This is a genomic window from Rhodococcus yunnanensis NBRC 103083 (genome assembly GCF_001895005.1).
In the GTDB taxonomy this organism is placed as follows: domain Bacteria; phylum Actinomycetota; class Actinomycetes; order Mycobacteriales; family Mycobacteriaceae; genus Rhodococcoides; species Rhodococcoides yunnanense.
The window spans coordinates 57,313-114,983 of record NZ_BCXH01000018.1 but is presented as its reverse complement, the minus strand read 5'-3'; the positions used below and the strand labels follow the sequence as shown (position 1 = coordinate 114,983).

The following is a 57,671-nucleotide window of genomic DNA, read 5'->3' as shown; positions in this document are numbered from 1 at the left end:
ACAACCGCTGAAAGGCCGTATCTCACAATGTCTGCACAGGAATTCGCCGCCCGCGTCCGTAACCGGGAGCGGATCCTCGGTTACTGGTCCGTCATCGACAGCCCGGTCTCGACCGAGTGGCTCGCCCACGTCGGGTGGGACTACATCGCCCTGGATCTGCAGCACGGCCTGATCGGGTACTCGGGAATGCTCGCCGGTCTCACCGCGATCGATTCCGCCCACGGGCCTGCCGGCCTCGTACGCGTGGAGGCGAACAACGCCACCGTCATCGGCCGCGCGCTCGACGCCGGCGCGGCCGGGGTGATCGTCCCGCTCGTCGATACTGCCGACGACGCAGCCGCCGCCGTATCCGCTGCGACCTATCCCCCTGCCGGCATCAGGTCCTACGGACCGATGCGCTCGCAGCTCCGTGTCGGGCCACTTCCGTCCGACGCGAATCGCGACACGGTGGTCCTTGCAATGATCGAGACACCGCAGGGCCTGGCGAACGTCGAGAAGATCTGCGCGGTACCGGGCTTGGACGGCATCTACGTCGGGCCCTCCGATCTGCGCTTGGCCGTCGGCGGAGCCTCTCCCAACGACACGTCCGTCGACGAGGAGTTCGAGGCTGCTCTCGTGCGCGTGCAGAAAGCCGCTGCGTCAGCCGGAATCGCCGCAGGCATACACACTCCGTCGGGTGATGTGGCCGCGAAGCGTCTGTCCGAGGGATACACGCTGGCAACGGTCGCATCCGACCTCACGCATTTGAAGGCCGTGTCGGCCGATCATCTGAAAGCCGCTCGCGGCTGATTCCGTCACCGCACGACCCGCGTAGCTCACACGAGCTGCATGGTCCCTGATACGCCGACACCGTCGGACACTGGCGCGATCCGAGTGCTCTGGAACTGCACTCGGCTCGCGCCAGTGGTGTTCTCGTCGACCTATATGTCTTCGCGAACACGCAATCGAATCAAGTATTCGAACCCGCGGCAGTACGCGCAGTCCGCAGCTCCGAATGACTTATGTGCGGCCTGTACGACTACAGCATCAGGGGAACAACGGTGATGCCGGCTGCGTTGACGATCGATGGCGCCGACAAAGGGACGAACGGGTCTCGAATGTTGGCAGCATCACACCCGCCGAAGGTTGGCCCAGGCCGTACTAGTGGGCATGTTGGGTGGAGGCCACGAAACATCGTTGACACATAGAACGAGCATGTAACAGTTCCGAGGGGCGAAGCGAATCATTCCTCAGGACGCGAACAAAAGGAGACGATGTGACTTTGCAGATCGATTCACTCGCTACAAGCGCCGACGAAGTACAGCCGGACGCGGTAGAGATCGACCAGCTCGACGAGCAGGTCGCGGCACTCGACGCCGACATCCTGGGCGCGATCGAACTTCGCACCGTGCTGGTGCGCAAATTGGCTGAGGCCACCCAAGGTGCAACCGAGAACAGCACCTCGTTCGACGACCTCGGCACCGATGGCTCGGTACTGACGCGGATGCTCTCGCGTATCGCCTCGGTGACCCGCTAGAGAAGTTACGTCCCTCTCCTTCCTTTACCCCACAGCCCTTTACTCCACAGCCCCGAAACGCGCTTGCCGCAGTTTCGGGGCTGTGTGGCGTGCGGAGTGATCCCCCGCCCTGCACTCGGAGAGCTCGCGCCTGCACTCAGAGCGCGCGGAGTGATCCCCCGTCGACCGTCACGGTCGAACCGGTGATGTACGAGGCCGCGGGCGAGGCCACGAACGCGACGGTGCGGCCGAACTCCTCGGGATCGCCGATCCGTCCCAACGGAATACTGGCGACGGAGTCCCCGCTCACCGCGCTTCCCCGCGCGGTGTCGAATCGTCCGGGAAGCACGCTGACCACACGAATGCCGCGGGGGCCCAGCTCGTCGGCCATGTCCTTGGCGACCATTGCCAACCCTGGTCGGAGTCCGTTCGAGATGCCGAGTCCCGTCAGTGGACTTTTCACCGAGCTCGACAGAACGAACACGATGGCACTCCCTTCGGTCATCTTCGCGGCAGCCGCTCGCGCCAGACGGACCGCACCGAGAAACACCGAGTCGAAATAACCACGCCAGTCCTCGTCCGTGGCTTCGAGCGCCGTTCCGGGCGGAGGCCCTCCGACGCTGACCACGAGCCCGTCGAGCTTTCCCCAGTGCGCAAGTGCCGAGTCGACGACCAACTCTGCGGACGCAGGATGCCCGTTGTCTGCTGCCATACCGTGCACGGCATTGGGCCGGTGGGCGCCGAGTTCGGTCACGGCGTCGTCGACCTTGTCCTGAGAGCGGGACGATACCGTCACCTTTGCTCCCTCGCGGAGGAGCTCGCGGGCGCTGGCCAACCCGAGCCCCTCGGTCCCGCCCGTGACGACGAACGCTTTACCCGACAGTCCCAAATCCATGAATTCTCCTCTTCGACGAACAAACGGGGACTCGGCTGTCAGCCCGTCCCCGTTCTCCCATCTTGCTACAGGTGGACTTCCCCACCGAACGCGGAGGAAATCGGCTGCCGGAATTGCGATGAATTTGCGAATTCGCCAGTGTCCATATTCACGAAGCTCGTCCACCGTGGACTACGACACCCGAAACTAGGAGTACACACAATGTCCCGAATGCTGTTCGCCAACATGCCGGTCAAGGACGTCACCGCAACCAAGAGCTTCTTCAGCGGTCTCGGATTCGAGTTCAACGAAATCTTCAGCGACGAGAACTGTGTATCGATGGTGGTCAACGATCAATCGACGGTCATGTTCCTGTCGGAAGCACGGTTCAAGGACTTCATATCCGACAGCATCTCGGACACCACGCAGTCGCGCGAGGTCCTGATGTGTATCTCGGCCCACAGCCGCGCCGAGGTCGATTCACTCGTCGACTCGGCCATCGACGCAGGTGGATCGACCTGGATGGAGGCGCAGGATCACGGCTTCATGTACGGCCGCGCGTTCCGTGACCTCGACCACCACGTCTGGGAGGTCATGTGGATGGATCCCGCTGCGGTACCGCCGTCGCAGTGACGGCGACAGAGCAGTTCGGTGACAGGGCGGGATCGGGGGCGCGTGCCGAACCCGCCTCTGTTCACAAGTGGTCGGGCAGTCCGAACCGCTCGAACAGACTCAGATCGAAAAAGCACGCAACATGCGAGACCTTGCCTTCGCGGATGTCGACGACGTGTAGCTGAAACGCACGGTGGACACCCGAGGGGTCCCGCATGTACAGCCCGTAGGCCGGTTGGCCGTTGGCGGAGGTGGCGACCATTCGCATGTCGCCTGCGCGCTTCGCCGGACAGTTTCCGCGGATGAGGGTTCCGATGTTCTCGCCGCCCTGGTACCACCCGGCGAAGGGCGGCATTTCCCAGACTGCGTCCTGGGTGAACAGCTCCACCAACTGGGCGATGTCGTAGTTCTCGAAACTGTCGACGTACTTCTTCAGCAACTCCTGTGTCTGCGCCGAGTCCGGTTCGATGACACCGTCCTCGGTCGGCGCGATCTCCTCCAGCTGTGCACGTGCACGCTGAAGAAGAGAGTTGACGGCCGTGGTGGTCGTCGCGAGTGCCTCGGCGACTTCGGAGGCCTTCCACTGAAGCACCTCGCGCATCAGCAACGCAGCGCGTTGCCGCGCCGAAAGATGTTGCAGTGCTGCGACAAAAGCGAGCCGGATCGACTCGCGGCCGACCACGATGTTGGCAGGATCACCGGACTCGGATATTTCCGAGTCGGCGATCGGTTCCAACCAGGCGATCTCGTGACGCTCGACGAGATCGTCGGTCGGATCGGAGCTGGGAGCGCCGAGACCGGTGGGCAACGGACGCTTGGACTTGCCCTCCAACGCTGTCAGGCACGTGTTGGTGGCGATCCGGTACAGCCACGTCCGCATCGAGGACCTGCCCTCGAACTTGCTGTATCCACGCCACGCCCGGATGTAGGTCTCCTGCACGAGATCTTCGGCGTCGTGGATCGACCCCGTCATTCGATAACAATGCGCGAGCAATTCCCGCCGATAGGGGTCGAACTGCGCAACGAACGCGTCACCCTCAGCAACCGTGGCCGTCATGCCCACGAGAATAGTGCGCTGGTTCGAGGTATGTATACGGCTGGATCGATCTCGATGCCGCCGCGTGGGGGCCACCCTCCCGCGCCGTGCACGGTTTCGATGACGCTGATCCGGGAGGTGCTGCGTTAGCCTTCTGTGTCGTAAGTTTCGCAATCATGGGAGCCATCACGATGACAGCCTCGACATCGATCGACGATCTCGTCGACGAGCTGTATCTGCAGCGCGGCCGTGCGTGGCAGGCCGCATTGGTCACCGCCCAGAACTTTCTCGAAACCATCGCCGACGAAATTCTCGACAATGTCGACCGGGATCGCCTCAACGCACAGACCGCCCGTATCAAGGACCCGGTCCGAGCCGCCGACAAACTACGCCGCAGGATCGCAGAGGGTCGCATCGACGAACCGAGTGATGTGGACGATGTCGTCGACGCGCTCAGCGACCTGATCGGAATCAAGGTTCTGTGCAAGAGCCCGCGAGATTTCCACGCCTTCGTCGACGCACTGGAGAGCGCATGTAACGACCCGGAGTGTTCGGTTCGATTCGCCAAGGACCCGATGAACTACGTCGAGTTCCCCAAGCCGAGTGGATACCGCGCCTATCACGCAGTCCTGCTGGTCCGGGTCGCAACACATCAAGGCGATCTCGACGTCAAAGTGGAGGTGCAGGTCAAGACCAGACTGCAGGACGCGTGGGGCGAGCTCACCCACGAGGACATGTACAAGCCGGGTGAAGCACTCAAGCCGTCGAAGCAGCACGAGAACCAGGCACGGCAGATGGCGGAGTTGCTTCTGCAGGTCGATCTCATGGCCGACGAGCTCGCGGCGCAACTCGACTCGCAGACGGCGGATTCCAAAGACGCTGTCGTACAGCCGACACCGGTACCGAAGGATTCCGAGATCATCTCGGCTCGCGTGACCAGGACAGGGCCGCGGTATGCACTCGCCGTGGGACCCGACGGTCGGCGCGGACTCATCCCTGCCAGGTCGGTCAAGGCGGTCATCGGCGCCAAGGATCGCATCAGCGTCGACGATTATCTCCAGATCGGGGACATGGTCCGGGTGGTAGTAGAGGACACCGACGATGCCCTCTACTACCACCTGTCGTCACAGCCGCGATCGAAGAAGGGCCGCAAACGAAACCGTTGACGGCCTAGGACTCGCCCGCCTGCAGATCGGCCGCGCTGATCGAACCGACGACCGAACCCGAGCTCGCAACAACGACGGCTCGCCGGTCGCCACCGGCCCTGGACACTGCGGCGTCGACGGTCTCGAACGCGCCGACGACGGCCAGCGCCGCGGACACGTGGTTCGTCACCGGATCGGTCGTCAGGGCGTCGAGCAGATTCTTCCGTTCGACGGCTCCGGTGATTTCGGCGACCACTGTCGGTCCTGGTGTCGCCCTTGCAAGCACGACGGGTAGTTCTTCTCGTCCGTCGAGGAGCGCCAACGCCTCCCCTACCGTGGCATCGGCCGGTACGGCGAACGGGACACGTGTGTCGATCGGCAGATCCTCCACAACGCGAGAACCGCTCGTGCGTGTGTCGAACCCGAGCCGGGCGACCCAGTCGTCGTCGAAGTACTTCGACAGGTAGGCACGCCCCGAGTCCGGGATGAGTACGACGACCACGGCATCCGGCGGCAGCGTCCGGGCATGGCGCAGCGCTGCTGCCACCGCGGTTCCACCCGATCCGCCGACGAGTAGCCCTTCGGTGCGAGCGAGCGAGCGAACGGTGTCGATCGACTCCCGGTCGGCGACGGTGACGAACTCGTCGACGACGGTCCGGTCGTACGAGTCGGGCCAGATGTCTTCCTCGCTGTCCGGATGTACGAAGTGACCGATGGACTCCACGTAATAGGCACGGCCGTCGCCGCCGCTGTACCTCGAGGTTTCCGGATCGGCACCGATGACCCGTACGGCGCCTCCCGACACCTCCTTGAGAAACTTTCCGGTACCGCTGATCGTGCCACCGGTCCCCACTCCTGCCACGAAATGTGTTATTCGCCCCTGGGTCTGGCGCCACAGTTCGGGGCCCGTCGTCACGTAGTGCGCACCCGGATTCGCGGGATTGTCGTACTGCCCTGCAAGCCAACCGCCGTCGATCTCGTCGGCGATGCGCCGAGCCACGTTGCGCACGTGGTCCGGATGATGGGTGGGCAGCGCGCCCTTGGTAACACGGACGTCGGCGCCGTGAGCGCGTAGGAACGAGATCTTCTCGGCGCTCGACTTGTCCGGAACCACCACGATGGTGCGGTACCCACGGGAGGCGGCGACGACGGCAAGACCGATTCCTGTGTTGCCCGACGTACCCTCGACGACGGTTCCACCCGGTCGCAGATCGCCGCTGAGCTCGGCTGCGTCGATCATCGCGCGCGCGGCGCGGTCCTTGACGCTTCCGCCGGGATTGAGAAATTCCAGCTTGGCGTATACCGCTGCCTCGATGCCCTCGGTCACGCGATTGAGTCGAACGAGTGGCGTGTTGCCGATTGCATCCGCAACGGATGCGTACACGTTCAATTCCGCGGACGACACCGAATCCGGTGTCGACGGTGCGGTTCCGGCGGTCATCGCGGAACGCTCGCCGAAAAGTCGAGTCGCGAATCGGTGTTGTGCATCCTGATGAGTCCTCTTCGAATTCTCTACCGCGGTCACGGTCGGGGCCGGCCCTCGCCCCCGGACTCGAGCATCGTCCACGCCGCAGTCGTGGGCAATGATTGAACTCAGCGTGGATAAAACGCGTGTCGGCCGATCGCTAGGTCAGTTCTCGCCGCGACGTCTTCCGTGTCGGCACCCGCCCGTCGAAGTAACGCAGCAGCGTCTCGTCGCTGGCGTCCGGATACCAGCCAGGCGCGATTCTCGTTTTCGTGCGCCTGCTCGGCGACCGCCGTTCGCTGCGCACCACCATCACCACGAATCCTGCGACCACTGCTACCGATGCCAACGCCACGATAGTGATGACGACGATCTGAAAAAAATCCATGAAATTCGGCCCCCGCCCGTACCTTCGTGCACCCTTCGACCCGTCGACTCCCCATCGATCCGGGTTCCCGAGCGTCGATACTGGCATACCGCCGCGCATCGAGCGCAACGACGGGCCGGTCGGGTGTGCGATGTCTCCGACCTGCGGCTCTCAGGTTCGTCCTATGTCGATCCGGTAGACACCAATTCCTGTGACAGCCACCGAAGCATCCCAGCTCACGACGGTCGACTCGATCCACATTCACCCGGCGAGCAACCGTCTGCGTCCGCTCCTCACCGCCGACCTGCTCGTTCCGGCGGCTGCGTTTCTGGTGTTGGCTCCGATGTATGCGGCGCTGTCGGTCATGGGGCACCGCCAACTACGGACTTCGGGATTCGATCTGGGCATCTTCGTGCAACAGGTGTCGTCCTACGCTCATCTACGTGCCCCGACGTCGGATCTGCTCGGGACCGGCTACAACACGCTCGGTGATCACTTCTCGCCTGTGACTGCACTTCTGGCGCCCGTGTACCGCCTGTTTCCGTCGCCTGAAACGCTGCTGATCGCGCAGGCAGTGCTGTTCGCCGCCGCTGCGATCCCACTCGTACGCTGGGCGGTCCGCGAATTCGGGACGGTTGTCGGCGTGGTCGTTGCGGTTGCCTACGGTCTGTCGTGGGGTGTGCAAGCTGCGCTGAACTTCGATTTCCACGAGATCGCCTTCGCGATGCCGCTCCTGGCCATGTCACTGGTGGCTCTCGGCCATCGGCGGTGGCATTCAGCTCTGCTGTGGGCCCTGCCTCTGGTCTTCGTCAAGGAAGACATGGGTCTGACGGTTGCGGTGATAGGCGGGCTGGTGGCCTTCTGGACGGCCGGACGGACCCGCGTGCTCGGCCTGCTGACCGTCGCCTGGGGTCTCGGATGGGTCGCCCTGGCGGTGAAAGTGATCATTCCGCTGCTCAGTTCCAACGACTCCTACGGCCAGGGCTCGAAGATGCCGCCGATCGGATCGGGAATCGCGGACACCGCACACGGGCTCGTCGCGGGAGATTCCCGAGCGGCCACCGCGTTTCTGCTGCTCGCCGTCACGGCATTCGCCGCGCTCCGGTCGCCGCTCCTGCTGGTCGCCGTGCCCACGGTGGCATGGCGATTCCTCAGCGACAATTCCAACTTCTGGAAGCCGATATTCCACTACAACGCGATCCTGATGGTCGTCGTCTTCGCCGCGCTCATCGATGCAGTGGCGCGCAGCAGGCGTCATGGGCAGATCTCCGAGCGCGGCCAGCGGACGATCTTCTCGGCGGTCGCCGTTTTTGCTGTCGCGGCTCTACCCTTCCTCCCGATCGCACGCCTCGCCACCGCCGACGGGTGGCATACCGATCCGCAAGCAATCGAAGCAGCCGACATCGCGTCGTCGATCCCGGAGGGCGAGACGATCGCGGCGTCGAACAATCTCGTGCCCCAGTTCGTCGCAACACACGACGTCTCGGTGTTTCCGCAGCGACCGACCGACACGACGACTCCTGACTGGATTGTGGTCAATCGCGCGGTACCCGCGGGCTGGCCGACCGACGAGGCAGGCGACGAGAAAGCGATCTCGATGGCGTTGGCGTCGGGCTACGAGGTTCGATCCGAGATCGATGGGATCGAAGTCCTGGAGAAAGTGTCGTAGTCGCACCCTCCCTGCCAGCACGGATTCGGACGAATTGACAAAGGCTAGCCTTATCTTAGTAGTCTGACCTTTCCGGGTGCCGCTTCATCGAAGCAGCGACGCCCTGCCCTGACGGCCGATGTGTCGTCGTCGAGTCGTGCGCCCGATCTTTCTCGTCCGCGCATGCATGGACAGGGAGGAGGCGGACACATGCACGACGCTGTGGTCGGCTTGTACGATCCGTCGCTGGATTCCGACAGCTGTGGAGTCGGCTTCATCACGCGCAAGGACGGTGTTCAGTCGCACGATGTGCTGATCAAGGCACGAGAAGCACTGTGCTCGGTCCCGCACCGCGGCGGCATGTCCGCCGAGGGCGTCGGCGACGGCGGCGGAGTCTCGGTCGACCTGTCGGTGAACTTCTTCCGCCGCATCACCGATCGCCCGAGCCTGGAACTCGGACGCTTCTGCGTCGGGAATTTCTTTCTGCCCGACGACAAGTCGCAGCACTCACGTGCGATCGAACTGATCCACCGCGCGATGATCGACCGCGGCTTCACGCCGCTGACCGTTCGCGAGGTCCCGGTCGACAACTCCGTGATCCGCCCTGCGGCAGTGAAATACCAGCGCTCGATCCGTCAGTGGATCTGGGAGGTGCCCCGGCCGCGCCCCGAGCCCGCTGCACTCGACCGGCTGATCCACGAGGCACTGCTGCACATCGAATCGATCGCATTCACCACCCCTGAACTGGCCGGGCTGTACCCGCTCTCGCTGAGCGCTCGCACGCAGGTCCTCAAGGGCCGCTTGAACTCCGACGAGGTCGTGCCCTACTTCCGCGATCTCGTCGATCCAGCCCACGCCGTCCACACGATCTTCTTCCATACTCGCTTCTCCACCAACACCGATCCGCATCCGACGATGGCGCAGCCGTTCCGATTCATGGCTCACAACGGAGAACTCAACACCGACAAGAAGAATCGCCTCGCCGAGGCCGCTGTTGCCAGTGCCAAGCGCCGTGCGATCGTTCGCCCGCCGGGCCAGTCCGACAGTTGTCGACTCGACCAGACCGTGCAGGCCCGCGTCATCGAGGACAGCGTGGAACTGGTCACCGCCGTCGTCTCGATGATGCCCCCGGCCTGGGAGAACGACTACACACTCTCTCCCGCGGTGCGGGCGATGTTCGAGTACTTCTCGCTGTACGAGGAGAAGAACGACGGACCGGCCGCGCTCGTCTTCGGCGACGGCACCGTCATCGGAGCGCGTCTCGACCGGCTCGGCCTGCGCCCGCTGCGCACAGTCGAGACCAACGACTACCTGTGCACATTCTCCGAAGCAGGACAGGTTCGGTTCCCACCGGAGACGATCACCCACCGCGGACGCGTCGAGGCAGGAGGAATGATCTACTTCGATCATCGCGACAAGCACACCTACACCACCGGTGAAGCATTCGAAAGGATTGCCGCAGAACGTGATTACGCCGCGCTGCTGAACACGGCGCGGGTCGGCCTCGACGACCTGACCGCAGCCGCCGACGACATCGCCGACGCGTATGCCGGTGACCTGGAACGCCACCAGCGTTACGTCTCGTATTCGCTCGATCAGGAGAGCTTCAAGTTCCTGATGGATCCGATGCTCGCCAACGGGGTCGAACGAGTGTCCGCGATGGGCTACGGCAATGCCATCAACGCACTGACCGACCGCGAAGGCGGTATGGCCAAGTACTTCTCACAGCGATTCGCACAGGTGACCAACCCGCCGCTGGACAGCATCCGCGAAGCGGACGGTATGACGCTTCGGGTCTCGCTCGGCCCGAAACCGAATGTCGGTGGTCCGCCCTCTCGTCAGATCGTGGCCCCGTCGCCCATCCTGTCGAGGTCGGATCTGCGGCTCCTTACCGAGCAGAGTGTCACTCCCGTACAGCGTTTCGACATGCTGTACCGATCGGTGGACACGGACAGCGCTGCCAACGAGCGTGCTCTGGTCGATGCGGTGGCCGCGCTCGCCGACGCGGTGGTGCGATTCGCGCGCGGAGGGGGCATCGCCATCCTCGGCGATCGCGACATCACCCGCGAGTGGGCTGCGCTTCCTGCCATCGCTGTGGTCTCGTTCGTCAACCAACGACTCATCGACGCCGGCGTCCGACTGCGAGTGTCACTCGTCGTCGACAGCGGGCAGATCTCGTCCTCGCATCATGTCGCCGCCGTACTCGGGTTCGGTGCTTCCGCCGTTCACCCGTCGACGGTTCGCCTGCGGGCGGAGGAGAAGTTCGCTGCAGACCCCGACGTCGCCTTCGCGAAGTTCGTCAAGGCCGCCGAGAAGTCACTCATGAAGACGATGGGCCGCGTCGGGTTGTGCACCGTCGAAAGCTACATCGGTGGTGAATTCTTCGAACCGAACTTTCTGGACACATCCGATCCCGTTCTGTCGCAGTGGTTCCCCAACATGAAGTCCCCGGTGGGCGGGGTCGGATTCGCCGCCGTCGCAGCCAGCGTCGCCCACTGGCATGCCCACGCCCGAGCGGTGACCGGCGAAGCGGACCTGCCGAATCTGGGATTGTTCAAGGAGCGCGCAGACGGCGCCGGGCATTCGTTCGGCACGACCTCGGTTCGTGGCTTCGTGGAGCTGACGAAGGAGAAGATCGCCTTCGCCCCGACCGAGACCGATCGCGCACACACCGATGCGCTGCGCCTGCTCACCATCACCAAACTCGGCGACTCGTACGGACTCGACGCCCATGCCTACTCCTCGACGAGCTTCGATCGACTCACCGAAGCACAGATCGACGCGGCCGAGATCACTGCCGACTACCGCTCGTTCGTGCGATCGCTGGACGAGGAACGCTCGGCTCGCCCTGTCGCGCTCCGAGACGTACTGGCAACTCCGGCGGACCTCACGCGATGCGCGTCGGCGGAGGAGTTCGCGGCGGAGCTCGGCCGATTCGACATCGGCGGAAACATCAGCATCCTCGTACGCGGACTCGCGGTGCACACCGTCGCGGCCGACACGTTCGCCGTCCGGATCGGTGATCACGACGCGATGCGAGTCCGTGCATTCGGGGACGCGCTCACCCTGATGTTCGGCGAGCAGATCCGCACCGACACTTCCGACAACGGACTTCGCGTCGTCACCTCCGGATCCGCGTCCGGCTTCTTCGCGAAGTTGACATCGGCGCCGCCGAGCATCGCGCTCAGGGACGTCCAGCAGGCACGGGAGATCACCTCCTTGCTCGCATCGGGCGCGATGAGCCACGGCGCGCTCAACGCAAACGCCCACGAGGCGGTCGCGCACGGTACCAACATGGTCGGCGCGATGTCGAACAGCGGCGAAGGCGGCGAACACATCTCGCGCTACGGCACCGTTCGCGCGTCGAGGATCAAGCAGTTCGCGTCGGGGCGCTTCGGCATCTGGGCGGGCTACCTCGCCGATCCGATGCTCGAGGAGATCGAGATCAAGATCGGCCAAGGGGCCAAACCAGGTGAGGGCGGGCAGCTGCCCGCACCCAAGGTCACCGTCGACATCGCGGCCGCACGCGGCGGCACTCCTGGCGTCGAACTCGTCTCTCCCCCACCACATCACGACACCTACTCGATCGAGGATCTCGCGCAGCTCATCCACGACTGCAAGGCCGCGCGCATCCGCGTGATCGTCAAACTCGTGTCCTCGGAAGGCATCGGCACGATCGCCGTCGGTGTCGCCAAGGCAGGCGCCGACGTCATCAACATCGCAGGCAACACCGGCGGCACCGGCGCGGCATCGGTCACCAGCCTCAAGTACGCGGGGCGCGCCGCCGAGATCGGTCTGTCCGAGGTACATCAGGCACTGTGCGCCAACGGACTTCGCCAGAAGGTGATTCTCCGATGTTCCGGCGCACACCAGACCGGACGTGACGTTCTCACCTCGGCACTGCTCGGCGGCGACAGCTTCGAGTTCGGTACGACCGCCCTCATGATGATGGGCTGCGTCATGGCGAAGAACTGCAACGTCAAATGTCCCGCGGGCCTGACGACCAATCCCGAGGTGTTCGACGGCGATCCGCGATCGCTGGCGCAGTACCTGCTCAACATCGCACACGAAACCCGTGAGCTGCTGGCCGAACTCGGAATGACATCGCTGCGGGAGGCTCGTGGACGGGTGGATCTGCTGCACCTGCTGGCTCATCCGGCGACGGTCGGCGCGCTCGACGTGCGGGCGATGCTGACGGTGGTCACGGACACCGTCGTCGAGAACCCGGTGTACCTCGAACGCGAATACGGCATCGACGACATGCTGCTCGCCGAGGTGCGCAGTGCGCTCATCGATCGCCGCGAGGAATTCGTGGTTCCGGGAGAGAACACACACCTCGGAAATCTGAACAAGAGCGTCGGCGGTCAGTTGGCGATCGACATCGAGCGCATGCTCAATCACGAACTGCCGGTGGCCGAGACCGAGGCGATGCCGTCGGTGCTGACCGACGATCGCGGCAGGCGGTACCTCGCGCCACGGACGGTCGACGTTCGCACGTACGGCGCCGCAGGATTGTCTTTCGCGGCGTTCTGCAACGACGGCATGGTGATGGATCACACCGGCACGTGCAACGACGGCGTCGGCAAGTCGATGAGCGGCGGATCCGTCGTCGTACGGTCTCCGGGTGGCGGATCACCCGAGGCAGGGGGCAACGTGCTCATCGGCAATTTCGCGCTGTTCGGCGCCACGGGTGGACGTGCCTTCGTCGAGGGCGAATCCGGTGACCGCTTCGGCGTCAGGAACTCGGGCGCGACGGCCGTCGTCGAAGGCGTCGGCGATTTCGCGTGCGAGTACATGACCGGTGGGGCCGTGCTCAACCTCGGCGGATTCGGCAAGGGCGTCTGCAACGGCATGAGCGGCGGGTTCTTCTACCAGTACGACCCGAATCGCCTGCTCCCGCTGCGTGCCAGTGCCGACTCGGTGCTGCTCGGATCGATCACCGCGGGAGACGAGCAAGCCGAGATCCACAACCTCACGGTGCGGATGCTGCTCGAGTGGCACGTCGAGGCGACCGGTTCGGCGTCGGCGACGCGCGTGCTGCAGAACTGGGAGGTCGAGCAGCATCACTTCGTGTACGCGATGCCGCGCGCGTTGCTGCTGTACCAGGACAGCGACGCGATTCTGGGGGCCAAGAGCCGCAAGGAGTTGCTCGACGAACTCGCCGGGGCACTGGCCGTGCAGCAGGTCCGCTCCTACAAGCTGAGCGTGCGCGAACGCATTCCGGTCCTCGGCGGATCGGTGCCCGGATACGGCGAAACGGATACCGCTACGGTCTACGCACTGCTCAACCAGTACACGGTCCAGCATTACGCCAACTCGATTGCACTCACGCGCGTACCGGGGGCGAGCACGCACGACGACCCTGCCGTGCTCGCTGCCGCTCGAAACCTCGTGCTGACCGAGGACTTCACCCTCGTCGCGCGACTCGTGCAGTACGCGAAGGATGTGCTGGCCGGCTACGACGACGAACAGCTTGCGGCGTTGATCGGCGCAAAACGCGTCGACGACTACAAACAGGCGCTGACGGCTCGCAACGTCCGCTCGACGGACAGCCCCGCAACATACGGCTGGATTCTGTACCAGGACGCCAAGAACCGCGGAAAGCTCGGCACGCTACCGAGTTTCGACGAACTGTTCGCCGTCCGGGCCGTCCCCGACCTGGTGTCCTAGAGACAACCTGGCGTCCTAAAGAAAGAGAAGCGACATTTCCGTGCCGATCCCCTTCATCCCCGATGATGCGCCGTTCACCGGCGATCAACGCGCGTGGCTCTCCGGTTTCCTCGCCGGATTGCACTCGCGGCTGGCCATGCCGACGATCGCAGGCACAGCGGCAGAACCTGTCACCGGTGCCGCAGCCGTGCCACTGCACATTCTCTACGGCAGCCAGACCGGCAATGCCGAGGGTCTCGCCCAGGATGCCGCCGATCTCGCTCGCCGACACGGCCTCGAACCGCACGTAGCGTCGCTCGACGCCCTCGACATGAACGCGCTGGCGGCGATGCGTCGACTTCTGATTGTGACCTCCACCTACGGCGAGGGCGAGATGCCGGACAATGCCCAGTTGTTCTGGGATGCCATCGCCGCCGACTCGGCGCCGAGGTTGGAGGGCCTATACTTCGCGGTCATGGCATTGGGGGACACCGGCTACGACGGCTACTGCAAAGCGGGCAAGGACATCGACGCGCGGCTCGGAGCGCTCGGGGCTACCCGCACTGCCGACCGCGTGGATTGCGACGTCGAGTACGAGGATGCGGCGGCAGCATGGCTGTCGACGGCGGTTCCTGCCATCGCAGCCGTCGACGGCGTTCCCGAGGCTTCTGCAGCCGTACCTGCGGCTTCCGCTCCTACGCCGGCCAAAGTGCCGTCCAAGAGGTCCCCGTGGAACCGGAAGAACCCGTACCGGGCGACGGTCCTGGCCAATCGTGTCCTCTCCGGCGCCTCGTCGTCCAAGGAAGTGCGGCACTACGCGTTCGCACTCGGCGACAGCGGGCTCGTCTACGAGGCAGGCGACGGGTTGGGCGTCAAACCGGTCAACAATTCGGAGTTGGTCGACGCCCTGATCGGCCGTCTACGGGTCGCCCCGGACACCACGGTGACCGTCAAGGGATCCGAGCAGCGTCTCGACGAGCTGCTCACGCATTCGTACGAGATCGGCGTGCCGTCGCTCGACCTCATCGAGGCGATCGCCGAACGCTCGGGCGACGACGAACTCCAGCATGTTCTGTCCACCGGCGACCGCGAGTCGCTCGACGCGTGGACGTGGGGCAAGGACGTGCTCGACGTCCTGGCACTCGATACGACTCTCGCGCTCGACCCGGCGGAACTCCTCGCACTGCTGCGGCCCCTGCAGCACCGCGTCTACTCCATCTCGTCCTCTCCGCTCGCGCACGACGGCACCGTGCACCTGACGGTCGCCAGCGTTCGCTATCGGTCCGCCGAGCGTGATCGCGGCGGCGTCTGTTCGACCTTTCTGGCCGATCGGGTCGCCGAGGGCGAGAGCGCCGGGGTGTTTCTCTCACCCAACAAATCCTTCCGGCTGCCCGCCGACGACGACGTTCCTGTCGTCATGATCGGCCCCGGCACCGGCATCGCACCGTTCCGCGCTTTCCTGCACGAGCGGCGGGCGCGCAACGCACCTGGACGCAACTGGCTGTTCTTCGGCGACCAACACCGGGCAAGCGACTACATCTACGAGGACGAGCTGAACGCACTGTCTCGTGACGGTGTACTGAGCCGACTCGACCTGGCGTTCTCGCGCGATCAGACCGAGAAAATCTACGTCCAGAATCGCATGCGAGAAGCAGGCAAGGAGCTGTACGGCTGGCTCGAGGAGGGCGCACACCTCTACGTGTGCGGAGACGCGACACGCATGGCGAAGGACGTCGACGCGGCACTGCACGACATCGTTGCCGAACACGGCGGCCGAACGTCCGATCAGGCCGAGGACTACGTCGCCGAACTGAGGCGCGGCAAGCGCTATCTACGCGACGTCTACTGACGCGCGCCGAACACAGATCGCACCGGGAGATAACCCGCCATTGCTCTGTTGTCTTCACACGGACCCGGGGCGATGGACGCCGTCGTCGCGAGAGTCCGGGAAGAGATCGTCGCGTCGCCGTAGACCGCCATCGGGTAGCTGCCTCGCCGACCGGACGTGCGCTTGACGAACTTTGTCGGACCCACCCGCTATCTTTCGATTTGCAGATCTTCGAGTGCACAGTCGTGGCGATCGACGAAGGAGCGCAAGTGGGTGCTGGACCGTACGTGGATTCCGGACCGCAGGTCAGTGGTGGTCGCGGGGACGGATTCGACGCTGTCGTGTCGGAGGCATGGCAGCGGTTCGAGGCCAACCTGGGATCGTACGTCGCATCGATGCCCGGCGGCAGCTACATCACCATCACCTCCGCGCAGGCGTCACACGGGCAGCGCGGTCAACGTCCGTACGTCGATGTGGTGGCCCTCGAATCCGAGCAGATGGTGTGTGTGGCGGCGCTCCCGTCCTACCTCTACCCGGACAGCCCCGACCACACGACGTCGGACCGGCTACTGCACGGTCTCGGCTGGTCCGAGCCAGGCAAGCCGACCGCCGACGGCACCGTCATGGACTACACACTCGACGGCACCAAAACCGAGGCTCGTCTGCTCGCGACCGTGGCGGTGGCCACCTTTCGTGAGGTCTGGAACGTGCCACATCCGTCGTTCCTCAGCGCGTGGACGGTCGGGCCTACCAGCACGTCGGGACGGGTCCGGACGGGAAGCGGGCCTGCGGCATTGCAGTACGTGGAACTGAACGATCCGTCTCCCCGAGCGAGCCCGATCCCCCCGGCCCCGTCCATTTCCCAAGCTCCCTCCATTTCCCAAGCTCCCTCCATTTCCCAAGCTCCCTCGGTCGACTCGCTTCCCGTGCACCTGCGGTCGTTGCACACGTTCTGCGAACTCGTCGGATCCCGAGTCGATGCCGCGACGGTCGCATCGGTGTGCGGGGGCGCGGATGTGGCCGAACTCCACGAGATCGCGTGGGCGCACGCCCGCAACTGTGCCGCTCACGCAGATCGGTGCCGCGCGGACGGGTCCGGCACCGCATGGCGCGTGTGGCGGCGACAGGCACGGTCGTGGCAGCACACTGCGGACAGCCTTCGGATGGTCGACGACGCCAGGTCCTCACGGCCGGATCGTCCGGCGAAGTCCACTGGCTCGTAGTACCTGCCGTTCGACTCCAGCCCGTACCGCGTCCTCGGTGCCGATGATGCGCACATGCTTACGGGCGCGTGTGATGGCGGTATACAGAAGTTCTCGTGTCAGCAGCGACGACGCCTGGGCGGGCAGCATCACCGACACGGTGTCGTACTGACTTCCTTGACTGCGGTGGATGGTCATCGCGTACACCGTCTGCACCGACGACAGCACGTTCGGATGCACGAGCAGCGGTTCGGCGCCGCGTTGAAAGGCAGCCATCAGGGAGCCGTCGCCGACGTCCACGACCACACCGGTGTCGCCGTTGTAGATGCGCGCCTCGTGATCGTTGGCCGTGACCAACAAGGGCTGGCCGGCGTACCAGGTCGCGGGGTCGAGGAATACGCCCGAGGCCGTACCTACCCACTCCATCGCTTGGCGTGCCCAGTTCTGCACCCCGAATGGCCCTTGGCGATGCGCACACAACAAACGGTGCCTCTCCAGTCCGGCGAGCGCACGTGCGCAGTCACCGGCACGGGCTGCCGTGGTCACGGACGATGCGGTACCGAGGATGTCCTCGTGCAGCGCCGACAGGTCGGTCGGAGCATGGAACGACAGCTGCTCGTGATCACCCTCGAGCAGTGCCATCACCTCGTCGGATCGTCCGTCCCGCACGGCGACGGCCAACTCGGCGATGGCACCACCGAACCGTCGTCCTCGGCTGAGCCGCACCACACCGCTCGCCAATCGGCCGCGTTCCATCGCGGACAGCGCAGCCTCGTTCGGGTCGTCCTGCGCGTCGAGATCGTCGGCGACCAATGCGTCGAGCTGCGGATTGTTCAGCCTGCGCACTGGGCGTGCCACCAGGTCCGCCAACACGGCACCCGCATCGACCGACGTCAGCTGGTCGGGGTCGCCGACGAGAATCAACCGCGTATCCGCGCGGACCGCCTCGAGCAACCGCGACATCATGGTCAGCGACACCATCGAGGTCTCGTCGATCACGATGACGTCGTACGGCAACCGGTTCGACGCGTTGTGCCGAAACCGGCTCTTGCTGCCGCGTTGCCATCCGAGCAGCCTGTGCAGAGTCATCGCCTTCAGATCACCCGGCAGACCGAGATGGTCGGACTGTTCGGTGACGGACTCCTGCAGTCGTGCAGCCGCTTTACCCGTCGGCGCGGCAAGGCCGATACGGATCGACGGTCCGAGCTGCCGGACGAACATCGCGAGAATTCGGGCCACCGTGTGTGTCTTGCCGGTTCCCGGTCCGCCCGCGATGACGGCCGTCCACTGCGTCGCCGCAAGTGCCGCCGCGATGCGTTGGCGATCCGGCGCGGCGGTGGGTTCGCCGCTTTCCCCGTGGAACAACGTACCGAGAAGCGCCCTCACGGCCTCCGCATCGACGGGTGGGTGCGTGAGATCACGGCTGTCCAGGACATGCCGGATGGTGCGCTCCTGCAGGAAATATCGGTCGAGGTAGAGCAGCTCCCCTTCATCGGTGTCGACGAGTCGCAGAGGGCGCAGCGGCCCTCGATCCCCTCCCACCACGAGGGGACTTGCCCGCAGACCGGCGAGCACGTCGCCCAGTTCGGGCCACGGCAGGGCGTCGACGTCGACGTCGGACTCCTCGTCGACCGTGACGTCGCGAAGGCGATGCAGGTCGAGACACACCGATCCGGAGCGCACGGCGCGTACGGCAAGCGCCGTCGCGAACAACACGTCCTCGGAGGTCTCGCCGCCGAGTGCGCCGAGCCGTAGCGCGACATGTACGTCCGCGGCGGCCAGGATGCCCGCTTGGTTGAAGGTCCGTAGCCGCCCTGTGGCTCGTTGCACGAGCTGCGCCTCGGTCATGCTGTCTCGATTCCCGCGAGTAGATCGGATACGGACGTCACGAGATCCACCGGCGGGTTCCAATCGAATATGCCACAGCCCGGCGGTGTCTCGGGGCCGACCATGCCGCGCACGAAGTGGTACTGCACTCCCCCGAGATGGCGTGCGGGGTCGTAGCCGGGCTGACGCCATCGCAGATACCGATGCAGCGCAACCGCATACAACAATGCCTGCAGCGGATAGTGCGAGCGAAGCATTTCCTGCGCCATACGATCTCGGGTGAAGTGCATGACGGTCAGATCGCCCCTCGACAGCCTGTTGGTCTTGTAGTCGACGATGACGTAGCGCCGTCCGGGTATACGAAGGACCGAGTCGATGCTGCCGGTGAGGTATCCGCGCAGCGGAGTCGATTCCAGTAGTTCGAGCTGATCGGCGTAGGAGGCCAAGGCGTCGTCCGGCGGCAGGTGTGTCCGCATCAACCTGGCGATACCGCGCAGCGTCACCGCGTGCGACACCGGTTCCTCGCCGCCGGCGAGGGGCAGCTCGAAGTCGAGTTCGGCCAAGTGATCGGACGGCGCGATGTCGGCGAGCGTGCCGAATCCGAGTGGCGTACGCAGCACCGGCAGCAATGCCGCCGCCAGGGCAGCCGGATCCACCTCGGCCAACCGTTCGTCGACGGCATCGGTGCACCTACGCAGCAGCTCCGCTTCGAGGTCGCCTGCTGCCGTGTCGAGATGCTCGAGCACCTCGTGGACCAGAGTGCCGAAGGCAGCACCGGCCGGAAGACCGATCATCGGCGACGGGATGCCGTCCAGCACGTCGTCGACCGGCGGCGCTTCCTCGGGCTCGTCGTCCTTCACCGGGTGCTCCGGCTCGCTCGAGACTCCGGGCATCTCGTGTGCCGCTGCCGTCAACGCCGAATACGAGGTACGACGCCAGTGCATGTCGAGAGTGCGCCGAAACGTCGCTGCAGCGAGTTCGCTGACCGTGCGCTCGAGGTCTGCTCGTATCCGACGCGGAACCGCGCCTCCCGCTGCCTCGACCGAGATCACACCGCCTGCGGGCGCCGCCCACGATTCGAGTTGGCGAGCAACGACAGCGTCGTCGGGCACCTTCGCCTTGTCCTCGGGCTGCGAGATCCCTGGCACGCGTGCGAACAGCAAGCGATGCAACGGCGAGATGGACGTCGAGAATGCAGGCGCCCACCACAGCACCACCTGACATTGGGCCCGCGTCAGTGCGACGTACAGCAGTCGCAGTTCCTCGCCGGCCTCCTCCTTGTCGCGCACGAGTTTGCGTGCGGCGTAACCCTGCCCGGTTCTGCCCCCGACGTCGAGGACCCGTTGACCGTCGTCGTCGTGCAGTAGCAGGGTGCTCGGGTACGGATTCTTCGACGCGTCCCACGCGTACGGGACGTACACGACCGGAAACTCGAGGCCTTTGCTGGCGTGCACGGTGGCCAACTGGACGGCTGCGGCGTCGCTGTCGAGGCGCCGACTCCGATCGGTCACGCTGCCCGACGCGGGGTCCTCGATGCGATCGGTCAACCACCGAGTCAGCGCACTCGGACCGAAGGACTCCTCCACCGCAGCCCGGTTCAGTAGCTGCGCGACGTGCCGCAGATCGGTCAAGTGCCGCTCTCCGGAACGGTATTCGAGAAGTCGCGCTTCGAGCCGTGTCTCTGCGGACACCTTCTCGAACACCGCGGCGAATCCCGCGCGGGCGAACAGCACTGCGTAGTCGCGAAACCGTGTGCTCACCTCGGCCACCGCGTCGTCACCCCGATCGTCGAGGGTCTGTGCAGTCCAGCCGAGCAACGGGGTCAGTGCCGCGAGTCGAACGCGGTCGGCGCGATGCGGCTGTTCGAGTGCCTGGAGGAACCACAGCCAGTGCGTCGCACTCGGAGTCTCGAACACGCTCGATCCACCGGCGAGAACGGACGGGACTCCCGCGTGATCCAGCGCGTCGCGGACGAGAGCGATCTGGGCCCTCGTCCGGACGAGCACCGCGATGTCGCCGGGCGTGACGACATCCGAGTGGCCGGGAAGACCGAGCGGTGTGTCGGACTCGAGCAGATCGACGATGTCCGCTGCCAGGTCGTCGGCAATCCTGTCTCGCAGCACGCCGACGGCAGGGAAGCCGGACTTGTTCAGTGGTCCGGCGCCAGTTCTCGGCAGGTACCGCACACGAAGTGGCGACGCGTCACCGATTCTGGAAGCGTCGTTACGCGACCCTACGGGGTGAGCGACGATCTCGTCGTGTCCCAGCGCTGCGCCCGCGTAGACGGTTTCGAGTGCACGCAACAATCCGGAGTCACTGCGCCAGTTGGTCTTCAGTTCGAGGTGACGATCCGCGAGCCCGACCGCGTCGAGGTAACTGAGCACCTCGGCGCCGCGAAAGGCGTAGATCGCCTGCTTCGGGTCACCGACGAGCAGCAACGTCGACGAGCCGTGGAACGCGCGTCGCAGAATGTCCCACTGCAGAGGATCGGTGTCCTGGAATTCGTCGACGAGTACCACGCGGAACCTCTCGCGCACTCGCGCGCAGGCCGCGTCACCGTGCACGGGATCGACGAGAACCCCGTGGAGAAGGCTCAGCAGGTCGTCGAAGTCACGGACACCCGCGGCCTGTTTGCGTCGCTGTACCTCCGCCCGCGCTTCCTCGGCGAACACGACACGGTGGCCCGCTTCGGTGTCCTCACCCGGCTCCGGCACCAACCGGGCCTGCCTGTCGCGCACTGCCTCTCGGGCGACCTGACGGGCATCGGCCGGGCTGATGGGCGGTTCGTAGTCCGAGCGGGAGTAGCGGCGCAGATAGATGTCGTCGACGACCTCGGCGGTCACGTCGTCGACTGCGTCGACGAGCGTCGTTTCCGGCTCCCGCTCGCCGGCGATCCCGAGTCCGTCGAGCATCCGTTGACAGAAACTGTGGGTCGTGGCGATCGTTCCGGAATCGAACTCCGACAGCGCGCGCACCAGGCGCAACCGGCGGAGAGCGACCTCGCTCTCGGGTGCGTCGGCCAGGAACTGGATCAGTGCGTCAGAGTCGGTAACAGTTGTCGGATCGCCGAGCGCGGCTGCTACCTGAGCGAAGCGGTTGCGCGTACGTTCACGCAGTTCCTGCGTCGCTGCGCGGGAGAAGGTGACCAGCAACAGCTCCGAGATGTCCGCGATCCCCTCCGCGACATAGCGGGTCGCCAGACCGACGATGGCGTACGTCTTGCCTGTTCCCGCGCTTGCTTCCAACACCGTGGTGCCGGTCGGCAGCGGTGCGAGAAGGTCGAAGTCGGTCATGGCTGCCCTTCCGTCTCGGCATCGAGCAGTGGACACCACAGGCGGCAGGCGATTGCGCCGAACACCGTCGGCTCGTCGCCCCACCGTGGGTGTTCCGGCTCGAACGCCACGTCGGTGAGGCTGGTGAACGGTGCGCCGCTGCCGTAGAGGTAGGCGATGGATTTGTCGGTGATGTCCCCGAACTTGTCGCTCCACTGTTTTTCCGCTGCTTCCATGGCCTCGGGCACCGGTGTGCCACGGAAACGCCGCTCCGCATACGTCGCCGAGGCTGTCGGACCCACGGGCAGCGGCGCGGTCAATCCCAGATCTCGCAGTTCCACCAACTGTTCGAGCTGGTCGAGTGCATCGATCGGTGCGGTGATCGTGGACCTCCAGGCGGCACGACGGCCGGGACCACGGCCGGTGGTGACCGCCTGCCATGTCCGGGAGTCGTCCTGCGCTTGTGCGGCGAGCAACCGCACCCACGCCGCCGCTCGATGCTTCGGCGCAAGCCGCGAGTACGACGTACGCACGATCGTACTGCCGTGAATTCCGTTGACCGTGCCGGTTATTCGTCTGCCCGACGCGAGAACGATCGAGATGTCCAGCACTCCGGGGTCACCGGCATGGACGTCCTGCGAGACCTCGACGAGCGCATCCACACCGCGAGTGATGTCCTGCAACTGTGTTTCCCCGAGTCTGAACGGCGGAAGTGTTCCGCGCCTCCATTCTGCGGCGCGGAAGTCGGCGACCTGCGTACCGGCGAGGCGCTCGGCCAGCATTCGATCACCGATGTCCCACTTCTGCAGGCCGTCCAACCCGATGGTGAGCGAATCCGAGACGTCGTCGTCGGTGTCGGGGACACGAATACCTATGCGTTGCTTGAGGAACGCGGCCGTCGGGTGTTCGACGAACGCGATCAACTCGCTCAGTTCGACATCGCCGGTGCCCCTGCGCGCGAGCGGCTTCGACAGGAACTCCGGTGCAGGCACCGGTTCTCGTTCGCTGGCCCTGGCCCCGGCGAGCGCTGCGCGGTCGTAACTGAGCGGGGCGCGGGGATCGAAATTGCGAGGATCGAACGGCTGCAACGGATGCCGAAGAACGACGTCGCCGCCCGCGGTGGTCCGCACGACGTCGAGCAACTCGCTCAGGGGGATGGCAGGCGGCTTGACCGCGCCGGTGACGGGGTCGGCGCCGGTGTAGAAGAGCAGGAGCTTCTCCCCCGCCGACATCACGGCGTCGAGCAGCAGTTGACGGTCCTCGCTGCGGACGTCCCGCTCACCGGGTGCGGGGTTCCTGGACAAGATGTCGTCGCCGTCGAGGCCGCCTGCGCGAGGAAAGACCTCGTCGTCCAACCCGAGCAGTACGACGACCCGGTGCGGCACCGACCGCATGGGCACCATCGTGCAGACAGTCAGCTCACCCGTCCTGAAGTTCGCGCGCGACGGGCGCCCCGCCAACGCTCGAGTGAGCATCGCGCGTACGTCGGCCAACCTCAGTACGGCCTCGTCGCCGTGTCGCGTCGCGTCCACGAGCTCGCGGAGGGCCTGGGCGCGCTGCCAGGCGTCGGCGGCAGTGGTATCGGACAACAGATCCAGCGCGCGGACCAACGCCGTACGCCACTGCGATGTCGTCTGCGGTCCCTGGAGATCACGAACGACCACCGCGAGCCTGTCGACGAACTCGGAGAGCCTGCCGGTCAGGTCGATGTCGTTGCCGTCGACGTCGTCGACGGGCAACGCCAGATCGAGCCACGCGTGCGCGGTTTCATCGGCTGCCACCCCCAGCAACAGACGATCCATCGCGAAGTTGAACGTGTTCTGGCCGAAGTCTCCTAGACCGAATCTGGCGCGCTGGCGGGAATTGATCCCCCACCGCGCCCCGGACACCTGGGTCCACTCACGTAGCCGTTCGAGGTCGTCGTCGGTGAAGCCGAATCGAAGACGAACAGGGTCCGACGCAGCGAGGTCCAACACCTGACTGGCCGTGACGCGGCCGACGGCAAGCTCGAGCACCGTCGCGATCACGGCGAGAAGCGGATTGGTCTGGCGGAGGCCACGATCGGCGAGCCGCACGCGCAGTTCGTGACCGGGGTGCCCGAGGCCGCGCTGGCCGAACGTCGCCCGAATCAGCGGCGCATAGGTTTCGACGTCGGGGCACATCACCAGCACGTCACGTGGCTCGAGCGTCGGGTCCTCGTCGAACAGATGCAGCAGCGACTCACGCAGTACTTCGACCTGACGAGGCGGGCCGTGGCACGCGTGCACCGCGATGGTCCCGTCCGGCGTCGCGGCTTCGTGAGGCGTTCTGGCGTGCGCGATGTCGGCTTGCACGCGACCGAGCAGCGTGTCGGCACTCGCGCCCTCGGGTACCACCGAATGTTCCATCGGCACATCGAGGCTCAGCAATCGTGTCTGCAGTTCCCTGACGTCACGGGCCAGGCTCGACAGCAATGGGTGCTCGATGCTCACCGCAGCGCGATCGTCGCGGCGCCGAACGATCCGAGGGCGGGTGGCGAGTGCGTCCCACAACGGTGCGCTCGGGTGCGGGATCCACATGTGCACATCGCGGTGTTCGGCGATGGCCGCGAGAACGGACAGTTGGTCGGTGGTCAGCCGGGTCGCACCGAACAGCGACAGCCTCTCGGGTAGATCGAGTCTCGTCGGATCGTCACGCAACGCTGCGCAACTGCCGGGGAGGCGCTCCGCCGGACTCGGTGTGCCGATTCGTGTGCGAACCGATCGCCACAACTCCGCCTGCCATCGCACGTCCGACGGCAGGGGTTCGCCGAGTCCGTCGGTGTCGTCGCCTGCTGCCCACTCGGCCAGCATGGTGGGGCGGTCCGAGGCGTAACTGCGGAACAAGTCGGTCAGATGCGCCGCCGTGGACCAGCGGCGACCCGTACGATGCTCGTCGACTCCGTCTCCCAGATGCGCCGCCAGCACCGAGCACCACGGCTCGCCGAGCGAGCGGTCGATCAGGTCGAGGACCGCCCACAGCACTCTGCCTCTCGACCAGGGATCGTCGTCGAGGTCGATACCGTGCACCGCGGACAGCGCCGTATCGACGACTGTTGCGGGGGAGGGAAATTCGATGTTCGCCGAGATGCCGTCGGACTGCTGCCCGCCGAGCGACATGGACAGGCGCTGCGTCAACCATCTCTCCACTCCGCGCGCGGGAACTGCGACGACCTCTGCGACGAAGGGGTCGGCGAGAGGTGTGGCGAGCACCTCGACGAGCCCTGAGGCGAGCGCACTCGATCTCGCGCCACGATGAACCCTCAGCACCGAGCCCTCAGCACCAACGTCTTCTCCCCTTCGCCGAAATGTCACCGTCGCAGAAACGATCACTTGACCCTACTCGAGCCACCGACATATTCTGCGGAGACCAATTCGCACAATGCGTGCGTTTATCGCACACACGAGAACGGCCTTCCATGATCGAGTTCGACACCGCCGTGGCCGTCCAACTCCTGTACGGACGCCAGAGCCACGCCATCGACTCCGGCCGCGCGCACGACTGGGCCGCGACGTTCACCGAGGACGGCGTCTTCGACTCCCCCAGTTACCCCGATCCCGTGATCGGGACCGCAGCGCTCGCCCGGTTCGCCCGAGGATTCTTCGACGACGCGGTCGCCGCGAGCGAGAAGCGCAGGCACGTCGTGACCGACGTTGCCGTCGAACCCGTCGCCGATGGCGAGGTTGCCGTCGACTGCTACCTGCAGATCGTGGCGACGCCGCGCGGAGGTGAGAGCAGAGTCGTGCGTTTCACGACGGTCCACGACCGCGTGGTCCGCGTCGACGGCCACTGGCGAATCGCCCATCGCCGCGTCGCACGCGACGACACTTGATACATACCTGAACTAATTGCGCGGACTCGCTACAGTGGTCGAGTGACCGATTCCGCCCACCCCGACTTCTGGTCGTTCATCGACGCCGCCAACGCGAAGCTGGCGAACGAGTACGGATTCGAGCACCAGCTCGCGACCGAGGTTCTGCTGACGCTCAACCGCGCGTCGAACATCGTCACCTACGACCTCGAAGCCTCGATCCATCGACCACGCGGATGGTCGTGGTCGTCGTTTCGCCTGCTCTTCGTCACCTGGCTGGCCGGCCCGATCGAACCGAAGCGCGCTGCCGAACTCACCGGCATGAGCCGTGCCGCGGTGTCGAATCTGACCAAGACGCTGATCAACGACGGCCTGCTCGCTCGCACGCCCGACGAGTCGGACGGTCGATCGGTCCGCCTCGCCCTGACCGAGGAGGGCCACGACCGCATGGTCGAGTCCTTCGCCGAACAGAACGAGCGCGAGAACGCGTGGGCGAGCGTACTCACCGAGCCCGAGCAGCGGATCCTCGTCCTGCTCTTGAACAAGCTCATCACCAATCGAAGCCAGTTCGACGTGCGCGGCAGGAACTGAGCCCCAGGGTTGCATGGATCACTCCCAACTAGTTAATGTGTTTACTACAAGTTCGTGAACCGTCTAGGAGAGACCCGTGGCCTACTACCGACAGATCGGCTCGGTACCGCCGAAGCGACACACTCAACACCGCACACCGGACGGCGGGTTGTACTACGAGGAGCTGATGGGCGAGGAAGGGTTCTCCTCCGACTCGTCGCTGCTGTACCACCGACACATTCCATCCGCGATCGTCGACTCGACCGTGTGGGAACTTCCCGACCAGTCCACCACCCCCAATCATCCGTTGAAGCCGCGGCATCTGAAGCTGCACGAACTGTTCGCCGCCGATGCCGCCGCCGCAACCGACGTCGTCACCGGCCGTCGCCTGATCCTCGGCAACGCCGACGTCCGCATCTCCTACGTCGTCGCCGCGGAAGCGTCTCCGCTGTACCGCAACTCGATCGGTGACGAGATGGTGTATCTCGAATCCGGTTCTGCGACAGTGGAAACGGTGTTCGGTTCGCTGAACGTGCGTCAGGGCGACTACGTGCTCATCCCCCGCGCGACGACGCATCGCTGGGTACCCGACGGCGAGGTCCGCGCGTACGCGATCGAGGCCAACAGCCACATCGTGCCGCCGAAGCGGTACCTGTCGAAGTTCGGGCAACTGCTCGAGAACGCGCCGTTCTGCGAACGTGACCTGCACGGTCCCACCGATCCCCTGCTCACCGAGGGCACCGATGTCGAGGTTCTCGTCAAACATCGCGGATCGACGGGCATCGTCGGAACCCGGATGACGTACGCGAATCATCCGTTCGACGTCGTGGGATGGGACGGATGCCTCTACCCGTACACGTTCAACATCTCGGACTACGAGCCGATCACCGGCCGCGTACATCAACCGCCGCCTGCGCATCAGGCGTTCGAAGGCGCGGGCTTCGTCATCTGTAACTTCGTGCCGCGCAAGGTCGATTACCACCCGCTGTCGATTCCGGTGCCGTACTACCACTCGAACGTCGACTCCGACGAGATCATGTTCTACGTCGGCGGCGACTACGAAGCCCGCAAGGGTTCGGGTATCGGACAGGGCTCGATCTCCATCCACCCGGGCGGTCACGCGCACGGTCCGCAGCCGGGTGCATACGAGCGCAGCATCGGAGCCGAGTTCTTCGACGAACTGGCGGTCATGGTGGACACGTTCCGCCCGCTCGAACTGGGTGAAGGCGCCCTCGCATGTGAGGACAGCGAATACGCCTGGACGTGGGCCGGCCGAGGACCAGCACAGTGACACCCGCACCGATCCCCGCCCTGTTCCGCGGCCTCTGCGACGACGCCGCCCTGTTCCCACCCGGCAACGCACCACTCGATGCCGCTGTGCCGCAGCACATCGGCTACCGCGACACGGCATACGCCGATCTGGTCGGGCCTCTCGTGTTTCCCATTCCCCGGGTACGCGAACTCGTCGATGTACCCGGCTCGATCGATCTCTCTCTGACTGCGCCTTCAGGACCCGGCACGGTGGCCGCCGGACTCGCGGCGGCCAGGGCGATTCCAGGGGTCGTCGTCGTGGCCGTCGAAATCGCGGTGCCCGAGGGCACGAGCCTCGACGAGCTGGGATTCATCGACCGCGACATCGAGATCTACGTCGAGATTCCGCGCGACACACGGCGCGACGAGATCTTCGACGTCGTGGACGAGCGTGGTTATCGCGCGAAGTTCCGAACCGGCGGTGTCACCGCCGACCTCTATCCGGACGAAGCCGAATTGGCCTCCCTCATCCACGAGGCGACGCGTCGCGAGATCGCGTTCAAGGCCACCGCAGGACTTCACCACGCCATTCGTAACACCGGTTCCGACAACGGGTTCGAACAGCACGGATTCCTGAACGTGTTGCTCGCAGCCCAGGCGGCAGAAAGCGGCGCACGTAAGACCGAACTGGAGGCGATCCTCGCCATCCGCGACCCCGAGGTCGTAGCGGCGCACGTCGCGTCGATCGAGACCGCGCGAGCATTCTTGTCCTTCGGTACCTGCAGCATTCGGGAACCTCTCGACGACCTGATCGGCCTCGGGCTGATCCCGCCCATGTGAGCGAAGGAGCTCAGCACCACTATGTACGGAATCGACAATCTTCCCTACGGAGTTTTTTCCACCACGGGCACAGACAGACGGGTGGGAGTCAGATTCGGCGACACCGTCATCGACCTGTCGGTCACCCTTCGAGACGACGTGTTCGCGCAGCCGACTCTCAACCCGTTCATGGCGCAGGGCCGGACTCGATGGGTCGAGGTCCGAGCGGCGATCACCGACGCCATCGGTGCGGACACCGTGCCCGCGGACGCGGTCCATCCCGTCGAGTCGGTGACGATGCACATGCCGTTCGACGTGGCCGACTACGTGGACTTCTATGCCTCGGAGCATCATGCGAGCAACCTCGGTCGGTTGTTCCGCCCCGATTCCGAACCGCTCATGCCCAACTGGAAGCACCTGCCGGTCGCGTACCACGGCAGGGCGGGCACGGTTGTCCTCTCGGGCACCGACATCAGGCGTCCGAGCGGCCAACGCAAGGCGCCCGATCAGTCGTCGCCCACCTTCGGACCGAGCACGAGGCTCGACATCGAGGCAGAGATGGGATTCGTCGTCGGTGTGCCGTCGTCGGAGCCGATCGGTCCGGATCGCTTCGCGGACCACGTGTTCGGCGCAGTGATCGTCAACGACTGGTCGGCGCGCGACATCCAGGCATGGGAGTACGTACCGCTCGGCCCGAACCTCGGCAAGAGCTTCGCGACATCGATCTCCCCCTGGGTGGTGCCGCTTCTCGCATTGGAGGCTGCGCGGGTCTCGACGCCGGTGCAGGACCCCGAGCCGCTCGAATACCTGCGTGAATCACGTTCCTGGGCACTCGATATCGATCTGGTAGTGAGCTGGAACGGACACGAGGTGTCCCGTCCTCCCTACCGCGAGATGTACTGGTCACCGGCTCAGATGCTCGCCCACGAAACGATCAACGGTGCAACTTCACGCACCGGTGACCTGTTCGCGTCGGGCACCATCTCCGGACCGGAGAAGAATCAACGCGGAGCGTTCATCGAACTGACTTGGGGCGGAAAGGAACCCGTGACGATCGGTTCCGAGACACGCACATTCCTCGAGGACGGCGACGAGGTCGTCATCGCCGCCAGCGCCCCCGGTGCCAACGGCTCCCGCATCGGCTTCGGCGATGTCAGAGGCAGAATCACGGGCGCCTAACCTACGAGTACTCAGATCACGAGCGCCTAGATCACGGGCGCTCGGATCACGAGCGCTCAACGAAGAAGGCGTCCCAACCGCGCCGCCGCGGCGACAACCGCTGTGCCGAGTCCCTTTTCGTCGTCGATCTCGAACACCGACGCTCCGAGACTTGCCAGTGTGTCGCCGCGGCGTCCGGGAATCACCGCAGACACTCCGCCCACGGACGGAATCACTTCACCCTGGGTGACCGCATAGCCGACGGCGCGGGCCCGGGTCACTTCCGCGCGCTCGCCGTCGACGGCGGGCAGAGCAGCGAGCATCGCCAGGCCTGCGGATCCGCGATCGATGGGGTCGACCTGCCCTCCCCGGAACGCCACGTGCACCTTGGCGCCGCGCGGCTCCACGACCATCAAAGCCCGTACCTCCGTGTCGTTTTCACGCACGACGAGGTGAACGGTCGCGCCGAGTTGATCGGCGAGCTCCTCGAGAACCGGACGCGCGACCGTCCGCAGGTCCTGCTCCACCGGCTCGGCAAGCGCGACGAGCCCTGCCCCCAGCGCGATCCGCTTGAATTCGTCGCGGCGGCACAGGTGATGCGCCTCCAACGTCCGTACCAGTCGGTGCGCAACGGTACGGTGCACCCCGATCCCGTCGGCGATGTCGGTGATGGACAAGCCGTTCGGATGTTCGGCCAATAGCTCGAGCACGGCGATGCCGTGGTGCAACGTTTTCGACATCCCGGAATCGAGCTGAACAGCATCTTTGCCCGGTTGAACATGAGTCATGAGAAGCCCCTGTTGACGTATGTGAGGTGGACCACCTAGAGTTCGAGGTGAATCGCACGCTGCGTGCGATTATCGCACACCTTCTCAGGTGTCGCAAGCGGTGTCCCTGCCGGACCTGCATCGACGAGCCTGATCGAGACATCTTTTGCACGAGGAGAAGTACATGACAACCTTGAATCCCGGACGCGTCGTCTCTTCCACGATGACCGCCGTGTACCCCGAACTCGCCGGAAAGGTCGCCGTTGTCACCGGGGCAGCCCGCGGTATGGGATCGGTGTTCGCCAAGGGGCTCGCAGCTCGCGGCGTGCACGTCGTGGGCGCCGACATCAACGACGCGCAGATGAAGGAGACCGCCGAGCAGCTGAACACCGAACTGGTCACCGACGCGCTCGTTGCCGAGCCGGGCAAGGTCGTCGGCGCGCGTATCGACGTCACCGTCGCCGATGATCACGAAGCCCTGGCGCAGACCGCGCTCACCGAGTTCGGCCGCATCGACTTCTGGATCAACAACGCGGGCATCTTTCCCTTCGCCCTGGCAGCGGACATCACGCCCGAGCAGATCAACGCGACCCTGAGTGTCAACGTCGAAGGCGTTCTCTTCGGTGCGCAGGCCGCCGCTCGGCACATGAGCGAGGGCGGTGCGATCGTCAACATGTCCTCGGTCTCCGCCTTGCGCGTCCGCACCGGCCGCGGCGCCTACTGCACCTCGAAGGCAGCCGTCGCTCATCTGACGGAATCGCTAGCAGTCGAGTTCGGCGACATCGGTATTCGGGTCAACTCCATCGCACCGGGCTACATCGACACCGAGATGACCCGCTGGGTCCAGGAGGATCCAGCAGCGCTGGCCAAGGCACTGGACTCCGTGCCGCTGCATCGCCTCGGCGCACCCGAGGAGGTCTTCGGGCCGTTGCTGTTCCTCCTGTCGGACAGCGCTCGCTACGTCACCGGACACAGCATCGCCGTGGACGGCGGTTCGCGCCATGTCTGAGACCGACTACGACGTCGTCGTGATCGGCGGCGGCGGTGCCGGACTCGCGGCAGCCGTCACGGCCGCCGAGAACGGCGCGTCGGTGATCTTGTTCGAGGCATTGAAGGAACTGGGCGGATCGACTGCACTGTCGGCCGGCCTGTTCACGGCAGCAGGTACCAGCGTTCAACGCGGACTCGGCATCGACGACAGCGCCGAGAAGTATTTCCAGCACTACATGGACCTGAACCAGTGGATGCTCAAGCCCGGTCTGATCCGCACCTTCTGTGAGCAGGCGGGCCCGACGCTCGAATGGCTCATCGATCTCGGCGTCGAGATCCCCGCGAAGATCTCCGGAAACGCACACCAGCCCGGTCTGTGCCAAGCCGGCGTCGAGGATGTCTGGCGTGGTCACGTCCCGAAAGATCAGGGATACGGGTTGGTGCAGGTTCTCGACGCCGCGCGACGTAAACACGGCATCGAGGTCGTTCTCGACACCCGTGTGCAGGCGTTGCTCGTCGAGGACGAGGCAGTGGTGGGAGTGATCGCCGACGACGTCGCATTGCGTGCGGGCGCGGTGGTCGTCGCGTCGGGAGGATTCGCCCAGGACCCGACGTTCGTCGACCGCCACTACCCCGTTGCCAACAAGGCAGGTGATTCACTGTTCGTCGTCGCCGCCGAGGGCAGCCGCGGTGACCATCTCCGCTTCGCCGACTCGGTCGAGGCGTCACTGGCCGGTGACGGCTGGGGACTCATGCTCCCCACGGTCTACTTTCAGCGCTATCACCACTGGCAGTCCGGTTTTCCACCCAAATCTCGCATCTACGTCGATGCGGACGGGCGGCGGTTCATGGACGAGGACGCGTCGTACGCGGTCTCGACGGGCATCATCGATCATCGGGGCGGATCGGCATGGATCGTCTTCGACGAGAATGCTCGTCTGAACCTTGCTGCAGGGTATGCCGATTGGTCCGCCGAGCGGGTCGCCGAGGAATCGGACGCCGGACGTACCCTGCGCGCGGACACTCTGGACGATCTGGCCGAACTGATGGCAGTACCCGTTGCGACGCTGCGCGCCACGGTCGCTCGCTGGAATGCACACCTGCCCCGCGGTGAGGATCCGGACTTCCTGCGTCACCGAACGCTGAAGAACAAGGGCAACACCGTCGATCCCGACGCAATCGCCCGAGGCCCGTTCTACGCCGCTCGCATCCTCCCTGCCGAATTGGTGTGCACCCACGCAGGTTTGGAGATCGACCAGAACTCCGCGGTACTGAACGTTCGCGGCGAGACGGTGCCGGGCCTGTACGCCGCAGGCGAGGCAGGCGCAGGCGTCCTCGGTCAGCGATACGTCGGCGGCGGAAACGCCGTCGCGAACGCGCTCACCATGGGCCGCATCGCCGGCCGCAGCGCCGCCCTGGTGGCCGTCGGCGACCAGGCACTGGCCATCTGACCTGCTCACTCATCTACCCTTGACCTAGGAACACACATGACGACCAACGAGAGCGCCGTGCACTTCGAGCCCGGCCGACACGACGACGAATCGACCCCGGTGAAGCAATCCCCCCTCACGGTGATTCGTGCCGCGGTCGTGGGTACCGTCGTCGAGTACTACGACTTCGGCATCTACGGCTACATGGCAACCACCATCGCAGCCCTGTTCTTCGTCTCCGACGATCCGACGGCAGCACTACTGGGCACATTCGCGGCGTTCGCCGTCGCGTTCTTCCTTCGTGTACCCGGCGGCATCTTCTTCGGTCACATCGGCGACAAGTACGGCCGCAAGAACGCGCTGTCCTGGACCATCCTGCTGATGGTCATCGCGACCGCCGGAATCGGAATGTTGCCGACGTACGTCACCCTCGGCGTCTGGGCAACCAGTGTTCTGGTGCTCGCACGATGCCTGCAGGGCTTCGCGGCGGGCGGTGAGTTGGGCGGCGCGAACGCATTCGTATCCGAGTCCGCCCCCACGCGCTGGCGTGCGACGCAGACCTCGATGGTCAACACGGGAACCTACATCGGCTCGCTGCTGGCGTCGCTGTGCGCGCTCGCACTGAACTCTGTGTTCACCGACGAGCAGATCCTGTCCTGGGCATGGCGCATCCCGTTCCTGCTGAGCCTGGTCATCGGCGGCGTCGGCATCTGGATCAGAAGCCGCCTCGACGACACCCCGGAGTTCAAGGAACTCGAGGACAAGGGCGAGACCAAGAAGCTGCCGATCTCCGAACTGCTCAGCACCTCACGCGGAAGCGTCGTCAAGATCATTCTTCTCGGCGCGTTGATCACCGGTGGTTACTACATCGCGTCGGTCTACGCCGCCACGTATCTCAAGACCGAGGGCGGCCAGACGTCGCAGGCAGCCTTCCTGTCCACTTCGCTCGCCCTGGTTCTCGGCGTCATCACGCTGCCCATCTCCGGCTACATGGCAGACAAGTACGGACGCAAGCCGGTGCTGTTCGCGGGCAGCTTCGCATCGATCGTGCTCGGTGTTCCGATGTTCATGATGATGGCAGGCGGCAGCCTGTGGCAGGCCGTCGTCGGACAGTCCGTTCTGTTCATCGCGGTCTCCGTCGTCAACGGCGCCTCCTACGTCACCTACGTCGAGATGCTCAAGACCTCGGTTCGCTACAGCGGCCTCGCACTGGGCAATAACACCACCAACATGCTGCTCGGCGGCACGGCGCCCTTCATCGCCACCTACCTGATCTCGTTGACCGGAAACGCACTGGCACCCGCCGGCTACTTCGTGTTCTGCGCGGTCATCACCTTCGTCACGGTCTTCTTCGTCACCGAGACCAAGGGCATCGAGCTCAAGACCGAGTGAAGGAATCACCCACGATGAACTTTCAGGGAAAAACGATCGTCGTCACCGGCGCGGGCAGTGGAATGGGACGAACCGAGTCGTCCATGCTGGCCCGCCGGGGCGCCAAGGTCTGGGTCACCGACATCGCCGACGCACCCGGGCACGTCGTCGTCGACGAGATCATCGCCGACGGCGGCACCGCGGAGTTCGTTCGGCTCGACGTCACCGATCCTGCGTCGTGGACGGAGCTGGCGTCGCGGATCGAATCGGTCGACGGCACCCTGGACGGACTCGTCAACAATGCAGGCGTCAGTCATCGATCCGGTATCGAGGAGACCTCGGTCGAGGACTGGCACCGCGTGATGGACATCAATCTGTCGAGCGTCTTCTACGGCATGAAATATTGTGCGCCACTGCTGAAGAAGGGCGACGGGGGTTCCGTCGTCAACGTCTCGTCCATCGCAGGCATGCTCGGCTATTTCGCCGCGGGGTACGGCGCCAGCAAGTGGGGCGTGCGGGGTCTGTCGAAAGTCGGGGCGCTCGAGTTCGCCGAGCACGGAGTGCGCGTCAATTCCATCCATCCCGGGTTGGTGGACACTCCCCTGTTGCATTCGGGTTCGTCGACGTTCGTCGACACCAGCCTCCAGTCGGTGCCCGCAGGACGCGTGGCCGATGCCGAAGAGATCGCCGAGTCGGTGGCCTTCCTCCTCTCGGACGCCGCCAGGTACATCACGGGTACGGAACTGGTCGTCGACGGCGGCTTGACCTCCGGCGGGATCTACCACCGCATCACCAACGAGCTGAAGGCGACATGATTCGGCTGGTCCTCACCCGGAAAGCATGAACTCGCGCTCGAACCCCCTCGGATCTTTCGCGCCTCGGTGATAATTCACGGGACCCGAAGGCAACAAGGACGGTGGAGATGTGAGCGCAGAAGTTCTGGTGGCAGGCGCTGGACCGATCGGATTGACGGCGGCTATCGAACTTCGGAGGCGCGGCATCGCCACTCGCATCATCGATCCGCTTCTCGAACCGCCTCAGTATGCGAAAGCCGTTGGTGTACAGCCTCGGACGCTCGAATTGTTCGAGAACATGGGCGTGCTGAAGACCATATTGGACGCCTCCATCGAGATGCGCGGCCAGATCATGTTCCAGAACGGTGTGGAAACCGGCCGAATCGAATTGTCGTTGCCACCGGATGTACCGTACTGGTTCATCGGTCTGCCACAGTACGAGACCGAACGCATCCTCACCGAGCGCCTCGCGGAGTTGGGGACGGTCGTCGAGCGCGGTGTCGGGATCGCGGGCCTCGAGCAGGACGACGACGGTGTGACCGCAACGTTGAGCGATGGATCCACCGCCGCGGTTCGGTATCTGATCGGCTGCGACGGCGCGCACAGCGTCGTGCGTAAGCAACTCGGCCTGTCGTTCGAGGGCGGCGCCTTCGCCGAGGGCTACATGCTCGGCGACGTGGAGGTCGATTGGTCACTGCCCACCGGCTACGGCGTCCGCAGTACTCATACCGCCGACGACGGTTCAAGCGACGATCTGTTGGTCGCCATCCCGCTACCGGGCCACAAGCGCTACCGCATGTCGATGCTCGTGCCGGAGGAGTTGTCCGAGCCAGCCAGCGGCGATTCGATCGTGCATGGGTTCACCGGTGGCCCTGCCCCCGAACTGCGGCACATTCAAGCAGTGCTCGACCGGTTGTCTCCTGAACCGACGACCGCATCGAACTTGCGGTGGTCCTCGGTGTTCCGCATCAGTCATCGAATCGTCGACTCCTACGGCCGTGGGCGCGTGTTCGTGGCGGGCGACGCCGCACACATTCACCCTCCCACCGGCGCACAGGGAATGAACACCGGGATTCAGGACGCCCACAACATCGCCTGGAAAGTCGCTCTCGCGGTTCGCGGAGTTGCAGCGCCGGGATTGACCGACACCTACGACGCCGAGCGTCGCCCCGTCGGCGAAGAGATCGTCGGCATGACGGTGCGCAACGCGCGAGAGGGTATCGGCGCAGGTGAGAACTCGTTCGAGACGGCGATGCGTCGTCAGGCCCAGCTGCTGATCTCGTATGCAGGCAGCCCGATCGTATCGGCGGCGGACGAAGAATCGGCGACAGTACAGCCGGGTGAGCGTGCGCCGGACGCACGGGGTTTGCGTCGCGACTCCGTGGCGTATCCGATTCGATTGTTCGAGCTCTTCGACGGCACCAAGCACACACTGCTGTTGTACGCGGACGGTTCGATCGACGAGTCGGAGTCATTGGCGGCCGCTGCAGTCGATGCCGCACACGGGCTTCTCGACGTCTATCTGATCGTGTCGAGTCCGGTCGATTCGGTCCTACCCGTCATCGTCGACGCTGCCGGCGAACTGGCCAAGGCCTACGGAATCGACGGGCAGTCGGCATTCGTCGTCAGGCCGGACGGGTATCTGAGCCATCGAGAGTCTCCTGCGACGACAGAGGGTGTTCTGGCGCATCTGAAGCGGACGTTCGCCTGAGTTCGATTACTTTCGCCGGTCGGTCCGGTCTGCCTTCATGACCTGATGGCAGACCCGATCGGAGGAATTCATGGCTGTCGAACATGTGCTCGCGGTAGTGCCCGTCTCGGACATCGACCGGGCGAACGCCTGGTACGAAGCGTTGATCGGGCGACCCGCGGACAACAACCCGATGCCGACACTCGTCGAATGGCAGGTGCACGGCCGAGGGTGGGTCCAGGTGACCGTCGATGCCGCCCGCGCGGGATCGGGACTGCTGAACTTTGCCGTCGACGATCTCGAGAAGCACATCGAGGACATCACCGGGCGCGGAATCGAAGCCGGAGAGATCGTCGACGCGAGCAAGGGCGTCCGTCTCTCCGCGGTCGAGGATCCGGACGGCAACACCATCACGCTCATCGGCGGCTTCCGAGTGAACTATTGAAGTATTGACTTTGACTCGTGCGCACTAGTTTTCGTCGACTTTTCTGTCGGTGGGGTGCACTACCTTGCCGCGCATGACATCTACCTTCGATTCCTACAACGACGACCTCGACACTCGCGGCTACGACACGATCGAGTCGATCATCCGGCGAGGACAGGAGCTGTACGCCGCGATGACCAAGGTCGGCGACGCGATGGCCAACTTCGATCGCGAGTTCGTCCAGCAGAACTGGACGGGGCTGTGCACTCGATCGCTGGTGACCATGTCCTTTGTGGCACAACACTTCCGCGAGCTGTGCCACCTGTACACCGCGCACCCCGACATGGATTTCGAGCATCCGGACGTGAATTACTCGGTGCCCGATCTCCGATCGTGGCCGGACGGGCCGACGACCGAACAGTGGCAGCCCGCGCCTGGTGGCGCAAGCGACGAGACGATAAAGGCGATCCTCCGCGGCAACACCCATCTGTGCGTCCAGCAAATCGAGAATTGCGCCGAGATCGTCGGCGACTACATCGATTCCGTCGGCGGGTGGTACGACAGCGAGGACCCCGACGCCGTTGTCGAAGCGTTCGATCACAACGTGATGCACTTGACGATGGTTGTTGTCGACATCGCAGCTCTGTGGCGAACGGACATCTACGACGCGCACGCGACGGTCGCACGCTCGATGCAAGCACCCCGACAGCCCGGTTGGGAGCGGCTGTTGGAGCCGCGGGCCGCTGGGAGTTCGGACCGATACTCGGAGTAGTCTCCAGTAAGTGATGCCACTCCTGACCAGTCGACGCTACGTCGATCTACGTCTGCAGGCCAGCGCTATCTGTCGCTGACCGACAGATCTCGGCAGCACCTTCGATTCGAGGCACTCCTCGGTTTTCTCTTCTTCTCGAAAGGGCATCTTCATGTCTGCGCCCAGCGCTACCCGTACTTCCCGCGTGCCCACGTGGGCCAAGTCGTTCGGGCCACAGATCGTCGCCGGGTTGATCCTCGGCGTCGTTCTCGGCCTGATCGCGCGTTCCATGCCCGACGCCGCCGACGGAAACGACAACTGGCTCGTCGGCACAGTGGCCACCATCGGTTCGAGCTACGTCAAACTGCTCACCGTTGCAGTCGTACCTCTGGTGTTCACCGCGATCGTCTCGTCCATCGCCAATCTCCGCCAGGTCGCCAACGCCGCGCGGCTGGCGATCCAGACGCTGCTGTGGTTCGCGATCACGGCGTTCATCGCCGTGATCATCGGCATCGTGATCGGCCTTGTCGCACAGCCTGGTTCACGGACCGGTGTCGAGGCATCCTCGGCCAAGGATCCGAGCAGCGTCGGCTCGTGGTGGTCGTTCCTGACCGGACTCGTCCCGAACAATTTCTTCGCTCTCGGCTCGAAGACGACGGTCACCACGCAGGCGGCCGGGGACGGGTTCGCCAGTACCGCCACCACATCACTGAGCTTCAACATCCTGCAGCTCCTGGTCGTCGCAGCAGCAATCGGTATCGCGGCACTGAAGATCGGCGACAAAGCCGAACCGTTCCTGACGTTCAACGCCTCCCTGCTCTCTATCGTGCAGAAGGTTCTGTGGTGGATCATCCGACTCGCACCGATCGGCACCGCCGCACTCATCGCGAACGCTGTCGCCACGTACGGTTGGGACGCAATCGGGTCGCTGGGCGTGTTCACTGTCGCCGTCTACGTGGGTCTCGCGATCGTGTTCTTCGTCGTCTACCCGATCATCGTTCGCGCTCATGGCCTTTCGGTACGCAATTTCTTCTCCGGAGTATGGCCTGCGACGCAACTCGGATTCGTGTCCCGATCCTCCATCGGCACCCTGCCACTGACCGAGCGCGTCACCGAACGCAACCTCGGAGTCCCGCGGGAGTACGCGTCGTTCGCAGTTCCTCTCGGAGCGACGACCAAGATGGACGGTTGCGCCGCAATCTATCCCGCGATCGCCGCGATCTTCGTCGCACAGTTCTACGGTGTGGGATTGACGTTCACCGACTACCTGCTGATCATCGTCGTGTCCGTGATCGGCTCGGCAGCAACCGCGGGCACCACCGGCGCCACCGTCATGCTGACACTGACGCTGTCCACACTGGGACTGCCGCTCGCCGGTGTCGGTCTGCTGCTGGCTGTCGAACCGATCGTCGACATGGGCCGCACGGCTGTCAACGTCACCGGTCAGGCACTGGTGCCGACCATCGTCGCCAAACGTGAAGGCATCCTCGACCTCGACCGGTACAACAGCCCGCGCAACGGCGATCCGTTTGCCGACGACGAGAACGTCGAACCGAAGCGTGAGTCTCAATTGGCAACGTAGACAACAGCTTCCCTTCCGCATCGATGGTCCGCGGCAGCCGACGCACGGTTGCCGCGGACCATCGATACCGTTCTGGCCACAACCGTGTCGCGCCACTGCGACCGCGTCGCCGAACCACGCCCGATAGGCTGACGAGCATGGGATCCAAGGGACCGGCAAGTCGGGGACAGAAGCGCGCAGCCAAGACCAAGGCTCGTCAGCGCCGTCAGCAGTCGTCGACGGGCTCGCATCTACCCACATTCCCTGCGGGCGTTCTCGAGGACTTCGGCGCGTGGTTGACCGATCGCGACTTGGGCCGACACGCGGAACGCGTGGTCGGCCTGGTACGCACCACGCTGACTCAGATCGACCGCGCGAACCCTGGATTCTCGGTCACGTCGTGGACCCCCAACGACGCACACTTCATCGTCGACGCCGTCGAGCGCATCGAGGACTCCGACGAAGAGAACGGCGCAGCTGCCGCGACCAACATCGTCGTGACACTGCTCGAATTCCTCACCTTCCTGGACGAGACCGACCGCTGGACCGGCACCGACGAGGACTTCTCGCACTGCATGGAAGATCTCACCGACTTCATCGACAGCGACCCCGATGTGCTGGATCCCGAGGACGTCGAACTGCCCGAGATCGCCATCGAGGCCGAATCGGCCGCTTTGCTGGCGTTGCCACTCGTGGTCGGTGTGGACGCACTCGTCGAACGCGTCGGTGCGGGGATCCCGGTGGCCGGCGTCGAAGAACTGTCGACGGCGCTCGACGACCACGACCACGACGCCGACCATGACCACGACCATGACCCTTCGCCCGCCGACCTCGCATCGCTCGATCAGTGGGCGGCTGCGATCGCATCCGACGTCCTGCAGGTGGAAGGAACCGACGTCGTGCCGGGGCCGAGCGCCGACAGCTATCGTTCTCGATCGGTGGACACACTCAGAGAGGTGCTGACACAGCACATTCGCCATCAGCTGAGTCTGAGCGAGGAGGACGTGTCGATGGCACTGTCCAACTCCTTCGCGATTCAGACTCTGCTGGCAGCGATGACCGAGGACCTCCCCCTCGACAATCCCGAGGAAGATTACGACGGCCTCGAAGGCGAGGACCTGCGAACCGCTCAGTTGATCGACTATCGAGTCCGCGCCCTCCAGGAACAGGGCGTCCTGGTGCGAGTCGACGATTCACTGGAAGTTCCGCCGGCTCTGCGCCGCGCCGTCCTCGCAGGCGTCGAGCGTGCAGAACCGTTCGGGGACTGGGATGACGACGGCGATGAGGACGGAATTGAGGACGGGGATGACGCGGCTCCGCCGCCCGTGTTCGCGTAGTCGGTCGCCGCTGTAAACGACGTACGCACTGTAACCACGCCCGCATGGCCCGCGCACTCCGCGATCTGTAACGGCGGCGGGCCGGGCAGCGACAACGTGCTCGTAGTCACAAGCAACGACTTCTCGTGAAGAATCCCGCGTCGGTCATTGCCGGCTTCGAGCCTGTGCGCCGCGCACGCTCGTAGCGCCGCACCCACAGGCCGATACGAGGACCCCCATGACCGATCCGTTTTCGCAGCCCTACGTCTTTCCCGGCGCCGATCGCCCCGAGCGTCCACGCCCCCTCCTCGGCAAGATCGTCGCCTGGGTTGCCCTTGTTCTCGGTGCGCTGTTCGTATTGGCCGCCGCGATCGACCTGTCGATCGTGGGACTGATTCTCGGCCTGTGCATCGCCGCGGCCGGTGGGCTGTACCTGTTCAGCAAGCCGTCGCGAGGTCGAATGATCTGGGCCGCGCCGGCAGTGGCAGCGCTCCCCGCGCTGATCGCGTTTGCCGTCCTGACTCCGACGCCGGACACCACCGAGACCACGCCCGCCGGTGTGGTGAGCGTGCCCACACTCGCCGAAGTAGCGAGGACTACCGCGCCCCCGACGACGACCAAGCCGACCACAACGGCTCCGGCAACCACGACCGCTCCGGCAACCACAACGGCTCCGGCAACCACGACCGCTCCCCCGACAACACTCGCACCGACTCCGGAAGCCGTGACCGTGTACGAGGCAGTACCGACCACTCCGGCACCCTACGTACCGCCGCCGGCTCCCGAACCTGCCTATGTTCCCGAGCCCGCGCCCGTCTATGCCCCTGCCCCTGCCCCTCTGGCAGCTGTGCCCGAGGCACCGTCATACGTGTCCTACGCGAATTGTTCTGCCGTCCGCGCGGCGGGAGCCGCACCGATCTACGCGGGCGAGCCGGGTTACAGTTCGAAACTCGATCGCGACGGGGACGGCGTCGGCTGCGAGAACTAGGCGCTGCGGTGTCGCTACCCGTGAGCGCTCCGGTGACCGCGGAATGTTCCACCCGCGCACGGGCGGCGAAGCCACGAAATGCTGTCGGACCCCATCGCTAGTGTCCTTTCCGACGGGCGGATTCAGCCGCTCGTCGACGGGAGGGCATCCGTATGAACGACCGACTCCACATTTCCATCGAGAGTGCGTGGGCCTCGTACACCGACGATCTGGCATCGTTCCTGTCGGCACTGCGTCCGCGGGATCGGCTCGACATCGTCGCCGAGTCCGGGATCGATCGCGGTGACGGTGACTCACCGTGGGTCCGGCTGCGCTGCAGCCCGGACGGCGTCATCGAGTCCACCGCCGTCCTGGACAGCTACCTGTGCGACGGCGCCGACTCGGGTGCGGGCAACGACGAGTTACTCGTCGAACTGGGATGGACCGTGCCCGCCGAACGTACCGAGCGGAACACTCTGATCAGCAGATCGATGCAACGGCGGACGAGGACGGCATCCGAGTTGGCCACCCTGATAGTCCGATTGTTTCGCGAGGCTTGGCACGTACCGCATCCTGCGTTTCTCTCAGCCGATTGTGAGGGGCGCGACGATCGACAGTTCCGAACAGCGACCGATCACCAACGCCCGGACACCACCACGACACTGCCGATCGACATCGACCATCTACGGGCACTGATTCTGGACACCGTCGCGTCTGCTCCCGGCGTCGAGGTACGACAGGAAAACAACGGCGACATCCGGATCGACGGGTTCGCACTACCCCTGCACGTATGCTTCGGCCCCGACGCCAATTCGGTTCGGCTGCATGCTCCGCTCGTCTCCGGGGTCTCGATATCGGCGTCGTTGTCCCGCAAGCTTTCCTGGTTGAACACTCGCTGGCGGAACATCACGTTCGCCGTCGCGGGCGACCAACTGTTCGCCGGAATCGCCGTGGCCACTCAGACATACGTTCCGCGGCATCTGACGTCGATGCTGTTTCATCTCGGCTTGTTCGTCGACTCGATCGATCGCCCCTTCGCCGCCGAACTCGGAGGCACCGTCTTCGACCCCGAACATCGCCATCCGGAACCGGTGTCCACGGTCTCGTGGTCGGACGACAGCGGGACCCTCGGAACCTTGCGTGCAGCGTGCGAGCTCACGCGCGGCCCTGTGGACTCGGCCACCGTGGAAGCGATGTGCCGCAAGCAAGACATCGAGCAACTCGTCGAACGAGCCCGATACTCGGAGCGCAGATTTCGCGATCACGCCCACCGCCTCGGCGACGAACGCCGGATCCGGGCTGCCGTCATGTGCGACACCCTCGCCATGAGTTGGGCCCATGTCGCGGACAGTCTGGCGCACGCATTCACCCCAGCGCCGCCGACTCCGCCGAAGGCGCAACAGATTTCACTGTTCGAACAACTGGAGGAGCCGGCACTGTTCGACCTGTGACCTGATAGATCAGCAACGCGCTAAGCTTGCGCGGTGTCTAACGAGGACTCGGGCAAGGCCCTGACCGACTACCCCAGGCCGTCGGTTGCCGTCGACGTCGCTGTGTTGACGGTGCACGAGGAAACCGTCAAGGTCGTTGTGGTGCCGTCGCCGAGAGGGCCCGCCCTACCCGGCACATTCCTGCACCCCGGCGAGCGCCTCGCCGATGCAGCCGACCGAGCCCTGCGCACCAAAGCAGGGCTCGGCGGCTTGGATTTTCACCAGATCGGCATGTTCGACGCTCCGGACCGCGACGAGCGAGGATGGGTGCTCTCGATGGCACACGGTACCGCGGTACCGCCGGGGATCGTCGAATCCGAAGTCGAACTCGTGGCCGTCGTCGACGAAAAACCGGTGACCTCACTGGCTTTCGATCACGGTGCGATGGTGGCGTTGTCCGTACGGGATCTACGCGACCGGTACGCCTCGAGCGTCGATCCGGCGGGGATCCTCGGTGACAGGTTCACACTCCTCGAGCTCAGGAGACTGTACGAGGTGGTCTTCGACAAGGATCTACCCAAGGACACCTTCCGGCGACACGTCTTCGGAGCGTTGACTGCCACCGGTGAAACCTCGCTCGCGGGGGGTGGGCGCCCGGCAGAGGTGTATCGCCGAAGCGGGGCTGCAGCACTGCCCGAATCGGCTGCGGCCATGCTGCGAAGCTGAATCGCGATCGAGCCGACGTCAGTCTGCCGATTCTCGTGCGCGAAGTAGCGTGGCCCGGCCGTGCGAATGACCCACGTCGCCGGCATCGATGCGCACGGTCGTGATGTCCCCCCGCACGACATCGATGATGCTCATGACTACCTTCCTGTGTTGTCTGCGATGTCGACGGCGACAGCCACGAGGTCGTCGCCGGTCAGGGCCGGGTACCCGTGCAGGGCGGACCTCCACCGCACGGGCACTGCCGAGGCACCCCATCTCGCGCCGAGCAGTCCTCCCGCGATGGCGGCCGTGGTGTCGGTGTCTCCGCCCGCGAGGACGCACAACTCGAGTGTGCGTGCCAGGTGGTCGGGGCCGTCCTGATCGGCTCGAACGATGGCCCACCACGCGGTCTGCAGTGCATGCACCACCCAGCCGTTGTTCGAGAAGTCCTTCGGCTCCCCGGATTCGGCTTCGTCGAGCAACGGACGCCAGTACCTCGCGGCGTCGCCATCCACGTCGAGCCACAACCGCACACCGTCGAAACTTCCCTCGAGCACCGCGTGCCGAATCGCGAACGACCACATCCTGCACGCCTCGCCCGCCCGAGGGTCCGAGTGCGTCAGCGCGCTGATCGCCTCGGCCGCGCGCGTGCATGCCTCGGCGTCGTCGAGATAGGCCAACGCGACAGGTGCGGTGCGCATGAGTGAGCCGTTGCCGCCGGTTCGTCCGGTGAGACTCGCCGCTCGGCGGGTCATGTCGGCGGCTGTGGAGCTCCGATGGCCGAGGACCGACCCGGTCTGATGGCCGATGTCGGCGGGCTTCGTGTCGTACCAGGCGACGAAGTTCGACGCGATGGCGTCGAGACCCTCTTCGGTCCCGATGTCGACGCCCCCGCGTGCCACAAGGGCGATCGCCGCCGCCATCGAGGTATCGTCCGTCCATTCCCCCGGCGCCCACTTGAACGGTCCGCCGCCGATCATGTCGACGACGGTGCCTGCCGCCGGGTGTGTGAACTCGTAGCCGGCGCCGAGTGCGTCACCCGTCGCCGCGCCCAGCAGAACCCCTGCGGCGCGATCGATCTGTTCCGAGGTCAACGTCATGCGAATCTCCTTAGCTCGTTTCTGCGCTTAGATTAGCGCACAACTGCGCTAATGAACAGGCGGTCCGAGGCATGCACTCCGCCGCAGGTCAGGAATACAGTGCGGCAATTTTCAACGATGCGCTTCCATTTGGTGATACTTCGAGTTACATTAACTCCATGTTCGCACCACGTAGGGAGAAGCGATGACAACGACGTCAACCACGACGCGCTCGATCGACACCGACGCGGAGACCGAGCAGTACAACGAAACACTTCAGCTCCTGTCCGAGGGTTCGGTGCACAAGCACTTCGACCCCTACGTCGACATCGACTGGGAATCCCCCGCCTTCGCGGTCACTGCGAACGACCGCCGCTGGATACTTCCGGCGAAGACCGATCCGATCGGCGGACACCCCTGGTACCGGGCGCTTCCCGAGGATCAGCAGATCGCCATCGGCATGTGGCGTCAAGCCAATGTCGCCAAGGTCGGCTTGCAGTTCGAGAACATTCTGATCCGCGGCATGATGCAGTACGTCTTCTCGCTGCCGAACGGCTCGGCCGAGGCTCGGTACTGCACGCACGAGTCGATCGAAGAGTGCAACCACACCTTGATGTTCCAGGAAATGGTGAACCGAGTCGACGCCGATGCCCCCGGCATGAGCCGTCCGATGAAGATCCTCTCCCCGATCATCCCGCTGTTCGCGACTCTCCTACCCGAACTCTTCTTCGTCGGGGTCCTCGCGGGAGAAGAACCGATCGACCACATCCAGAAGGGCATTCTGCGCTCGGGCGAAGAGATTCATCCGATCATGCAGGGCGTCATGGCAATTCACGTCGCCGAAGAAGCACGCCACATCTCCTTCGCGCACCAGCTCCTGCGTCGTCGCGTCCCGAAGATGTCCAGGATCGGCCGCTTCTTCCTCTCGCTCGCGTTCCCGATCACGATGCGCATCCTGTGCGACGTCATCGTCATCCCGCCGAAGAAGTTCTGGCAGAAGTTCGAGATCCCGAAGTACGTCAAGGACGATCTCTTCTGGGGCACGGACGAATCGCAGCACACGCTGCAGGACTACTTCGGCGACGTACGGATGCTCGCCACCGAGACCAAGATGATGAACCGCGCCGCGAAACTCATGTGGACGGCCTGCGGAATCGACGGCAAGGCATCGCGTTTCCGTAGCGAACCCGACCGCAGCTCCAGCCAATTCGCAGCTTGATCCTCTTTACCATTCACAGCGCCAGTCAGCTCCACAGCAGCGCCTGTCGTCAGGAATTCGTCATGCCCCACGTTGTCACCCAATCTTGTTGCAGCGACGCATCGTGCGTGTACGCGTGCCCGGTCAACTGCATCCATCCCACTCCGGACGAACCCGACTTCCTGACGGCAGAAATGCTGCACATCGACCCGGCGTCGTGTGTCGATTGTGGTGCATGTGTGTCGGCGTGTCCGGTCGACGCGATCGTTCCTCGGTCGAAGCTGACCGAGACGCAACTGCCGTTCCTGACGATCAACGCCGACTTCTACAAGCAGCAGCGGCCCAAGCGGCCTCTGCTCGCACCGGTGTCCCCGGCTCCCACGGTGACGAGAGAACGCCAGGCGCTCCGGGTCGCGATCGTGGGTTCGGGTCCGTCGGCGATGTACGCGGCGGATGAGCTCCTCACTCAGCCCGGAGTGAAAGTCGATGTCTACGATCGCCTCTCGCAACCCCACGGACTTGCGCGTCTCGGCGTCGCACCCGATCACGAGAAGACACGGCAGGTCTCGCGTCTGTTCGACCAGATCGCTGCGCAACCGGGCTTTCGACTCCACCTCGGCGTCGAGGTCGGCAAGGACATCACGCACGATCGACTGCTCGACGACCATCATGCTGTCGTCTACGCCGTCGGCGCGTCCCGAGATCGCGAATTGACCATTCCCGGTGCGGACCTCGACGGGCGTTCGTCGGCCACCGACTTCGTCGCCTGGTACAACGGGCATCCCGATCATGCGCACCGGCGTTTCGATCTGTCCTCCAAGCGAGCCGTCGTCATCGGAAACGGCAATGTCGCTCTCGATGTGGCCCGAATTCTGACGATCGATCCGGATCGACTGATCGGCACCAATGTGCCCTCGTACGCGCTGACGGCGTTGCGCGAGTCCAACATCGAAGAGGTCCACATCGTCGGGCGACGCGGTGTCGCCCAGTCGGCGTTCACGGTTCCCGAGTTCGCCGGTCTGCTCGCCACTGCGGGCATCGATGTCTCGATTCACCGCGACGAGATCATGCTCGACGCGGCCACGATCGCCCTCGCCGAGACCAACGACCTGCCTCATGCGGTCGAGCAGAAACTCCGGTTGCTTCGCCGTATCGACGACGTGACGGGCAGTGCCAACAGGCGAATCGTGTTGAGGTACTTGCTCTCCCCCACCAGAATTCTCGGTGACACCTCGGTGACAGGGGTCGAGTTCGATCGAATGACGCTCGACACCGGCGCCGACGGATCGGCCCTGGCCGTCGCGACCGGCGACGTCGAGATCATCGATACCGGGCTCGTACTCACCTCGATCGGCTACCGCGGAGTTGCACTCCCCGGGGTGCCGTTCGACGACCGGCGCGGTGTCATCCCCAACGACGACGGTCGTGTGCTCGACGCTCCCGGCGGTGTCGTCGTGCCCGGCTCGTACGTGACGGGCTGGATCAAACGAGGCCCGTCGGGATACATCGGGACCAACAAGTCGTGCGCACAAGGCACGATCCGCAACCTCGTCGAGGACTTCAACAACGGCACGCTCGCCGACATCGCACCAAGGCCGGGCCAGCGCACGCCGTGGCGGCGCCGCCGCAACTGACTTGGACGGCCACCGATGCCAGATGTCAGGAGATGTTGCGTTTGCGCACATCCCAGGCCGTATCGGTGCACAGTCGGCAGTCAGCCCCCACGAACGTGCCCGACGACGCCTCGTCGGAGTCGATGTTCCACTTGATCCAATCGGTCAGGATGTCGGCGTACTCGCCGCCGTTCTTCTCGAACCGCGTTCCGATGTGTCCATGGTCGGCGCTGGCGAGGAATGTCGGCAACGATGCGGGGAGATTCTCGAAGTCACGAACACCGTTGGTGTATGCGACGTCGGACGGTCCACCCAGAAGAAACAGGACAGGAGCTCGCAACGCATCGAGCTTCGCTTGGTCGGGCTGCAACTGACCACTGTTGAGAATGCCGATCGCAGCGACTTCGGGCCTACGCGTTGCCAGCTCGTACGCTTGCAGTCCTCCGCACGACCAGCCGGCAACCGCAACCGCGTCGGTATCGAGCTTTCCGAAGTACGGGCTGCCCGGCCGAAGGTTCTCTGCCTTCGCCCAGTCGAGCGACTCCTCCAACGACTCCACGGTCGAGATCCCGAACTGCACGGGGCCGCCCGTGGCGAGCACGACGATGCCCTGCGACGCGATCTGGCGCAGCATCGCCTGGTCGATGAGTCCGTTCTCGATGCACCCGCCTTCTCCGTACACCAGGACCGGGGCATCGTCGGGGATCGACGTCGGCCGGTAGATGGTGTGGTCTTTCAGCGACACGTCGGTGACGACGGAGACCTCGGAGGGTCCCGTTGGCTTCGCTTGCACGACAGCGCTGCTCGACACCGCCATCGCTACCGCCGCTGCTGCCACGAGACAAGCCGACACAGTCCGAGACCAGAGCACAGCGAACCCCTTCCGTCCGAGACCTTCGGCACCGACCCGCGCGGTACCGTCTGCTCGTTCCGAGCCTCGGGCCGGACCATCGTGCACCGACGGCCGCCCGCCACACAATAGTGAAGGTTCATAGCCCTACGGTCGGATCTTCTCGGGCTGCGGCGGGACCGGACAGTACTGCTCGGTCCGGCACTCTGTCGGTGCCCACTGGTAGAAATTCCCCCGACACCGACCCAGCCCCTCACTGGCGTCGAGAGATTCATCGACGAGGGGAACTTCATGGACGTCCACGACAGAACACGCGCAGCCGGCATGGCTCGGACGCAACATCACGGCATCGACATCGAGACGCTCATGGCGTCGGGAGTGCAGTTGGCTGCCGACCCACTGACCACGCACAGCGCCTTGTCCGCCTTCGTCGGAAGAATGATCCAGCTCGAATCACGCATGACGTCAGTGCGTCTGACCACCGAGTGCAGCGCATATGCCGTCGACGTTCTCGCGACCGTGTTCGAACGCGGCTGGCAACCGGTCGAACTGGTACACGTGCTGGAGCGCCTCGCCGACAAGTCGACCGCGCAGATGAGCGTCTCGCTCATCGCGGAGCACTCGCGTCGCACACGTGCGCTGTCCACGGCGCCGGAAGCCTGGAAGGGCCAATTGCACAGTCTCGGTGCGGATCCCGGTGCTGGTCTCACGCGGTTCCGCGCCACCAGCGGACTCGATCCGCGCAGTTTCTGGACGGGCTTGTTGAGGCTTCTGGTTCGGCTACGCCGGATGCACACCGTGGTGACGGTCGGTCCCCCACCGTCGAAATGGGGAGACTCGTCAACGACGGCCGGCGCACGGACCGGTGACATCAAGTTGCTCGACAAGATTCGAGGGTTGCTGGCCAAAGCGGAATCGTCCACGTTCCCGGCGGAGAGCGAATCCTTCTCCGCCAAGGCGCAGGAACTGATGACGCAGTACTCCATCGATGCCGCGCTGCTCCTCGACCGCGAGGCGGGCGGGCCCACCGACAGTGTCGTGATCACCAGGAGACTCACCGTGTCCAATCCTTACGTGGACGCGAAGATGAAACTACTGTCCGCGGTGGCGAGCGCGAACGGCGTTCGGACCGTGCGGTACCGGAAACTGGGACTCATAGCGATGGTCGGCATGCCCGTCGACCTCGACCTGTGCGAGCTGCTGTACACCTCGCTCCTCGTCCAGTCCGCTCAGGACCTCGAACGCGTCGGAATCGATTCGACCATGCGGGGCAGAGGTTTCCGTCGTTCGTTCCTCTACGGTTACGCGGGCCGGATCGGCGAACGTTTGGTCGAGGCGCGGGAGCGAGCACAACGACGTGCCGCCGAGCGTTACGGCTCGTCACTCGTGCCACTGTTCGAGCAGCGGGACCGGGCGGTGGCGTCCACGGTCGAGGACCTCTTCCCCGATCTGGCCACCATCCGGACGTCGATGTCGAACACCAGCGGATGGTCGTACGGCCGGCGCGCCGCCGACACTGCCGATATCACCGGCGGCCGTGAACAGATCGACGACTCGGGAGATTCAGACGACTCGGAGCAGTGATCAGTATTTCGACCGCCGCTCGATCGGTGGAATTCCGTGGTGAATTTCGGCAACGTCCGGGTGCGCTCGCGTGCGCGACTTCCATGCATTCTCGCCGTAGGTCGAGAAGATCGGATTGTCCGGGTCGGTCTCCACCCCGCGCGACTTCGCGGCCAACGCGGCAGGCAGCGTCACGATCGGGATGACCGCATCGAGAGCAGGGTTGAGGAAGAACGGAATCGAGACACGGTCCGCACCCGCATCGGGTGCGATCACTCGGTGACGCGTCGCCCGCAGATAACCCTGCGTCGCCACTTCGAGCAACTCTCCGATGTTGACGATGAAGGCGCCGTCCACGGGAGGTACGTCGATCCATTCGCCTGGTATCCGCTCGACCTGCAGTCCGTGCGATTGCGGTTCGACGAGCAACATCGTCAGAACCCCGGAATCCTTGTGCGCGCCAACACCCTGCGGGTTGTCGGCACTACCGGGATAGCGGACCACCTTGATCAGCGTGGCGGGATGGTGGGCAAACGCGTCGTCGAAGATGTCCTCGGCGGCTCCGAGCGCTACCGCCCAGTGCCTGAGCAGCCTCAGACCGACATCGGACAACTCCTGTTCCCAGTGCTCGAAAGCGCTCCTCAGCTGCGGCAGCGCCGAGGGCCACAGATTGGGCCCCTGGAGGTGCCAGTAGCCCTGAGCTCCGTCGATGCTCGGGCGCTCCGGGCCGATATCGATCTGCTCTCGCCAATCGACTGCGCCGTTCGTCAGCTCGCCGCCCAGCCGTGAATAGCCCCGAAACTGCGGACTCTTCAGCTGGGAGATCTCGTCCTTCGATTCGGCGTCCAACGCGAAGAAGGCCCGCGCAAGACCGAGTACCTCGGCGATACGAGAGGAATCGACACCGTGCCCCACCAGGTAGAAGAACCCGGACTCGTGCGCCGCCGACAACAACTCCTCTCGAAACCGCTCCGGGTGGGTCTGCGCCAGCGTCAGGTCCAGAACAGGAAGCATGCACTCCAGTATCGACGCATCCGGCAATCCCGGCCAGCGTCACCGAAAAATACTAAGCCCTTGTACTAACTGTTCTCCGATGTTACTTTTCCTTATGGCTCAGCATTCCGACCAGCTCGACGGCATCTTTCATGCGCTCTCGGACCCCACCCGGCGCGCGGTACTCGGCAGATTGAGGCAGGGACCGGCAAGCGTGAGCGAGCTCGCCGAACCGTTCGACATGGCGCTGCCCTCGTTCATGAAGCACGTCGGCGTTCTCGAGCAGGGCGGCTGGATCCGCACCCACAAGGAGGGCCGAGTGCGTACGTGCGCGCTCGAGTCGGCGCCTTTCGGGGTGGTCGAAGAGTGGCTGAACGAGCAGCAGGAAATCTGGGAAGCACACACCGATCGACTCGAACAGTTCGTCACCCAACAGGAGGAATCGCGATGACACCGACCGCCGAACTCGACCTGACCATCACGCGCATCATCAAGGCACCCCGCAGCGCCGTGTGGGCAGCGTGGACCACTCCCGCGCAATTCGAACAGTGGTGGGTCCCCTCCCCCGCTCGCGCGAAGGTCGTGAGCCTCGATCTGGTGCCCGGCGGCTCGTTCCTCACCGAAATCAGCGAGGACGGAGGCGAATTCAAGCCCCACATCGCAGGATGCTTCCTGGCAGTGGATCACCTGGAACGGATCGTGTTCACCAATGCCCTCGTCGCCGGGTGGCGACCGGCCGAAAACCCGTTCATCACCGCGACCATCACCTTCGCCGACCACCCTGACGGCACCGAATACATCGCACGTGTCATGCACAAGGACGCCGCCGATGCCGCGAAACACGACGAACTCGGGTTCTACGACGGCTGGGGTACGGTCACACGACAATTGGCCGAACTCACCGAGAGCTGACGCTGTTCGGTGGTAAGCAGAGGGACATGAAGACGTGGAGAGTCGCCGCGGCCATCGCCGCGGTATCGGTTGCCGCAGCCTGCTCGACGGACGGGACCCCGACGGCATCCGACGACGTCGCCCCGGCCAGCAACTCGGCCCCCAGCGCTAGCGCCACCGGCACGTCGACCCCGACGGCCACCACGCCGCAGCAGGCCACATATGCCTTCACAACCACTCGCATCGTGGGATCCACCGACCGCGTCGAATACGACGTGAGCATCCCACAGCTCACGGGCGGGGACGATCGCGTCGTCGCCGAGTTCGACGAGTCGATGCGTGCAGCACTGCAGGATCAGATCGACGGATTCGGCGACCAACGGTTCACCCTGTCCGATGCGCGGCCCGGGCCGACCTACATCGGTCCCGGCGTCGTCAGTGCAGTCCTCGATACCTCGTGGGACGCGAATCCTCCTGGCGCACATCCGACATACGTCATCGCAACGGTCACCGTGGACACGGCGACAGCACAACCGGTGACACTGCAGGACCTCTTTCCCGATCTGCAGGCCGGGTTGCAGCGGCTGTCGGAGCAATCGGCGCTTCTCCTGCCGGACACCGCCGCCGGTCCGGGCTTCGAACCCTCTGGAATTGCACCCACGCCGAATAATTTCGCCAACTGGACGCCCAGCGCCGGCGGCATGAACATCCGGTTCGGCGACTATCAGGTCGGGCCGCATGCCATCGGACTCGTCGACGTGACGGTTCCGTGGAGTGCGCTGGCCGACGTCGCAGACCCGCAGGTCATCGACTCGCTCGGTGGTTGACCCGCGTGCGTGCAGACCGAAGCCCGAGCCTTGACGAGCCGTCGATCCCGTCGTAACGTACAACCAAATGGTTGTAGATGAGAGTACTGACGCCGACATGGACCGCCTCTTCCAGGCGTTCGCCGATTCGACGCGTCGGGACATCGTGTCGCGAGTCATCACCGGCGAACACTCGGTCTCGGGACTGGCCGCTCACTACTCCATGAGTTTCGCCGCCGTGCAGAAGCACGTGGCGATTCTCGAACGCGCCTCCGTCGTCACCAAGGAGAGGCGTGGACGGGAGCAGATCGTGCGAATTCGTGTGGAAGGCATCAGGGACGCACGCGGACTGCTCGACGAGTACGAATCGATCTGGCGGCGACGCGTCGACCGGATTTCCGACATTCTCGCCGAAGACGAGGAAGAGGGAGACACACCATGACTGTCATCAGCACCGACAAGAATGTGCAGGATTTGAACTTCACGATCGTTGCCGAGTTCGATGCGAAGATCGAGCGAGTGTGGCAGATCTGGCAGGATCCGCGGAAACTCGAACGCTGGTGGGGGCCGCCGACATGGCCTGCAACCTTCGACACGCTCGAGTTCGTCGTAGGCGGCAAGGCTCACTATTACATGACGGGCCCCGACGGCGACAAAGCACGAGGATGGTGGCGCATCACGTCCATCGATGCACCCCACCGACTCACGTTCGACGACGGCTTTGCCGACGACAACTGGAATCCGATCGACGATCTCGATATCACGAAAATGGTTGTGACACTGCAGGACATCGGCGGGCGCACGCGCATGACAACGACGTCGAACTTCGTCAGCGCCGAACAGATGCAGAAGCTGATCGAGATGGGCATGCAGGAAGGCATGGGTCTGGCAATGGGCCAGATCGACGCGATTCTCGCCGAGTAGTGCGGCGTCGCAGCGTCAGGACGCCGCCCACACCCCGAGTTGGTTGCCACTCGGATCGGTGAAGTGGAGCCGTCGTCCGCCGGGGAACTCGTACGGCCCGTTCACCACAGCTCCCCCGGCGGCTGTGACCGCGTCGACGGTGGCGTCGAGGTCCTCCGAATACAGCAGAACCAACGGCCCGCCCGCGGCTGCAGGCTCGGACACCTGCGCGAGACCGCCGACTTCGTCTCCGTCGGCACCCTTGATTCCGGCGTAGGTCGGTCCGTACGCAGTGAACTCCCACCCGAACGCCGCGGAGTAGAACGCCTGCGCAGCGGCCAGATCGGTGACCGACAACTCGACATAGTTCAACCTGTGATGTTCATTTCTGGACATACCGAGATTTTACTCACCCGCAGTGGTCCATGTGCGGAGTAAGCGCCGACTCCGAACTATCGGTGTCACAGGTCCTCCAGCCTGATCAGGCCATCCTGTACTGCGCGAGCGAGCAACGCAGCCTTGGTCGACGCCGTCCGACCCGCCTGCTGGTATTTGAGGCGTATCCGGCTGAGATGTGTGTTGACCGTGCCCGGTGCGATGAACAACGCCTCGGAGACACCGTCTTTGGTGTCGCACGTGATCCACGTGATCAGTACCTCTATCTCGCGAGCACTCAGACCTGGATCCGTTCGATTCGAGGACCGGCGAACGGGGGCGTCGGGGAGGGAGATCGCGGTGGTCATCGGTGTCCTTGTCGTTTGGGCGGTCACGACGAATCGTCGACGCGAGTCGTCGATCCGACTCCATGCAATCGCACGATCGTCTCGGAGGCACTCCGCCCGCTGAGAGTCCCGCCACTCAAGTGACAGCGACCACTCTCAGAATCTCTGCGAGCACGTCGATCGTGTCGATACAGTGGCGTTCCGCGCGCACTCAGGGGGCAGATGTTGACCGGACACGATGCAATATCGGACCAGTTCATCGATGCGGGAGTTCGCGCCCTGCTCGCCGACCCTCGTGCGGTGCTCGAACGAGGACTGCGAAGCGAGGACATCGTCAACCAGGCTGGTGCCTCACAGGCCACGTTCTTCCGAAAGTTCGCCACGAAAGCTGACTTCGTGGACGCGGTCGTCGGCGCGCTCTCGGGTTCGCAGCCGAGTTCCGAGGACGAGGTCCGGCGCACCGTCGGTGACCAGCTGCAGAGGAACGAGGATTCACTCGGACCGACCGTAATCGCTCTGGTGACTACGGCGTTTCCGGCGTTGGTCGATGGAACCTCGACGGCCACCGAGTTTCTCGCGCATGTGTTCGGCAGTCCCTACGCGATGAAGAATCAGTACGCACACCGAGACCGATTGGTCCTCACCGCCTACGAAGCCCTGTTCATCCGGAGCGATGCCGCACTGCGACGCCCGTTCACCGCCCGATCGTTCGCCACCACCGTCACCGCACTGCTCGACGGCTTCCGCACTCGCGCCCGTATCGACCCCAGTTCCGTCACAGCCACACTCGTCGCAGATGCATTACTCGCGTTGTTGGGCGCCGTCGTCGACACGTCGGGTCTGCATCAACATCTCGACGACCTGGTCGGACCGATCGAATCCCCCGTCGTCGACAAGCCGCTTCCCCCTGATCCGCGCGCCGCCATCATCGCTGCAGCTCGTACCGAACTGGGCAAACGGGGGTACTTCATGACACGCATGGACGACATCGCCGACAACGCCGGTGTGTCGCGGACCGCGGTGAAGAAGCTGTTTCCGACCAAACCCCACGTCCTGGTCGCCGCGTTGCACTCGAGGGTCGACGCGTTGCGTGAAAGTGTCGCCGACGACCTGTTGATCGGCCTGGACGAGATCACGATCATCGATAATTTTCTGCTGCGATGCGCGCAGCTCGCCGCCGACGAGAGCGCGTTCATGGACGCGTTGTTGGTCGCCGTTGCGCACGACACGTACGGCGAGCCCGAGGGTCTGCTCTCGGTGAAACGCACGCTCAACATCCCGGCGATCATCGGACCCGTGATCCAGCAAGGTCAGGACAACGGAACTCTCTCGCTCATCGGATCGCCCGTCGACCTCGCGGCCGGAATCACCAACACTTTGCTGATGCGATGCTTCACCAGGCGCAACGTCACACCAGCGGAGAACGCCGAGTTCATCGGCAACCTTCTGCTCCGTGGGTTGACCAAGAGCTAGTACCCGGCGCATTCCGGAGGAAGCATCACCGGACCGGTCACGTCTGTGCGACCCACTGCCTGCTCGGTGCCAGGTAGCGGTCACGGGCTGCCGCGAACTCGGCGACAGCGCGGTCTCCCGGCCAGTTCGCCGGCGTCATGCTCGGCGGCAAGCCCGGATCCACGTAGGGAACGATGCGCCACTCGTCGAGCAACGGCACAAATCTGACGAACGCCTCCCTGCCGCCGACCGCGCCCTTGTCCGATGTGGTGGCCCGGTGGAGGAACTCTCGATGTCGACCGGCGATGCCGTCCAGGTCCCACCACGACGCCGCGGCGTCGCGCAGCGTTCCGGGCGGAGACAGGACGGAGGTCACGAACGTGGTCACGTACTCCGACAGACCCAACGCCTCGATGATGTCGGCGGCCTCTGCCGCGAGGTACTCGGGCGCGATCCACAGACCTGGAGACACTGTCCCGCAACCGATCCCGGTTAGGCGACGTCGCAGCTGGTGTCGAGCTGCCCGCTGGGATTCCGGAATGGTGAAGGAGATCAGCCGCCAGGGATCGCTGTCGGCCATCCGCCGGACACCGAAGATCCGGCCGTCTCCGCGGGAGAACATGGCGTCGGCCTGCTCGGTGATGTCGTAGCCTGCGCGTCCGTCACGCACACCGGGGCGGACGATTCCCTTCTTCTTCAACCGAGTGACCGCGATCCTCGTGCTCTCCGGCGGTACCCCGACGGCATCCATCCACACCACGAAGTCGGCTATTGCGAACCAGCCGCCGAGCGGCCGCACGTACGCACCGAGCACGGTGCGTACGAGTGAGGTCGCGCTACCCGGACGTGAATCGAAATCGTCGAGGATCGCACCGGCGGTGTCAGCCGAGAAGGTCGTCACGAATAGCCAGAATACCGACCCGTACCTCGTCGAACGACGTGCTCAACGGGCTCAGGCCCAGCCGGATGCCGTGCGGCGCGCGATAGTCCGGTATCACGCCCTTCTCCCACAGCCGTGCGGTGACCGCCTTGAAATCGGGGTGGTCGATGGTGACGTGCCCGCCTCGCACGGTCGAGTCCTCGGGTGAGGCGATGGCGACCCCCAGCGGAACGAGGAGCTCACGTACCAGTTCCAAGGCGTACTCGGTCAGTGCGATGGATTTGGCGCGAACCGCGTCGATGCCCACCTCCGCGATCATCTCGATCGTGTCCTGCATGGCGATCATTCCGAATACCGACGGCGTTCCGCTGATGACCCGCCTAATACCCTGCGCCGGGACGTAGCCCTGGGCCATCTCGAACGGTTCGGCCCGCCCCATCCATCCCCAGATGGGCTGCACGAACTCGTCGAGGTGGAT

General features: G+C 64.7%; 50 protein-coding genes (2 of these 50 only partly in view). 35 read left to right on the top strand and 15 right to left on the bottom strand.

Going from position 1 to position 57,671, the window contains the following annotated elements; genetic code table 11:
* The 3 genes from RY1_RS23800 to RY1_RS23790 all read left to right on the top strand — a co-directional run.
* Positions 1-11, top strand: the 3' portion of a protein-coding gene (locus RY1_RS23800) for an aldo/keto reductase (RefSeq protein WP_072806515.1). 946 nt of this gene lie to the left of the window's left edge; the window shows 11 of its 957 coding nt (coding positions 947-957); its start codon lies beyond the left edge, outside the window; its stop codon occupies positions 9-11.
* Positions 12-27: 16 nt separating this feature from the next.
* A complete protein-coding gene (locus RY1_RS23795; protein WP_072806514.1) occupies positions 28-789 on the top strand; it encodes an HpcH/HpaI aldolase family protein in 762 nt (253 codons plus the stop codon).
* A 466-nt stretch (positions 790-1,255) separates the two neighbouring features.
* Entirely contained in the window at positions 1,256-1,516 is a 261-nt protein-coding gene (locus RY1_RS23790) for a hypothetical protein (protein ID WP_072806513.1), read from the top strand.
* 136 nt (positions 1,517-1,652) lie between these two features.
* On the opposite strand, the gene RY1_RS23785 is transcribed toward RY1_RS23790, so the two are convergent.
* Positions 1,653-2,390: an SDR family oxidoreductase gene (locus RY1_RS23785; RefSeq protein ID WP_072806512.1), complete on the bottom strand. Its 738-nt coding sequence runs from the start codon at positions 2,388-2,390 to the stop codon at positions 1,653-1,655.
* Positions 2,391-2,591: 201 nt separating this feature from the next.
* Here RY1_RS23785 and RY1_RS23780 point away from each other — a divergent pair, with 201 nt between their 5' ends.
* Entirely contained in the window at positions 2,592-3,002 is a 411-nt protein-coding gene (locus RY1_RS23780; RefSeq protein WP_072806511.1) for a VOC family protein, read from the top strand.
* Between the two features lie 61 nt (positions 3,003-3,063).
* On the opposite strand, the gene RY1_RS23775 is transcribed toward RY1_RS23780, so the two are convergent.
* Positions 3,064-4,038, bottom strand: coding sequence for a sigma-70 family RNA polymerase sigma factor (locus tag RY1_RS23775; protein WP_072806510.1), 975 nt, complete (start codon positions 4,036-4,038; stop codon positions 3,064-3,066).
* A 170-nt stretch (positions 4,039-4,208) separates the two neighbouring features.
* Here RY1_RS23775 and RY1_RS23770 point away from each other — a divergent pair, with 170 nt between their 5' ends.
* Positions 4,209-5,183: a RelA/SpoT-related domain-containing protein gene (locus RY1_RS23770; protein ID WP_072806552.1), complete on the top strand. Its 975-nt coding sequence runs from the start codon at positions 4,209-4,211 to the stop codon at positions 5,181-5,183.
* A 4-nt stretch (positions 5,184-5,187) separates the two neighbouring features.
* Here the strand turns inward: RY1_RS23770 and RY1_RS23765 are convergent, their stop codons facing one another.
* Complete coding sequence (locus RY1_RS23765) at positions 5,188-6,603, bottom strand: PLP-dependent cysteine synthase family protein (protein ID WP_072806551.1); 1,416 nt, start codon at positions 6,601-6,603, stop codon at positions 5,188-5,190.
* Between the two features lie 184 nt (positions 6,604-6,787).
* Positions 6,788-7,015 carry a DUF2510 domain-containing protein gene (locus RY1_RS23760; protein WP_072806550.1) on the bottom strand — a complete coding sequence of 76 codons (228 nt, stop codon included), beginning with the start codon at positions 7,013-7,015 and terminating at the stop codon, positions 6,788-6,790.
* Positions 7,016-7,205: 190 nt separating this feature from the next.
* Between RY1_RS23760 and RY1_RS23755 the strand changes: the two genes are divergently transcribed.
* The 4 genes from RY1_RS23755 (at position 7,206) to RY1_RS23735 (ending at position 17,342) form a co-directional block, all read left to right on the top strand.
* Positions 7,206-8,663 carry a DUF2079 domain-containing protein gene (locus RY1_RS23755; protein WP_072806509.1) on the top strand — a complete coding sequence of 486 codons (1,458 nt, stop codon included), beginning with the start codon at positions 7,206-7,208 and terminating at the stop codon, positions 8,661-8,663.
* A 189-nt stretch (positions 8,664-8,852) separates the two neighbouring features.
* Positions 8,853-14,312 (top strand): glutamate synthase-related protein, encoded by a 5,460-nt coding sequence (locus RY1_RS23750; protein WP_072806549.1) that lies wholly within the window; start codon positions 8,853-8,855, stop codon positions 14,310-14,312.
* A 40-nt stretch (positions 14,313-14,352) separates the two neighbouring features.
* Complete coding sequence (locus tag RY1_RS23745) at positions 14,353-16,140, top strand: sulfite reductase subunit alpha (protein WP_072806508.1); 1,788 nt, start codon at positions 14,353-14,355, stop codon at positions 16,138-16,140.
* 248 nt (positions 16,141-16,388) lie between these two features.
* Positions 16,389-17,342, top strand: a complete 954-nt coding sequence (locus RY1_RS23735; RefSeq protein ID WP_245819905.1) for a TY-Chap domain-containing protein — start codon at positions 16,389-16,391, stop codon at positions 17,340-17,342.
* On the opposite strand, the gene recD is transcribed toward RY1_RS23735, so the two are convergent.
* The 3 genes from recD to recC are packed head-to-tail and all read right to left on the bottom strand — an operon-like array spanning position 17,304 to position 25,707.
* Positions 17,304-19,169 (bottom strand): exodeoxyribonuclease V subunit alpha, encoded by a 1,866-nt coding sequence (recD, locus tag RY1_RS23730; RefSeq protein WP_072806506.1) that lies wholly within the window; start codon positions 19,167-19,169, stop codon positions 17,304-17,306. The two genes, RY1_RS23735 and recD, sit on opposite strands and share 39 nt — an antisense overlap.
* Positions 19,166-22,441, bottom strand: a complete 3,276-nt coding sequence (locus RY1_RS23725) for a UvrD-helicase domain-containing protein (RefSeq protein WP_072806505.1) — start codon at positions 22,439-22,441, stop codon at positions 19,166-19,168. Before RY1_RS23725 ends, recD begins: the two co-directional genes overlap by 4 nt.
* Positions 22,438-25,707 carry an exodeoxyribonuclease V subunit gamma gene (gene recC / locus RY1_RS23720; protein ID WP_072806504.1) on the bottom strand — a complete coding sequence of 1,090 codons (3,270 nt, stop codon included), beginning with the start codon at positions 25,705-25,707 and terminating at the stop codon, positions 22,438-22,440. Before recC ends, RY1_RS23725 begins: the two co-directional genes overlap by 4 nt.
* Positions 25,708-25,856: 149 nt before the next feature.
* Between recC and RY1_RS23715 the strand changes: the two genes are divergently transcribed.
* From RY1_RS23715 to fahA, 5 genes are all read left to right on the top strand, one after another.
* Complete coding sequence (locus RY1_RS23715) at positions 25,857-26,270, top strand: nuclear transport factor 2 family protein (protein ID WP_072806503.1); 414 nt, start codon at positions 25,857-25,859, stop codon at positions 26,268-26,270.
* Positions 26,271-26,312: 42 nt separating this feature from the next.
* Entirely contained in the window at positions 26,313-26,840 is a 528-nt protein-coding gene (locus RY1_RS23710; RefSeq protein WP_072806502.1) for a MarR family winged helix-turn-helix transcriptional regulator, read from the top strand.
* Positions 26,841-26,916: 76 nt separating this feature from the next.
* A complete protein-coding gene (locus tag RY1_RS23705; RefSeq protein ID WP_072806501.1) occupies positions 26,917-28,110 on the top strand; it encodes a homogentisate 1,2-dioxygenase in 1,194 nt (397 codons plus the stop codon).
* Positions 28,107-28,910 (top strand): hypothetical protein, encoded by an 804-nt coding sequence (locus tag RY1_RS23700; protein ID WP_084727787.1) that lies wholly within the window; start codon positions 28,107-28,109, stop codon positions 28,908-28,910. The genes RY1_RS23705 and RY1_RS23700 overlap by 4 nt, the downstream gene beginning before the upstream one ends.
* Positions 28,911-28,931: 21 nt before the next feature.
* Positions 28,932-30,068, top strand: a complete 1,137-nt coding sequence (gene fahA, locus RY1_RS23695; RefSeq protein WP_072806500.1) for a fumarylacetoacetase — start codon at positions 28,932-28,934, stop codon at positions 30,066-30,068.
* 56 nt (positions 30,069-30,124) lie between these two features.
* On the opposite strand, the gene RY1_RS23690 is transcribed toward fahA, so the two are convergent.
* Positions 30,125-30,835, bottom strand: a complete 711-nt coding sequence (locus RY1_RS23690; RefSeq protein WP_072806499.1) for an IclR family transcriptional regulator — start codon at positions 30,833-30,835, stop codon at positions 30,125-30,127.
* A gap of 163 nt (positions 30,836-30,998) precedes the next feature.
* Between RY1_RS23690 and RY1_RS23685 the strand changes: the two genes are divergently transcribed.
* The 12 genes from RY1_RS23685 to RY1_RS23630 all read left to right on the top strand — a co-directional run bounded on the left by RY1_RS23685 (position 30,999) and on the right by RY1_RS23630 (position 44,264).
* Entirely contained in the window at positions 30,999-31,823 is an 825-nt protein-coding gene (locus tag RY1_RS23685) for an SDR family NAD(P)-dependent oxidoreductase (RefSeq protein WP_072806546.1), read from the top strand.
* Positions 31,816-33,255 carry an FAD-dependent oxidoreductase gene (locus RY1_RS23680; RefSeq protein WP_072806498.1) on the top strand — a complete coding sequence of 480 codons (1,440 nt, stop codon included), beginning with the start codon at positions 31,816-31,818 and terminating at the stop codon, positions 33,253-33,255. Before RY1_RS23685 ends, RY1_RS23680 begins: the two co-directional genes overlap by 8 nt.
* A 36-nt stretch (positions 33,256-33,291) precedes the next feature.
* Positions 33,292-34,626 (top strand): MFS transporter, encoded by a 1,335-nt coding sequence (locus tag RY1_RS23675; protein ID WP_072806497.1) that lies wholly within the window; start codon positions 33,292-33,294, stop codon positions 34,624-34,626.
* A 14-nt stretch (positions 34,627-34,640) separates the two neighbouring features.
* Positions 34,641-35,420, top strand: a complete 780-nt coding sequence (locus RY1_RS23670) for an SDR family NAD(P)-dependent oxidoreductase (protein WP_072806545.1) — start codon at positions 34,641-34,643, stop codon at positions 35,418-35,420.
* 109 nt (positions 35,421-35,529) lie between these two features.
* On the top strand, positions 35,530-37,110 hold the full coding sequence (locus RY1_RS23665) for an FAD-dependent monooxygenase (RefSeq protein WP_072806496.1): 1,581 nt from the start codon (positions 35,530-35,532) through the stop codon (positions 37,108-37,110).
* 70 nt (positions 37,111-37,180) lie between these two features.
* Positions 37,181-37,534 (top strand): VOC family protein, encoded by a 354-nt coding sequence (locus RY1_RS23660; RefSeq protein WP_072806495.1) that lies wholly within the window; start codon positions 37,181-37,183, stop codon positions 37,532-37,534.
* 73 nt (positions 37,535-37,607) lie between these two features.
* Positions 37,608-38,285, top strand: a complete 678-nt coding sequence (locus tag RY1_RS23655; protein ID WP_072806494.1) for a hypothetical protein — start codon at positions 37,608-37,610, stop codon at positions 38,283-38,285.
* A gap of 151 nt (positions 38,286-38,436) precedes the next feature.
* Complete coding sequence (locus tag RY1_RS23650; protein ID WP_072806493.1) at positions 38,437-39,846, top strand: dicarboxylate/amino acid:cation symporter; 1,410 nt, start codon at positions 38,437-38,439, stop codon at positions 39,844-39,846.
* Positions 39,847-39,983: 137 nt separating this feature from the next.
* Positions 39,984-41,162, top strand: a complete 1,179-nt coding sequence (locus RY1_RS23645) for a hypothetical protein (protein ID WP_245819904.1) — start codon at positions 39,984-39,986, stop codon at positions 41,160-41,162.
* A gap of 217 nt (positions 41,163-41,379) precedes the next feature.
* A complete protein-coding gene (locus RY1_RS23640) occupies positions 41,380-42,129 on the top strand; it encodes an excalibur calcium-binding domain-containing protein (RefSeq protein ID WP_072806492.1) in 750 nt (249 codons plus the stop codon).
* Positions 42,130-42,281: 152 nt separating this feature from the next.
* Positions 42,282-43,559 (top strand): T3SS (YopN, CesT) and YbjN peptide-binding chaperone 1, encoded by a 1,278-nt coding sequence (locus RY1_RS23635; protein ID WP_072806491.1) that lies wholly within the window; start codon positions 42,282-42,284, stop codon positions 43,557-43,559.
* Positions 43,560-43,592: 33 nt separating this feature from the next.
* Positions 43,593-44,264, top strand: a complete 672-nt coding sequence (locus tag RY1_RS23630) for an NUDIX hydrolase (RefSeq protein WP_072806490.1) — start codon at positions 43,593-43,595, stop codon at positions 44,262-44,264.
* A 137-nt stretch (positions 44,265-44,401) separates the two neighbouring features.
* Here RY1_RS23630 and RY1_RS23625 read toward each other — a convergent pair whose 3' ends face one another.
* The gene (locus RY1_RS23625) at positions 44,402-45,343 is read right to left on the bottom strand and encodes an ADP-ribosylglycohydrolase family protein (protein ID WP_072806489.1); all 942 of its coding nucleotides are present in this window, start codon (positions 45,341-45,343) and stop codon (positions 44,402-44,404) included.
* A gap of 184 nt (positions 45,344-45,527) precedes the next feature.
* On the opposite strand from RY1_RS23625, the gene RY1_RS23620 reads away from it, so the two are divergent.
* Both RY1_RS23620 and RY1_RS23610 read left to right on the top strand, forming a co-directional pair.
* On the top strand, positions 45,528-46,541 hold the full coding sequence (locus RY1_RS23620) for an AurF N-oxygenase family protein (protein ID WP_072806488.1): 1,014 nt from the start codon (positions 45,528-45,530) through the stop codon (positions 46,539-46,541).
* A gap of 62 nt (positions 46,542-46,603) precedes the next feature.
* A complete protein-coding gene (locus RY1_RS23610) occupies positions 46,604-48,154 on the top strand; it encodes an FAD-dependent oxidoreductase (protein ID WP_174565458.1) in 1,551 nt (516 codons plus the stop codon).
* 25 nt (positions 48,155-48,179) lie between these two features.
* Here the strand turns inward: RY1_RS23610 and RY1_RS23605 are convergent, their stop codons facing one another.
* Positions 48,180-48,971, bottom strand: coding sequence for a dienelactone hydrolase family protein (locus RY1_RS23605; RefSeq protein WP_084727785.1), 792 nt, complete (start codon positions 48,969-48,971; stop codon positions 48,180-48,182).
* Between the two features lie 303 nt (positions 48,972-49,274).
* Between RY1_RS23605 and RY1_RS23600 the strand changes: the two genes are divergently transcribed.
* Positions 49,275-50,567 carry a DUF2786 domain-containing protein gene (locus RY1_RS23600; protein ID WP_072806487.1) on the top strand — a complete coding sequence of 431 codons (1,293 nt, stop codon included), beginning with the start codon at positions 49,275-49,277 and terminating at the stop codon, positions 50,565-50,567.
* Here RY1_RS23600 and RY1_RS23595 read toward each other — a convergent pair whose 3' ends face one another.
* On the bottom strand, positions 50,568-51,560 hold the full coding sequence (locus tag RY1_RS23595; RefSeq protein ID WP_072806486.1) for an isopenicillin N synthase family dioxygenase: 993 nt from the start codon (positions 51,558-51,560) through the stop codon (positions 50,568-50,570).
* 94 nt (positions 51,561-51,654) lie between these two features.
* On the opposite strand from RY1_RS23595, the gene RY1_RS23590 reads away from it, so the two are divergent.
* The 5 genes from RY1_RS23590 to RY1_RS23570 all read left to right on the top strand — a co-directional run bounded on the left by RY1_RS23590 (position 51,655) and on the right by RY1_RS23570 (position 54,160).
* The gene (locus RY1_RS23590; RefSeq protein ID WP_072806485.1) at positions 51,655-51,990 is read left to right on the top strand and encodes an ArsR/SmtB family transcription factor; all 336 of its coding nucleotides are present in this window, start codon (positions 51,655-51,657) and stop codon (positions 51,988-51,990) included.
* Complete coding sequence (locus RY1_RS23585; protein ID WP_072806484.1) at positions 51,987-52,451, top strand: SRPBCC family protein; 465 nt, start codon at positions 51,987-51,989, stop codon at positions 52,449-52,451. Before RY1_RS23590 ends, RY1_RS23585 begins: the two co-directional genes overlap by 4 nt.
* A 26-nt stretch (positions 52,452-52,477) precedes the next feature.
* The gene (locus RY1_RS23580; protein WP_072806483.1) at positions 52,478-53,257 is read left to right on the top strand and encodes an RsiV family protein; all 780 of its coding nucleotides are present in this window, start codon (positions 52,478-52,480) and stop codon (positions 53,255-53,257) included.
* A gap of 67 nt (positions 53,258-53,324) precedes the next feature.
* The gene (locus tag RY1_RS23575) at positions 53,325-53,678 is read left to right on the top strand and encodes an ArsR/SmtB family transcription factor (RefSeq protein WP_072806482.1); all 354 of its coding nucleotides are present in this window, start codon (positions 53,325-53,327) and stop codon (positions 53,676-53,678) included.
* On the top strand, positions 53,675-54,160 hold the full coding sequence (locus RY1_RS23570) for an SRPBCC family protein (RefSeq protein WP_072806481.1): 486 nt from the start codon (positions 53,675-53,677) through the stop codon (positions 54,158-54,160). Before RY1_RS23575 ends, RY1_RS23570 begins: the two co-directional genes overlap by 4 nt.
* A 15-nt stretch (positions 54,161-54,175) precedes the next feature.
* Here RY1_RS23570 and RY1_RS23565 read toward each other — a convergent pair whose 3' ends face one another.
* The gene (locus RY1_RS23565; protein WP_072806480.1) at positions 54,176-54,535 is read right to left on the bottom strand and encodes a VOC family protein; all 360 of its coding nucleotides are present in this window, start codon (positions 54,533-54,535) and stop codon (positions 54,176-54,178) included.
* 65 nt (positions 54,536-54,600) lie between these two features.
* Positions 54,601-54,882, bottom strand: coding sequence for a LuxR C-terminal-related transcriptional regulator (locus tag RY1_RS23560; protein ID WP_072806479.1), 282 nt, complete (start codon positions 54,880-54,882; stop codon positions 54,601-54,603).
* Positions 54,883-55,083: 201 nt separating this feature from the next.
* On the opposite strand from RY1_RS23560, the gene RY1_RS23555 reads away from it, so the two are divergent.
* Positions 55,084-56,334 carry a TetR family transcriptional regulator gene (locus RY1_RS23555; RefSeq protein ID WP_139279966.1) on the top strand — a complete coding sequence of 417 codons (1,251 nt, stop codon included), beginning with the start codon at positions 55,084-55,086 and terminating at the stop codon, positions 56,332-56,334.
* Positions 56,335-56,371: 37 nt separating this feature from the next.
* Here the strand turns inward: RY1_RS23555 and RY1_RS23550 are convergent, their stop codons facing one another.
* Together RY1_RS23550 and kynU are read right to left on the bottom strand one after the other, a co-directional pair.
* Positions 56,372-57,214 carry a PaaX family transcriptional regulator gene (locus tag RY1_RS23550; protein WP_072806478.1) on the bottom strand — a complete coding sequence of 281 codons (843 nt, stop codon included), beginning with the start codon at positions 57,212-57,214 and terminating at the stop codon, positions 56,372-56,374.
* Positions 57,195-57,671 carry the 3' end of a kynureninase gene (gene kynU / locus RY1_RS23545; RefSeq protein WP_139279970.1) on the bottom strand. It continues 756 nt past the right edge of the window, so only the last 477 of its 1,233 coding nucleotides appear in the window; its start codon lies beyond the right edge, outside the window — the gene reads right to left on this strand; the stop codon is at positions 57,195-57,197. Before kynU ends, RY1_RS23550 begins: the two co-directional genes overlap by 20 nt.

Coding starts and splice junctions, on each gene's coding strand:
- RY1_RS23555 (WP_139279966.1), top strand. CDS start 55,084: ATGTTGACCGGACACGATGCAATATCGGACCAGTTCATCGATGCGGGA.
- RY1_RS23680 (WP_072806498.1), top strand. CDS start 31,816: ATGTCTGAGACCGACTACGACGTCGTCGTGATCGGCGGCGGCGGTGCC.
- RY1_RS23750 (WP_072806549.1), top strand. CDS start 8,853: ATGCACGACGCTGTGGTCGGCTTGTACGATCCGTCGCTGGATTCCGAC.
- RY1_RS23590 (WP_072806485.1), top strand. CDS start 51,655: ATGGCTCAGCATTCCGACCAGCTCGACGGCATCTTTCATGCGCTCTCG.
- RY1_RS23655 (WP_072806494.1), top strand. CDS start 37,608: ATGACATCTACCTTCGATTCCTACAACGACGACCTCGACACTCGCGGC.
- RY1_RS23585 (WP_072806484.1), top strand. CDS start 51,987: ATGACACCGACCGCCGAACTCGACCTGACCATCACGCGCATCATCAAG.
- RY1_RS23595 (WP_072806486.1), bottom strand. CDS start 51,560: ATGCTTCCTGTTCTGGACCTGACGCTGGCGCAGACCCACCCGGAGCGG.
- RY1_RS23775 (WP_072806510.1), bottom strand. CDS start 4,038: ATGACGGCCACGGTTGCTGAGGGTGACGCGTTCGTTGCGCAGTTCGAC.
- RY1_RS23715 (WP_072806503.1), top strand. CDS start 25,857: ATGATCGAGTTCGACACCGCCGTGGCCGTCCAACTCCTGTACGGACGC.
- RY1_RS23600 (WP_072806487.1), top strand. CDS start 49,275: ATGGACGTCCACGACAGAACACGCGCAGCCGGCATGGCTCGGACGCAA.
- RY1_RS23575 (WP_072806482.1), top strand. CDS start 53,325: ATGGTTGTAGATGAGAGTACTGACGCCGACATGGACCGCCTCTTCCAG.
- RY1_RS23725 (WP_072806505.1), bottom strand. CDS start 22,441: ATGACCGACTTCGACCTTCTCGCACCGCTGCCGACCGGCACCACGGTG.
- RY1_RS23570 (WP_072806481.1), top strand. CDS start 53,675: ATGACTGTCATCAGCACCGACAAGAATGTGCAGGATTTGAACTTCACG.
- RY1_RS23785 (WP_072806512.1), bottom strand. CDS start 2,390: ATGGATTTGGGACTGTCGGGTAAAGCGTTCGTCGTCACGGGCGGGACC.
- RY1_RS23765 (WP_072806551.1), bottom strand. CDS start 6,603: ATGACCGCCGGAACCGCACCGTCGACACCGGATTCGGTGTCGTCCGCG.
- RY1_RS23770 (WP_072806552.1), top strand. CDS start 4,209: ATGACAGCCTCGACATCGATCGACGATCTCGTCGACGAGCTGTATCTG.
- RY1_RS23580 (WP_072806483.1), top strand. CDS start 52,478: ATGAAGACGTGGAGAGTCGCCGCGGCCATCGCCGCGGTATCGGTTGCC.
- RY1_RS23620 (WP_072806488.1), top strand. CDS start 45,528: ATGACAACGACGTCAACCACGACGCGCTCGATCGACACCGACGCGGAG.
- RY1_RS23690 (WP_072806499.1), bottom strand. CDS start 30,835: ATGACTCATGTTCAACCGGGCAAAGATGCTGTTCAGCTCGATTCCGGG.
- RY1_RS23760 (WP_072806550.1), bottom strand. CDS start 7,015: ATGGATTTTTTTCAGATCGTCGTCATCACTATCGTGGCGTTGGCATCG.
- RY1_RS23635 (WP_072806491.1), top strand. CDS start 42,282: ATGAACGACCGACTCCACATTTCCATCGAGAGTGCGTGGGCCTCGTAC.
- RY1_RS23780 (WP_072806511.1), top strand. CDS start 2,592: ATGTCCCGAATGCTGTTCGCCAACATGCCGGTCAAGGACGTCACCGCA.
- RY1_RS23645 (WP_245819904.1), top strand. CDS start 39,984: ATGGGATCCAAGGGACCGGCAAGTCGGGGACAGAAGCGCGCAGCCAAG.
- RY1_RS23650 (WP_072806493.1), top strand. CDS start 38,437: ATGTCTGCGCCCAGCGCTACCCGTACTTCCCGCGTGCCCACGTGGGCC.
- RY1_RS23640 (WP_072806492.1), top strand. CDS start 41,380: ATGACCGATCCGTTTTCGCAGCCCTACGTCTTTCCCGGCGCCGATCGC.
- RY1_RS23610 (WP_174565458.1), top strand. CDS start 46,604: ATGCCCCACGTTGTCACCCAATCTTGTTGCAGCGACGCATCGTGCGTG.
- RY1_RS23625 (WP_072806489.1), bottom strand. CDS start 45,343: ATGACGTTGACCTCGGAACAGATCGATCGCGCCGCAGGGGTTCTGCTG.
- fahA (WP_072806500.1), top strand. CDS start 28,932: ATGTACGGAATCGACAATCTTCCCTACGGAGTTTTTTCCACCACGGGC.
- recD (WP_072806506.1), bottom strand. CDS start 19,169: ATGACCGAGGCGCAGCTCGTGCAACGAGCCACAGGGCGGCTACGGACC.
- RY1_RS23660 (WP_072806495.1), top strand. CDS start 37,181: ATGGCTGTCGAACATGTGCTCGCGGTAGTGCCCGTCTCGGACATCGAC.
- RY1_RS23795 (WP_072806514.1), top strand. CDS start 28: ATGTCTGCACAGGAATTCGCCGCCCGCGTCCGTAACCGGGAGCGGATC.
- RY1_RS23675 (WP_072806497.1), top strand. CDS start 33,292: ATGACGACCAACGAGAGCGCCGTGCACTTCGAGCCCGGCCGACACGAC.
- RY1_RS23560 (WP_072806479.1), bottom strand. CDS start 54,882: ATGACCACCGCGATCTCCCTCCCCGACGCCCCCGTTCGCCGGTCCTCG.
- RY1_RS23685 (WP_072806546.1), top strand. CDS start 30,999: ATGACAACCTTGAATCCCGGACGCGTCGTCTCTTCCACGATGACCGCC.
- RY1_RS23565 (WP_072806480.1), bottom strand. CDS start 54,535: ATGTCCAGAAATGAACATCACAGGTTGAACTATGTCGAGTTGTCGGTC.
- RY1_RS23670 (WP_072806545.1), top strand. CDS start 34,641: ATGAACTTTCAGGGAAAAACGATCGTCGTCACCGGCGCGGGCAGTGGA.